This is a genomic window from Cupriavidus sp. YAF13, from assembly GCF_052113425.1.
GTDB lineage: Bacteria > Pseudomonadota > Gammaproteobacteria > Burkholderiales > Burkholderiaceae > Cupriavidus.
The window spans coordinates 112,340-169,625 of the sequence record NZ_JBFRDD010000009.1; the positions used below are offsets into that span (position 1 = coordinate 112,340).

Genomic DNA, 57,286 nt, shown 5'->3' on the forward strand with positions numbered 1-57,286 from the left:
TGTTTCATACGGGCGGATTTAATGGGTCGCAGGCAGTTAGGCGCGCGGTGAATCATGTATATAATATCCCGTATTTCAAGCAACAGATCAGGATTCCAAACAACATGAATGATCTGGATCTTCCGAGTGAGGCGAGGGAAGTGCTGGGCTTCAATTATCTGGAGCCTGATTCCGTTGCCGATTATCTCTCTACGCGAGAAGGCAAGAGATATTAATGTTATCCCAACGATCTACAGAAATGAGGCAACTTGGCCGGGAGATCCAGCTTTTTTCCGGCGCCTCTTGGAGGAGGCGGCTACCATGGTAGTCTTGCCACCGGGTACCCTGCTGCAGCTTATGTACCTGCGGGAGCGCTTACGCCGGCTCCGCCCGGGGCGCTTCATCGAAGTTGGGCCGGGAAGCGGGGAAATTACGCGCCTTCTGCTTGATTATGGATGGTCTGGTCGTTCCTATGACCTTGAAGCGAAAACGATTGCTTCGCTAGGCAATCGCTTTGCCCGCGAAATTGCTGAGGAACGATTTCTACCTGTCAACGCGGATTATCTCTCCTCCGAGATACCTGAAAAGGTCGATTTGGTGATTTCATGCATGGTCATGGAGCATTTGGAGGACGACAAGCAATCCGCCTTCATGAACAAGTCTTCCGAGTGCCTAAAGCAAGATGGGGTTATGTTTGCCTTGGTACCTGCATCGCCTGAACATTGGGGCATTGAGGATGATATTGCCGGACATTGCCGGCGTTATACCAGGGCCGGGGTACAAGGGCTGGTGAGCGCTAGTGGCTGGAAACTCCTGCACATCGCCGGGTTGACCTTCCCAGTCTCCAACCTGTTACTGCCGGTGTCCAATTTCCTGGTGAGCAGGAGCGAACGACAGAAATTATCTTTGTCAACTCTGGAGCGGACAAAGCAGTCGGGACGGCGATCGGTAAAATACAAGACCTATTTCCCATCGTTGCTGGGGGTGGTGCTGAATTATTATACATTGTTCCCTTTGCATTTTCTCCAAAAGTTGTGCGCCGGCTCCAGACGGGCGTTGGTGCTTTTTTTTGAAGCAAAACCCTGTCCCGGGGAGCGTAATTCATGAGTAGTATTGCTAATGATCCGATCCTGTCGGCTGTTTCTACATACTACTCTGAGAAACTCGCAGAACATGGTGAGGGCCCGCGTGGTGTCGACTGGAACGGCGAGGAAGGCCAGATTCTTCGTTTCAAGCAACTGTGTAAGGTTATTGATGGCTCGTGCCAGTTCACATTGAATGACTTAGGTTGTGGTTACGGTGCACTCTATGATTTTCTGTGCAACGAATACGGAGATTTCTCTTACACGGGTATTGATGTCTCCGAGAACATGATTCTTGCAGCCGAGCAGCGCCAGAAGGGCAGTCAGAATGCGCGTTTCGTTCTCTCTGGGGAGCCGGATCAGGTTGCCGATTATGGTATTGCGAGCGGCATATTTAATGTCCGCCTGGATCAATCGGATGCCAAATGGCATGAATACCTTGAGATGACATTGGATGTGCTCAACCAGAGCAGTCGAGTCGGCTTTGCATTTAACTGCTTAACCTCGTATTCCGACTCAGATAAAACTCGCGATTATCTGTATTATGCAGACCCGTGTCGATTGTTTGATCTGTGTAAGCGCCGCTACTCGCGGAATGTCGCACTTTTTCATGATTACGGATTGTATGAATTCACTATGATTGTGAGAAAATAATCGTGAGAAAGAAACTGGTTATATTTGGTGCCGGTGAGATCGCCCAGCTTGCGTATTTTTATTTCAGTAGGGAGTCGGAATATGAGATTGCCGCCTTTACAGTGGACGCAGCCTATCTGACGGACAAGACGTTCTGTGGCTTGCCAATCGTTGCGTTTCAGGAGGTGGTTGATCGGTACCCGCCAGGAGAGTATGAGCTATTTGTTGCGCTTAGTTATTCCAAGCTCAATGCTGTGCGCAAGGAAAAATACCTTGAGGCTCAGAAATTAGGATACCGTCTGGCAAGCTTTGTCAGCCCGCGCGCATCCGTCCTGAACGATGGGAATATCGGGGAAAACTGCTTCATTCTTGAAGATAATACAATTCAACCGTTCGTTACGATCGGAAATAACGTCACATTGTGGAGCGGAAACCACATTGGACATCACTCGATCGTTAGGGATCACTGTTTCATTGCGTCGCATGTTGTTGTCTCAGGGGGCGTTGACATCGGAGAGCAATGTTTTGTTGGGGTGAATGCGACATTGCGTGATCACATTAAAATCGGCGTGAGGTGCGTGGTGGGTGCTGGAGCCTTGCTGCTTGGTGATGCAGAGGCAGAAGGGGTCTATGTCGGCGCTGCCACGCCGCGCTCGAAAGTACCTAGCTCCAAGCTGAGGAAGATTTAGGAGGTTGGAAATGCGTTGGGCAAAGCTGGGGCAGGTCTATAACCCTCAGGGAATTCATCCCAAGCTCTTAACTCATGCGGCGAACCCGTTGCCCATCCTGTTGGACGGCGATGTGTATCGCGTTTTCTATAGCGGACGCGACGAGCAAAACCGCTCGTCGGTAGGTTTTGTCGATCTGGACGTTGTGAAAAATGAAGTTGTTTATGTTCATGATCGGCCTGTCTTCGGGCACGGGAGCGAGGACACGTTTTACTCGCATGGAGTGAGCATAGGGAATTGCTACGAGGTGGATGGATATCAATATATCCTCTTCATGGGCTGGCAGTGTCCTCCGGGTGAGCATTGGCGAGGCGAGGTTGGGCGACTGAGACTGACGGTCGGGCGTGATTGGCAGCTGCAGCTGGATGGCCATTCGCCGTTTATGGCGCTCGATGAACTAGATCCTATCAGCCTGTCCTACCCTTGGGTGTCGCGTGAGCATGATGGATCGTATCGAATGTGGTACGGCTCAACGCTGACCTGGGATGCTGGCAATGGAGAGATGCTTCATGTGATCAACCGGGCCACGTCGTGCGATGGTCGGAACTGGGTGAAGGGTGGCCTGGCGGTTCCCTACAAGCTGGGAGTTTCGCAAGCTTTTTCCCGCCCGACGGTCATCGGCAATGAGCGCGATGGCTACCATATGTGGTTTTCCTATCGTAGTGGAGACAAAACAAGCTATCGCATTGGCTATGCGACGAGTGACGATGGCGATAACTGGCTGTCGCGTCTCGAGGATGTCGGCATTGGGACATCTGCATCTGGTTGGGACTCGGAAATGATCGAATATCCATTTGTTTTTGCTCATAAAGGCAGATGGCTAATGCTTTACAATGGAAATGGTTATGGAAGAACCGGCTTTGGAGTCGCCGTATGTGAGTGAGCGTCAAAGGCGACTAGGATCTACGTTATTTCGCTATGTTCTGGTTGGCTTGCTTAGTAATGCTGCGGGATATGGAATATATATTCTGGTTACGTGGCTGGGCGTCAAGCCAATGTTGGCCATGTCGCTGCTCTATTCCATAGGCGCAATGCTTGGGTTTTTTGGCAATCGCCAGTGGGCGTTCGCCCATGATGGAAAAGCGCTGCATAGTCTGGTTCGCTATTGGGCGACTCACCTTATTGGCTACGGTTTGAATTTTTCTATGTTGTATTTTTTTGTCAATCGGTTAGGCTATTCGCACCAGTTGGTTCAAGCCATAGCAGTGTTTGTGGTGGCCGGGTTTCTATTTCTGATGTTTAATTTCTTTGTTTTCCCTCAATCGAGGGAGACGCGCCGATCATGATCGCCTGTCCTCAATGTAGCGGTCTTTATTCGTCAACGGATTCTGGCTGCCCGGTGTGCCATTTTTCTCCCCAGATGGTGAATGGATTTCCCGCTTGGGCTGCCGATTTATGCATGGCGGGAGGGGGATTCAAGGCCGAATATTTTGGTACTTTAGTTCGACTCGAGGAGGGGAATTTTTGGTTTCAGTCGCGGAACAAGCTGATTGAATGGGCGCTGAAGAAATACTTCTCCGGACTTGAATCCTTCCTGGAGGTCGGGTGTGGGACAGGCTTCGTCTTGTCCAGTGTCTCCCGTGCATTCCCTGAAGCCCACCTCGTCGGCAGCGAGATCTTCGCCGACGGTCTCGCTTTAGCGGCAAGCCGTTTGAAGACGGCAGATTTTGTCCAAATGGATGCGCGTCGCGTTCCCTATGTTGACGAGTTTGACGTGGTAGCCGCCTTTGACGTCATTGAGCATATTGAGGAGGATGAGACCGTTCTGGAGAATCTCCATCGCGCAATCAAGCCAGGTGGTGGATTACTGATCACCGTCCCTCAGCACAGTTGGCTGTGGAGTGCTGCTGACTCGTATGCTTGCCATGTGCGGCGCTACTCCGCCCAGGACCTTCATGAGAAGCTCGGCCGCGCTGGCTTTGACATTGTTCGTAGCACGTCGTTTACATCTCTTTTACTCCCTGCCATGCTGATCTCGCGTCGGCGTGCGGGATCCGGGGAGGAGTTCAACCCACTTGCGGAATTTGAAATCAACCCTGTGCTTAATCGCTTGCTGAAAGTGGTCTTGGATATCGAGCGTTATTTGACTCGACTAGGGGTAAACTTCGCTATCGGCGGCTCCCGTCTCGTCGTGGCAAAAAAGAAAATGCCGACTACGGTTGGTCCCGTCTGAGAAGATAGCATTGACAATCCCATTCTATTGGGTTGTAAAAAGCCTGCCGGAAATACTCTGCTATGAATAACCAAAACCGCATACCGTTCAACTGGCCCCATATGACGGGGAAAGAGCTCTATTACATCGCTGAATCCCATTTCAACGGATCACTGGCAGGTGACGGGCCGTTCACCAAGAAGTGTCATGGATGGCTCGAACAGAAAACCGGAAGTGCGAAGGCGCTCCTATCGCATTCATGTACCGCGGCATTGGAAATGGCGGCCCTGCTCCTGAACGTGCAGCGGGGCGACGAAATCATTATGCCGTCTTACACATTTGTCTCGACGGCGAATGCCTTCGTGCTGAGGGGGGCGGTGCCGGTTTTTGTCGATATCCGTGAGGATACGCTGAACCTCGACGAGGGCCTGATCGAGGCAGCCATTACGCCCCGTACCCGAGCTATCGTTCCCGTTCACTACGCCGGCGTGGCTTGTGAAATGGACACCATTATGGCCATTGCAAAACGCCATGGCCTCAAGGTCGTGGAGGACGCAGCGCAGGGAGTTATGGCGAGCTACAAGGGGCGTGCGCTTGGGGCTATTGGCGACCTTGGCGCCTATAGCTTTCATGAGACGAAGAATGTCATCTCGGGCGAAGGGGGCGCCTTGCTGGTCAATGATCCGGAACTGGCCCTCCGAGCGGAGATCATTCGGGAGAAAGGCACCGACCGAAGTCGCTTCTTTCGGGGTGAAGTGGATAAGTACACCTGGCAGGAGGTTGGCTCGTCCTTTCTGCCAAGCGAGTTGACCGCAGCCTTCCTGTGGGCGCAGCTTGAAGAGGCCGACTCCCTGACTGCACGCAGGCTTGCGCTCTGGAGCGTCTACCATGAGCAACTGGCCCACCTGGAGGCTAGTGGTCGCCTGAGACGACCAATTGTTCCGGTTGAATGTACGCACAATGCGCACATGTACTACGTCCTGCTTTCGCCGGGAATCGACCGGCAGAAGGTACTGGAAACGCTGAAAGCTCAGGGCATTAACGCGGTGTTCCACTACGTGCCGCTGCACTCGGCCCCGGCTGGCATTGAGTATGGCCGGCAGCATGGCGCCTTGACCGTCACCGACAGTGTCGCCAGTTGCCTGATCCGCTTGCCCATGTGGATAGGACTGACCAGCGATCAACAAAGCCATGTGGTATCAGTTCTCGCGCAGGCTCTTGAATAGGGCTCGGTAAAGGCGTTACCGGGCGGCCAGGGGCAATGAATGACGCACGCGTTTGACCCTCTGTGCACAAAGAGACGCTTGACAGGCGTCCTCTCTTGCAGCGGACTTTGGCTCACAGCGTCGCCTGGTAGTGCCTAGGATTTAAAGCGACGCTTTCTGCCGTTTGCCGTTTGCGCTGATGCTCCTCAGCCGCGACCTTTGGCACTGGCTGCCCCGACTTGTGAACTCGGCGCTTGTTCGTTTGCGATGCTGGGAGAAGGGAGTTTGCGCGATTCACGCGGCACTTTTCAGTGCTGAACGCTGGCACCCATTTGTTGAAAAATGACGCATAATGCACAAAATACGGCGCTAGAAGAATCGAGCCATCGAACTTGTGCTGCCTGTCGTTTTTGTCCAGACCTCGCGGTGGGACGTTACAACAGGCTACAAAAAGATGGGCGCTCAGGTTAAGCGGGTGCTTCCGGTCGGATAGAATACCGCCACTTCTGCAGACACTTAACATCGCCGTCCATTTTGGACCAGGCGGAGGCTTGGCACTGGCCAGGTTCTCAAAGATCTATTAGATAGGCAGGGAGCACTGGTCTTGTCCCACATACTTGTCACTGGTGGCGCCGGTTTCATTGGCGCCAATTTCGTTCTTGACTGGCTTCGCGAGGACGGATCAGACGCGGTCGTCAACGTCGACAAGCTGACTTACGCCGGCAACCTGGAATCTCTCGCCTCGTTAAAGGGGAGTAATCGTCATATATTTTCGCGTACCGATATATGCGATCGTATGGCGCTGGATCGTCTTTTTTCGGAATACCGGCCGCGCGCGGTGATCCACTTCGCGGCTGAAAGCCACGTCGATCGCTCGATTGAGGGGCCGGGCGGGTTTATTCAGACCAATGTCGTTGGCACCTTCACATTGCTCGAAGCCGCTCGCACCTACTGGAGCGGTCTGGAAGCCTCAGCGCGCGAAGCCTTCCGCTTCCTGCATATCTCCACAGATGAGGTATTCGGTTCCCTGCGGCCCAGTGACCCGGCATTCACGGAAAGCACCGCCTATGCGCCCAACAGCCCGTATTCGGCAACCAAGGCAGCGGCAGACCATCTGGTCCGCGCTTACCATCATACCTACGGCCTGCCAGTCCTCACCACCAACTGCTCGAACAATTACGGCCCTTATCATTTCCCCGAGAAGCTGATCCCGCTCGTTTTGATAAAGGCGCTGGCCGGCGAGCCGCTGCCCGTGTATGGCGACGGCCTGAATGTGCGGGATTGGCTCTATGTTGGCGATCACTGTGCGGCCGTTCGGGCTGTGCTCGCCAAGGGCCGGCTGGGGGAAACCTATAACGTCGGCGGCAGTAACACCCGGACGAACCTTGATGTCGTGCACACGCTATGCGATCTGCTCGACGAGCTTCGCCCGAAGGCGACAGGCTCGTATCGGCAGCAGATTACCTTCGTCGCCGATCGTCCCGGCCATGACCGGCGCTATGCGGTCGATTCGCGAAAGCTCCAGGCGGAACTGGGCTGGACATGCAAGGAAACCTTCGAGACCGGGCTACGCAAGACAGTCCAGTGGTATCTCGATAACCAGGCATGGGTTACAAATGTGATGTCTGGTGAGTACCGAAAGGGGCGGGATGAGTGAAATGCCGGATCAGGCGCATCGCATTCCCGTCCTTCTTGTAACAGGAAGCAACGGCCAGGTCGGTTTCGAACTGCGGCGCTCTCTGAGCCCTCTTGGGCACGTCATTGTGACGGACCGGGCTGCATGCGATCTGTCGCGCCCCGATGAAATTCGTCGCGTCATGCGGGAATACCGCCCTGATGTGATCGTTAATGCAGCAGCCTATACCGGAATGGACAAGGCGGAAAGCGACATTGAAAGCGCTTACGCCGTGAATGCCACTGCGGTGGGTGTCCTTGCCGAGGAGGCGCGGGCTTTCGGTAGCTTGCTGGTGCATTATTCGACTGACTGTGTCTTTGATGGTCGTCAGGCGACGCCATATGTGGAAACCGATGCGGTCAATCCGATATCCGTCTACGGTAAGAGCAAGCTGGCTGGCGAGCAAGCCATAGCCCATGTGAGTCCCGCGGCACTGATACTTCGGACGTCCTGGGTGGCGGGGGGGCATGGCAACAATTTTGCCAAAACGATGCTGCGGCTTGGCGGCACGCAAACGATGCTGCGCGTGGTTGCAGATCGCTTTGGCGCGCCCACCGGCGCCGCGCTAATCGCCGACGTGACGGCGCAGATTGTCGCGCGGGCGTGGCTCAATGGCGACCGCGATGTTTTCTCACCTGGCATCTATCACCTCGCAGCCGCGGGTGAGACCAGTTGGCATGGCTACGCCAGTGAAGTTCTGCGTTACGCCGCGGCGCATGGCGTGGCGCTCAAGACGGACCCGGACCGGATCCAGGCGATCGCCGCAAGCGAATTCCCGTCGGCGGCGGCGCGCCCGGCCAGTGCGCGACTGGATACGACCAAGCTACGCCAGACGTTTGGTATTTACCTGCCGGACTGGCGGCAGGGGGTGCATCACTTGCTGGATCAGATACTTGCCCGAGCAGGCCATCATGCGCAATGAATTCTCTTCTGACCCCGATTCAAGTGTGCTGCATGGCGTCGCGAGGAACCTTGGCGAGCAACGGCGGCGCATGCCGCTAGCGGCAAAGGAGGGTGATCAGTCATGCGTTTGAAGGCGACGCCGACCGCATTGCCGGAGGTCCTGGTCCTCGAGCCGGCAGTCTTCGAGGACGAGCGTGGATTTCTTTTTGAGAGCTTTAGTGCTCGGAATTTCGAACTCGCCACAGGTTTTAGCGGCACATTTGTTCAAGAAAACCACAGTCGATCCGTTAAGGGGGTGCTTCGCGGGCTGCATTACCAGTTGAAACGCCCTCAGGGAAAACTGATTCGGGTCGTGTCGGGCGAAGTTTTTGATGTGGCGGTGGATTTGCGCCGACAATCGCCTCATTTCGGTCAGTGGACAGGTATCCGGCTGTCGGGCGAAAGCCATCGGCAACTCTGGATACCGCCGGGATTCGCCCACGGGTTTCTTGTGCTCTCGGAACAGGCGGAAGTGCTTTATAGGTTATCTGAGTATTGGAGCCAGCAAGACGAGCGCACCATTGCCTGGAACGACCCGCAGCTTGGCATTGCGTGGCCGCTCGAGGGCCAGTTGATCCAGTCGGACAAAGATCGGAACGGCACTTCTCTTGTCGAGGCGGAAGCCTTCCCTTAGTTCATGAACGGTCCGTGCGCTTCGTGCGCTGGCTGGTTTCCTGCCAACAAAGTGATGGCCCAACGTGACAACTAAACAGTAACTCAATGATGCTCAAGAAAATTTCCGAGATGTCGCGCCAGAAGAAAATTCTTCTGATGTTGGTGCTCGACTTCTTCCTGCTGCCGATTTCCCTCTGGTCGGCGGTCGGCTTGCGGACGGATCATTGGGCTGTCAGTTCACAGTACCCGATCAGCCTGTATTTCGTCACCTCCTTGGTGGCCATCCCGGTTTTTATCAAATTGGGCTTGTACCGCTCGGTAGTGCGTTACATGGAGGACCGGGCCATCCTGACCATTGTTGTCGCGGTCACCATCTCGATCGGGATGTTCGGTTCGCTGATCTTCTTCCTGGGCCTGTCCAACGTCCCGCGCGGGGCGCTCCTGATCTACTGGCTGCTGGCCATCGTCTATATCGTGTGCAGCAGGTTCTTTGTGCGGGCGGCATTCAGGATGTTGCCGTCCTTTGGCCACCACGGCCAGAAGGTCATCATCTATGGCGCGGGCGATGCCGGGCGGCAGCTTGCCGTCGCCCTGGGCGTGGGCTCTGACTACGAGCCAATGGCATTCGTGGATGACGACATAAAGAAGCGCGGGCTCAGCATCGCGGGCATCAAGGTCCACGGCGCCGATGAGCTACCCGAACTGGTAAGGCGCCTTGCCATCCACCAGGTGCTGATCGCAATTCCGTCCGCTTCGCGCAGCCGTCGCATCGAAATCGTGAATGCGCTAGAGCCACTCGCGGTCGAGGTGCGGGCCGTCCCCGGCATGGCGGAGATGGTTTCCGGCGAGGTGCGCCTGGATGACGTGCGCGAGGTGGAGATCGACGAGCTGCTGGGGCGCGACGTGGTTGCCCCGAACATGAAGCTGTTGATGGAGAACATTGCTGGCAAGAGCGTCATGGTCACTGGTGCCGGCGGGTCTATCGGCTCCGAGCTGTGCCGGCAAATCATCAAGAACAAGCCCGCGCGCCTTGTCCTGTATGAGCAGTCCGAATTTGCCTTGTACGCCCTAGAGTACGAGCTGCAGCAGACTGTCACGGAGAAGGAGCTCCCGATAGAACTGGTGCCGGTACTTGGCTCGGTGCAGAACGGCGAGCGGGTCTTCGGCATCATGTCGCGCTACGGGGTGCAGACCATCTATCACGCAGCTGCCTACAAGCACGTGCCCATTGTCGAGTTCAATATGACCGAGGGCATATTGAATAACACGGTCGGTACCCGGATCACTGCGGAGGCAGCGATTCGTGCCAACGTCGAAGCGTTCGTGTTGATCTCCACCGACAAGGCCGTGCGGCCGACCAATGTCATGGGGGCGAGCAAGCGGATGGCTGAATTGTGCCTGCAAGCGTTCGCGCAGGACCCGAACGTGCGCACCCGTTTCAGTATTGTCCGCTTTGGCAATGTGCTCGGTTCGAGCGGCTCGGTGGTGCCACTGTTCAGGACCCAGATTGCCGCAGGGGGGCCCGTGACGGTGACGCACCCGGATATCATCCGGTACTTCATGACCATTCCCGAGGCAGCTCAGCTTGTCATCCAGGCGGGGGCGATGGGCGGCGAAGGCGAAGTCTTCGTGCTCGATATGGGCCAGCCCGTCAAAATTGTCGACCTGGCCCGGCGCATGATCCACCTGAGCGGCTTTCAGGTAAAGGACGAGACGAATCCTGACGGCGACATCGAGATCCAGTTCACCGGGCTGCGCCCCGGGGAGAAGCTGTACGAGGAGTTGTTGATCGGGGATGCCGTGAGCGGCACCGGCCACCCGCGCATCATGAAGGCAGACGAATCCTTCCTGAGCCGAGAGCAGCTCGATGAAAAGATGAAGTGCCTCATCCAGGCTTCGGACTCCAACGACTGCGAAGCCATCCGGACGATTCTTCTCGAATGCGTTTCAGGGTTTCGCCCGGACCGCGATATCAAGGACCACTTGCATGAAGAGCCGGCTCCGCGTATTCGTCTCCTGCGCTGAGTACGCCCTTATGTCTGCGTCGAAAACATCTCGGAATGGGCTGCGGCGGAGCCGGAGTGAACCAAGAGTGCAGTGCACGGTGAAGGTGGGCTACGTCCTCGCGCGGGGGCGACGACATGCCGATCACTGTGCAGGCTTTCTCCGCTTGCCTGCCAGTCAGGCTCCGGCGGCGGCTCAAGCCCGGGAAAATATGGCAAAATGTTGTAGTTTTGTATCCTGGGTCAACAAGTTGGAAAGTGACGGAAGCGTAACTCTGCTTTGCGCTCCGGCGCGGCTGCTCTTCCGAAGTGCCGATCTTGTGGGTGCGACTCCCAGGCAGCAATGGATTCGCGCTGATCGAGTGATCCCGGTCAGGCGGTGTCGGCGAGGGGATTCAAGCTGTACCAGGGTTGCCCGCCAACTCCTGCAGGCTGGGCGGACGCACTATAGTCCCCATCCTCCCCATCCTCCCTATCCGGCGTACAGCTCGCGTGCACGTCCGGGTGTATCCATTCCGATCGAATCATGAGGTGTCGATACCCGATTGAGCATCGGAAGGTGTCTGTATTTTGCGATGAGAAGTTTTGTGCCGCTACCGACAATTTCTGGGACGTAGGGTTATGGCGCCGGAGGCCGGTGTGCTCTCCAACAATCGCTTGATTATGCAAATATTGGCTTGAGAAATGAGAATTACTATTATCGGTACCGGCTATGTCGGGCTTGTGACAGGCACCTGCCTTGCTGAGCTAGGCAACAACGTCTTCTGCGTTGATGTCGATGCGAAGAAAATCGATTTGCTGAACAACGGCGGCGTGCCCATCTATGAGCCCGGCCTCAAGGCGCTGATTGACCGGAATCGTGCTGCGGGCCGGCTGAAGTTTTCGACGGATATTGCCGCCAGCGTTGCGCACGGCGATATCCAGTTTATCGCCGTCGGCACGCCGCCGGACGAAGACGGTTCCGCCGACCTGAAGTACGTGATTGAGGCCGCCCGGAACATCGGTCGTCACATGGATTCGTTCAAGGTTATCGTCGACAAATCCACCGTTCCGGTAGGAACGGCGGATAAGGTGAAAGCGGCGGTGGCGGAGGAACTGAGCCAGCGTGGCTCCGCACACCTTGACTGCGCGGTGGTCTCCAATCCGGAGTTCCTCAAGGAAGGCGCGGCAGTTGAGGATTTCATGCGCCCCGACCGGATAGTAGTTGGTGTCGCGTCGGACGAAGCCGGGGAAAAGGCCAAGGCGATGATGCGGACGCTGTATGCGCCGTTCAACCGCAACCATGAGCGCATGTACTTCATGGATGTGCGCTCGGCGGAGTTCACGAAGTATGCCGCCAATGCCATGCTTGCCACGCGTATCAGCTTCATGAACGAGTTGGCGAACCTGGCCGACCGGGTGGGTGCCGATATCGAACTGGTGCGCCAGGGAATTGGCTCCGATCCCCGAATTGGCTATAGCTTTCTTTATGCGGGGATCGGCTATGGCGGTTCCTGTTTCCCGAAGGACGTGCAGGCGCTGGCAAAGACCGCGGCACAATTCGGCCAGTCGACCTACGTGCTGGACGCGGTCGAGAAAGTAAACCAGGCGCAAAAACGCGTGCTGGTCGACAAGGTGCTCGCTCGCTTCGGCAATGACATTGCCGGTAAGCGCTTCGCGGTCTGGGGGCTGGCATTCAAGCCGGAAACGGACGACATGCGTGAAGCGCCGAGCCGCATCATCATTCAGGAGCTCCTGGACCGCGGGGCGATCGTGCACGCGCATGATCCCGTTGCGATGGAAGAGGCCCGCCGCGTGCTGGCCCAGGATCTCGCCGATCGTGACGGTGCGCTGGAGCATTTGCATTTCGTCGATCAGCCCGAGAGTGCGCTGGTGGGCGTTGATGCTTTGATTATCGTGACGGAGTGGAAGGCTTTCCGGAGTCCGGACTTCGACGCGATGCGTCGCGACATGAAGAATCCGCTCATTTTTGACGGCCGGAATCTCTTTGACCCCTCGTCGATGAAGAAACTAGGCTTCGAGTATTTCGGTATCGGCCGCTCATAAAACTTTGAACATGCGAAATTACAATTCCCGCCAGCGAATCCTGGTGACCGGCGGCGCCGGCTTTCTCGGTTCGCATTTGTGCGATCGCCTCATCGAGCAGGGCAATGAAGTGCTGTGCGTCGACAATCTCTTCACGGGCGCCAAGCAAAATATCGAACATCTACTCAGCCATCCTCGTTTCGAGTTCATCCGCCACGACGTGACCTTCCCGCTGTTCGTGGAAGTCGACCAGATCTATAACCTGGCCTGCCCGGCGTCGCCTGTCCACTATCAGCACGATCCGGTGCAAACCACGAAGACGTCGGTGCATGGCGCCATCAACATGCTTGGCCTCGCCAAGCGGGTCGGCGCCAAGATCTTCCAGGCCTCGACTAGCGAAGTCTACGGCGACCCGGTCGTGCACCCGCAGCCCGAAGCCTATTGGGGAAACGTGAATCCCATCGGTATCCGCTCGTGCTACGACGAAGGCAAGCGATGCGCGGAAACCCTGTTTTTTGACTACCACCGCCAGCATGGGCTTGAGATCAAGGTTGCCCGGATCTTCAATACCTATGGCCCGCGGATGCACCAGAACGACGGCCGTGTGGTATCGAACTTCATCATGCAGGCGCTGCGCGGTGAGCCGATCACAGTGTTCGGGGAAGGCAAGCAGACGCGCTCGTTCTGCTTTGTCGATGACCTGATCGACGGCATTGTTGCCCTGATGAGCACGCCCAAGGACTTTACCGGCCCGATGAACCTGGGCAACCCGCACGAGATGACGATGCTCGAGCTGGCTAGTCACATCATCGAGCTGACAGGTTCCCGTTCCACGATCGAATTCAAGCCCTTGCCGTCCGACGATCCCACACAGCGCCGTCCTGATACCCGTCTGGCTGAGGAGATGATCGGCTGGAACCCGTCGGTGCATTTCCGCGACGGACTCAGCAAGACGGTCGATTACTTCAAGCGCTTTGTATAAGCAGCCCAGCTCATTTTTCAGAAGAGATTCGCAATGTTCAATAACAAGTCTATTTTGATCACGGGCGGTACGGGCTCGTTTGGCAGGAAGTACGCACGAACGATTCTGGCCCGCTACAAGCCGAAGCGTCTTGTGATCTACTCGCGCGACGAACTCAAGCAGTTCGAAATGCAGCAGGACATCGATGCACCGCCGATGCGCTATTTCATCGGCGACGTTCGCGATGGCGACCGCCTGTCCCAGGCCATGCGTGGCATTGACTATGTCATCCACGCTGCCGCGCTCAAGCAAGTTCCCGCAGCGGAGTACAACCCGCTGGAGTGCATCAAGACCAACATTCATGGCGCCGAGAACGTCATCAATGCGGCGATCGCCAACAATGTCCACAAGGTGATCGCGCTGTCGACCGACAAGGCCGCCAATCCGATCAACCTCTATGGCGCGACCAAGCTGGCGTCCGACAAGTTGTTTGTCGCGGCCAATAACATGGTAGGCGCCAACCAGACTTCGTTCGCCGTGGTTCGCTACGGAAACGTGGTCGGCTCCCGCGGCTCGGTTGTGCCTTTCTTCGAGCAGCTGCTGGCGAGGGGCGAGAAGGAACTGCCGATTACGCACGCAGAGATGACTCGCTTCTGGATCAGCCTGCAAGATGGGGTGGATTTCGTGCTGAAGAACTTCGAGCGGATGCATGGCGGCGAAATTTTCGTGCCCAAGATCCCGTCGATCCGTATCACGGACCTGGCCGAGGCAGTCGCGCCTGGCGTAGCGACCCGTGTGATTGGCATTCGTCCGGGCGAGAAGCTCCACGAGATCATGTGTCCGTCCGACGATTCCCATCTCACGTTGGAATTCTCGGATCACTACGTTCTGCGCCCGACGATCAAGTTCCACCACTCGGACATCGACTACACGGTCAATGCGCTGGGTGAACAGGGCGAACAGGTTAGCCAGGGCTTCGAATATAACTCCGGCAACAATCCGCATTTCCTGAACCCTCAGGAAATCCGTGAATTCAACGCCAAGGCAATGGCATGATTCCATACGGCCGGCAAGATATTTCGGCGGAAGATATCCAGGCGGTAGTGGCGGTCCTGGAGTCCGACTTCCTGACGCAGGGGCCGGCCGTGCCGGCATTCGAATCGGCGATAGCGACTTATGTCGGGGCCGAGCACGCAGTTGCCGTCAATAGTGCAACTTCTGCGCTTCACATCGCGTGCATGGCGCTTGGCGTGGGACCCGGGGACACTGTCTGGACCACCCCGAACACCTTTGTCGCGTCGGCCAATTGCGCGCGCTATTGCGGTGCCGACGTCGGTTTCGTCGATATCGACAAGCGCACGTACAACATGTGCGCCGTTGCCCTGGCAAGCAAGCTCAAGCTTGCAGCCCAGCGTAATGCGCTGCCCAAGGTCGTCATTCCGGTAGCGTTTGCCGGGCAGTCATGCGACATGCAGGCGATTCGCGCACTGGGCGATGAGTACGGCTTCTCCATCATCGAAGATGCGTCGCATGCGATTGGTGGCCGCTATCTGGGCAAGCCAATCGGTTGTGGCGACTTCGCCGATATCACCGTCTTCAGCTTCCATCCGGTCAAGGTAATCACGACCGCCGAGGGTGGCATGTGTGTCACGCGCCGGAGCGATCTGGCGGAGGCCATGCGCAAGGCGCGTTCGCACGGAATCACGCGCGACCAAGCCGAGATGACGGGCCCTTCGGACGGCGCGTGGTACTACCAGCAAGTTGCGCTTGGGTACAACTACCGCATGACTGACATGCAGGCGGCCCTTGGGGTCAGCCAGATGACGCGTCTGGATGGGTTTGTTGCGCGGCGCCACCAGCTGGCGCGCCGCTATGACGAGTTGCTGGCGGGAGCCGCGTTGACCGTGCCCTTCCAGCATCCCGACGGGCTGTCCGGTCTGCACCTGTATCCGGTGGTGCTGCACGACAGCGCGCGCCGTAAGGCGATATTCGACGGCATGCGTGCTGCCGGCGTGCACGTCAATGTGCATTACATCCCGGTGCACACCCAGCCGTACTACCAAAACCTCGGTTTCCAGGCGGGCGAATACCCGAACGCTGAAGACTACTATGCACGGGCGATCAGCCTGCCGATGTATCCTGGCCTGTCCGAGCAGCAACAGGACTTCGTGACATCCACGTTGCGCGGGTTGCTTGCATGAAGCTGGCGCTGGGAACGGTGCAGTTTGGTCTGCCCTATGGCATCACCAATACCGCGGGCCAGGTCGCCGCGGATGAGGTGACACGTATCCTGCGCAGGGCCCGCGAGCTTGGCCTTGAGGTGCTGGATACCGCGGCGGCGTATGGCGAGAGCGAGCGCGTACTGGGCCGTTGCGGCCGGGATGCGCTCGCCTTTCGGCTCTATACCAAAACCTTGCCAGTTGGCGACGCGGGCATGGACGCCGACGCCATCCGGCGCGTGGTGCAGGGGGTACGCGACTCCTTGCGCAACCTGGGCGTCGAGCGTCTGCATGGCCTGCTGGTGCATCATGCAGGCGATCTGCTTGGCGCAGGCGGGCAGGACTTGCATGCCGCGCTGCTGGAGCTGAAAGCCGAAGGCCTGATTGAGCGGCTCGGCGTGTCAGTCTATAGCGTCGACGAGGCGCGCGAAGCGACGAAGCGTTACCACATCGACGCCATGCAGTTGCCGCTCAACGTTCTCGATCAGTCCTTCGCCACTAGCGGGGAACTCGCCAGACTGAAGCATGCGGGTGTGGAAATCCACACGCGCTCGGCCTTTCTGCAAGGCGTGCTGCTGGCCGAGCAGTTGCCGCCCTTTCTGCACACGCTTGCCCCGGGCTTTGCGCGCTTCCAGGCCGTTTGCGCGCAGGCAGGCATGAGCCAGCTCGAAGGCAGTCTGGCCTTCCTGCGCCAGCAAGGTGTGATCGACCATGTTGTGGTCGGGGTGCTCGATGCAGGGCAACTCGAACAGATCGCAACTGCCTGGCACCGCAGCGCCGCGCACCTCGCTTTCGATTTCACCGCCTGCAATATGGAGTCGTTGCCGGCAATCACGCCATCCAAGTGGCCCGCATTGCAGAAGGAGTTCCAATGACCGTGATGGCACTGCTGCAAGCACGTTCAAGTTCGACCCGACTGCCAGGCAAGGTATTGAAGCCCTTGCTCGGCGAGCCGATGATCCTGCGCCAGATAGAGCGCTTGCGGCGAGCCCGCAATATCGATCGGCTGATGGTGGTGACCAGCGACAGCGCCTCCGACGATGAACTCGCGGCACGCTGTGTAGAGGCAGGCGTGGAAGTGTTCCGCGGTAGTCTCGACGATGTGCTGGATCGCTTCTATTCGGCGGTGAGGGATATCCGGCCGCAGCACGTGGTCCGGCTGACAGCCGACTGCCCCCTGGCCGACCCCGAAGTGATCGACGCCGTGATCGATTTCTATCGCGACGGCGACTTCGACTACGCCAGCAACGTGCTGGAGCCTACCTATCCGGATGGCCTGGATGCCGAGGTGTTCCGGTTCAGCGTGTTGGAGACGATCTGGCAGGAAGCCAGCCTTGCATCCCAGCGCGAGCATGTGACATCTTTCATCTACCAGCATCCGGAGCGCTTCCGGTTGGGGTGCCTCAAGCGCGAGAGCGATCTATCGGCGCTGCGGTGGACGGTCGATGAACCGTCCGACCTCGAGTTTGTCACGGCCGTGTATGGGGCCCTGTATCGCGACAACCCTGCTTTCCTGATGGCTGACGTGCTGCGGCTGCTGGCGCAGCGGCCCGAGTTGATCGAGATCAACGCCGGGCAACTCCGGAATGCAGGCTATGTGAAATCTCTTGTACAAGACGAACTACTACCTCGAAGGGTGTGAACATCATGTCGCAACGATATCAACAGTCTGAAGCCCTGCTTGAACGCGCCCTGCGCACCATCCCGCTTGGTTCGCAAACATTCAGCAAGAGCCGTACGCAGTACCCGTTCGGCGTGTCGCCGTACTTCATCGAGCGCGGGCGCGGCAGTCACGTGTGGGATGTCGATGGCAATGAGTACCTCGACATGATTGGCGCTCTTGCCGCGCTGACGCTTGGGTATTGCGACCCCGACGTGGATGCTGCGGTCAAGGCCCAGTTGGAGGATGGCATCATCTTCTCGCTGCCGCACCGGCTCGAAATGGAGGTGGCAGAGCAGTTGGTGTCGATGGTGCCTTGCGCCGAGAAAGTCCGCTTTGGCAAGAACGGTTCCGACGCAACCGCCGGCGCCGTGCGCGTTGCACGCGCCTTCACCGGCCGCGATCATGTCGCGGTCTGCGGCTATCACGGCTGGCAGGACTGGTACATTGGCACCACCGCGCGTAACCGCGGCGTGCCGCAGGCAACACGCGATCTGTCCCATGCTTGGGCATACAACGATATCGAAAGCCTCGACGCCATTTTCAGGGCGCACCCCGGTCAGGTGGCTGCGGTGATCCTCGAGCCAATGAACGTGGTCGAGCCGGCACCGGGCTTCCTGCAGGCGGTCAAGGAACTGGCGCACAAGCATGGCGCGCTGCTGGTGTTTGACGAGACCATCACGGGATTCCGCTACGCGAATGGCGGCGCCCAGCAACTCTTCGGCGTGACGCCGGACCTGGCTACCTTCGGCAAGGGCCTCGCCAACGGCTATCCTGTGTCTGCCGTTGCAGGCCGGGCCGATGTCATGCAATTGATGGAGGAGATTTTCTTCTCCTTCACCTTTGGCGGAGAAACGCTATCGCTCGCGGCGGCGCTCGCCACCATGAAGAAGCTGGAACGGGAGCCCGTCACCGCAACCCTGGCTCGTCAGGGTCAAGTGGTGATCGATGGCCTGCGCGAACGTATTTCGGCGCTGGGCGCGGAAGACTTTCTCTCTGTGTCTGGCCACCCGAGCTGGAGCTTCCTGCTGATCAAGGACACGGCGCGCTATCCCATGTGGCACCTCAAGACGCTGTTCATGCAGGAGATGCTGGCGCAGGGAGTCCTGACGTTCGGTACTCACAACATGGGGTACAGCCATTCGGACGCCGATATCAGCCGGCTGTTCGCGGCCTACGACCACACGCTGCCAATGATGGTCGAAGCCGTGCGCGATGGCGGTCTCGAGCAGAAGTTGAAGTGTGCTCCGCTTGAGCCTTTGTTCAAGGTGCGCTGAGCATCATGAAGGTCGCGATTCGCGCCGATGCATCTGTGCAGATTGGGTCGGGCCACGTCATGCGTTGCCTGACGCTGGCGGATGTCTTGCGCGAGCGCGGGGCTGAGATTCGCTTCATCACCCGCGCGCATCCAGCTGGCGCGCAAGCGCTGATTGCCAAGCGCGGATACGCGTGCCACCTGCTGCCCGCCCCACAGCTTGCCGGTTCTGTGATGGGGGACCTTGCCCATAGTGCCTGGCTGGGCGTCCCCTGGGAGGACGACCTGGCGCAAAGCGCAGCGGTGCTGGCGGACTGGTCGCCTCAATGGCTGGTTGTGGATCACTATGGTCTCGACTGGCGATGGGAGCAGCCGCTGCGCGGGCTGGTACCTAGCATCCTGGCTATCGACGACCTGGCTGATCGCCGGCACGACTGTGATCTGCTGCTCGACCAGAACTACTATAGTGATCTCGACCAACGCTACGCCACCTTGATTCCTCCGCACTGCACGTGCTTGCTGGGCCCTGGCTATGCCCTCCTGCGCCCCGAGTTCACGGTGGCTGGGCAGGCCTTGCACCGGGGCACGGGGCCGGTTCGGCGCGTGCTGCTGTTCATGGGGGGCATGGACCAGGACAACGCAACCAGCATTGCGCTGCGCGGATTGCAGGACTTCGCGAAGGCTGGCATTGCGATCGACGTCGTGCTCGGCGCTGGCGCACCTCACCGCGACCAGGTAGAGGCGCTATGTGAGGGCACGCAGAATGCGCGTCTGCACGTGCAGGTCGACAATATGGCCGAGTTGATGGCGAGCGCTGATCTGGCCATCGGCGCTTGTGGGTCCGCGACTTGGGAGCGCTGCTTCCTTGGGTTGCCGACCATTGCCATCGTGCTGGCGGACAACCAGCGCAGATCGGCCCACGACCTGGCTGCCGCCGGATATATCGTCAACCTGGGCGAAGTCGCTCTGGTGACGCCGGAGAAGGTGGCGCAAGCGGTGGCTGCCTTGATGGCGGACGATGCCGGGCGCCTTGCAATGTCGCGCCGCGCCCTGGGGCTGGCTCGGCGTGAGCCAAGGACTGTGGCCGACCTGATCTACGAAGAGACGCGGTGATGCATAGATTCGACGACTGCGAGTTGCGTCCGATCCGCCCCGGCGACAAGGACATTCTGCTGGCCTGGCGCAACAGCGACCACGTGCGCAGCAATATGTACACGGATCACTTGATTGCGCCTGAGGAGCATGAACGCTGGTTCGCTTCGGCGTTGCAACATCCAAGCGCGCAGTTTGCGGTGTTCGCACTGCGCGGGGTGCCAGTTGGCTTCAGTTCGCTCACCGGCATCAGCCGCGAGCACCAGCGTTGCACCTGGGGTTTCTATCTCGGCGAGCAAGGCCTGCCCAAGGGCACTGGCTCGGCGCTGGGCTATCTGGCGCTGGCCCATGCCTTTGACACGCTTGGAATGTATAAGCTGAGCTCGGAGGCTTTTGCTTTCAACCACGCCTCGCTGGCCTTGCATCGCAAGCTTGGCTTCCGCGAAGAGGGCCGGCTGGTCGAGCATTACCTGAAGCAAGGCCAGCGCCAGGACATTGTCTGCCTGGCCAAATTCAGCAATCAATGGGGGAGTGACCGGCAGGCGCTGCGCGACCTGTGTTTCTCGCCCGAAGGAGTATAGAAATGACGATCAATATTGGCGGTCGCCTGGTCGGCCGCGAACACGAGCCATTCCTGATCGCGGAGATGTCCGGAAATCACAACCAGTCGCTCGATCGCGCACTGGAAATCGTCGATGCCGCGGCAGCGTCGGGCGCGCACGCACTGAAGATCCAGACCTATACCGCGGACACCATGACGCTGGATATCCGCGAGCGGGAGTTCTTCATTTCCGATCCGAAGAGCTTGTGGAAGGGCAAGTCGCTGTACGAGTTGTACGATGAAGCGCATACGCCCTGGGATTGGCATGCAGCCATCTTCGAGCGTGCGCGCGGGCACGGAATGATCCCCTTTAGCACGCCCTTCGACGACAGCGCTGTCGATTTCCTGGAAGAACTCGATGTAGCTGTCTACAAGATCGCATCGTTTGAGAACACCGATATTCCCCTGATCCGGAAGGTCGCGCGTACCGGCAAGCCGATGATCATCTCGATCGGCATGGCCAGCATCGCGGAACTCGATCAGAGTGTGCGTGCCGCGCGCGAGGCTGGGTGTAAAGACCTGATTCTTCTGAAGTGCACCAGCACCTACCCAGCTTCTCCCGAAAACACCAATGTCCGCACGATTCCCCACATGCGTGACCTGTTCGGCTGCGAAGTGGGTTTGTCCGACCACACGATGGGCCTTGGCGTATCGGTGGCGAGCGTCGCCATGGGCGCAACGGTGATCGAAAAGCACTTCACGCTGGACCGCGCTGACGGTGGCGTGGATTCGACATTCTCGCTCGAACCCGCCGAATTCCAGGCACTTGTCGTGGAAACCCGCCGCGCCTGGCAGGGATTGGGCGGCGTGAGCTATGGCCCGACTGACGCGGAGAAGAAGTCCCTGGTGTTCCGCCGGTCGCTTTACATCACGCGCGACCTCAAGGCTGGCGAGGTGCTGGACGTCTCCAGCGTGCGGGCGATTCGCCCGGGCTTTGGCCTGGCGCCCAAGCACCTCGACCAGGTGCTCGGCCGGGCAGTGAAGCAGGATGTGAGCCGCGGTACGCCACTTGAGTGGGATCTGCTCGCCTGAGTCCCTTTGCCCCGTTTGCCCCTATAACTATTACTATATGCGTCTCGGTTTCGCCAGTATCTACGCCTATCGCCCACACGTGGAACACGTCTACTTCCTCTCGACGATGATGAAGTCCCGTGGGCATGAGGTGTTCTTTCTAAGCTGCGACAGCGCGCTGTCGGAGTGCTATACCCGCGAATTGCGAGATAACTCGAGTTCGGCCAAGGAGTGTGTGAAATGCACGATGGGCGGCATGCGGTCGTTCGCCTCCGGCTCGGTTGACTCCATGCGCCGCTATCGCGATCCCGCTGGCGCTTCGCAAGCGGGTGATGCCGCGCAGCAGTGGGGCTTCTCCGGTGCCTGCACCATATTGCGCACGGAGAGCAAGATCGACAAGCAGACCGAGGAGTTCCGCGGGCTACATCAGAGGCTCGCCACGGGTGCTGCCGAGGCGTTCGCCGCTGCCTGCCGCTGGATCGAGGATCGCCGGCTGGACGGCATTGTCTGCTTCAACGGTCGCATGGAGGGTCCGCGTGCGTTGCTGGAGGCGGCCAAGGCCAAGGGCATTCCCTTTATTTCGGTGGAGCGTACCTGGTTTGGCGATGGCCTCTTGCTGATCCCTGACCAGAATTGCCTGGCGCTTGGCGAAGTAGGGCGCGTGGTCGGAGAGTACAAGGACAAGCCGCTCACCGAGGCCCAGGCACGGTCCGTTGCCTCGCTGCTGGCTGCTCGGTTCTTGCGCACGAACACGCTCGAGTGGCGAGCCTACAATCGCAATGCGGAGGACCTGGTATGGCCGGCGCAGAGCAATGGCCTGAAGTTGCTGATCACCCCTAGCAGCCTCAACGAGTTCGATGGTCACCCCGACTGGCGAACCAACTGGCCCAACCAGATCGCCGCCCTGGACTTCCTCTTCGATCATCTCGATGTCGATCCGGCGAGCTGCATCCTGCGCTGTCACCCGAACTGGGGTGAGACGATCGGCCTCAGGGACGGCAGTCTCGCCGAGCGCATGTACACGGAATGGGCGCGCCGTCGCGGCGTGCATATCATCGGGAGCGGGGAGCGCGCCAATACCCTGGGGCTGATCGCGCAGGCGGACGCCGTGGTGGTCAACGGCGGCAGTGCCGCCTTCGAGGCTGGCGCCCTGGGCAAGCAGGTGATCGCACTAGGCACGTCGATCTACCAGACTGCTGGCTTCCAGATCCGGCTGTATGGCCCCGAAGATGTTGACAACCTGTCCATGGTCGGCAAGCAGAACCCGGACGAGATCGCACGGCAGGTCTTGCGCTTTGCCTACACGTTCAATTTCCGCTTCAACCAGTATGTGAGCGACATTCGCGCCAGGACGACCACGCAGTATGTCTACAATCCCACGCCTGATGCCAGCCGGCTCGAGCGGTTGCTCCTTACCCGCCGTGTGGAAGCAGACGATGCCGAGGTGGCATCCGACGCCACTGGTGAAGATCGGGTACTGACGCTGCTGCGCGAGAGGCGCTGGGAAGAGTTGCGGGAGGCCCAGAAGCCGATCCCGGAAGAGTACCGCCCGTTACAACGGCGCGGCGTGTTCCGTTACTTGGACGCGATCCGAGAGCGCATGCCGATTGGCGACAGATAATGCAGGCCAGAAGAGTCCGAGAGGTGGAGGCACCATGAGTCGAATTCGAATCTTGACCAAGAGCTTGATGAGCCAGCCTGGCTACACGTTGATGCGCGTGCCGGCCCGGTTCGGTTTCGCTCGCGATACCGTCAGCCGTACCCGCGGACTGTTGCAAGGCCCGGGCCTGCGGCGCTTTCTAGCCGAGCGCGAGGCGCGCCTGGAGCAGAGCGTCTTCAAGGGCATCGATAAAGAGCAGTTTGTGCGGACCCTGGATGCCGATGGCCTTGCATTCGGGTTGAAGATTCCAGGCGAGATGGTGGCGCAGATTCGGCAGTTTGCCGACAGTTCTGCTTGTTTCGCCGACCGGGATCCGGCTCGCGGTTTTCATGCCGAACAGCGCGTGGCAGCGGAATCTGTCCTGGGCAAGCCGATCCTGGTTGCGCAGTACTTCAATACGCAGCAACAGTGCGCCGCGATCCATGCGCTGCGCCACGACCCTCTGCTGGAGTGGATTGCGGCACGTTATATCGGTTCGGTGCCGGCATTTGTCGGCTCCAACCTGTGGTGGACGTTCCCCGTGAAGGCGCGCGAGGAGGATCGATTCAAGCATGCCCATCTCTATCACCGGGATGTCGATTGCTTCCGTTTCTTTAAGTTCTTCTTCTACCTGACGGACGTAGCGCCGGGCGACGGCGCGCACGTCGCCGTGGCAGGCTCGCATCGCCGGCCACCGGTGACGCAGCGCTTCGATGAGTTCAAGGTGCGCCGCTACACGGATGCAGAAATCGACCAGACCTACGACCGCTCTGTGATCAAGGAGATCTGCGGGGAAGCGGGGACTGGCTTTGCCGAGAATACCCTGTGTATCCACAAGGGGCGCACCCCGGTTCACCAAGCGAGATTGCTCCTGCAACTGCAGTTTGCCATGTTCGATTACGGCGTGATGCACGACCAGCGCCGTGAGCAGGACCTGAGCTTGATGGTTTAACCAATCTGCATTTCAGGCGACATCTCCCATCCGATCTGAGCAAGGCCATGGTCACTCGCGGAGGGACGCACAACCGCGATCATCCATGAGCTACAAGAGAAACCTCGGGACAACTTGCTTGAACGGCTTTGCGGCCATCTTGATGATGGGCCGCATGCTTGCCTACGCCAAGCTGCTGACAGTCCCGGAATTCGGGACGTTGAGCGTCGGGCTGCTGATCTCGGCTTCGCTTGCCATGGTCAATGCCTTCGGGCTGTATCTGCTGATGCAGCGTGATCTCCCGTACCTGTTCGCAGCCAGGCGAGTGACGCGTGGCATGATCATGATGTGCGAGGTGACACTGGTCACCGTGCTTTGCGCGATGCCGCTGCTCGGGCTCAGCGCGACTGGCATGTCGCTTGCCGGTGGAGCGGGCGCCTTGCTTGCGCTGGCTGCGGTGCACGGGCTGACCAATCAGTTGTTTGGCATTGTCTCGACAGAAAGCAAGAGCCGGTTGCTGCAGACCGAGTTCTCGGTGACGCTGTTCTCGCGCAGTTGTGTGGTCTCGGTGGCGGGGCTTCTGACCGCAGTCAGGATTGGCAGTGCCGAGGCGATCCTCGTCGCGGAAATCCTGGCTACGACCGTCATGATCGGTATCGTGACAATGCGCGCCGGCCTTCGCTACGGGAGGGCATCTTTCCGTTTGCCGATATTGGCACTGCGCCATTTCCGCCACTCCGAGTGGCGTGCAGCAGGAGCGCTGTTCGTCAGCGTCATCCTGGCGTTCCTGATGCAGAATTCCGATCGCTGGCTTGCCGCGGGCGCGCTGGATAAGCCCGCGTTTGCTGAATTTGCTTTCGCCTGGACGCTGCTATCGATGGCCTCTACCTTTCAGGTCACGGTCAATGCGAACCTGTTCCCGAGCCTGGCGGCGCAAATCTACCATCAGGGGGCGCAGGCAGTGCGGGAGCGCACCGGCAAGACCTCGCTGGGTTTCCTGCTCGTGCTGGGCATACTTGCCGTGCCGGGGTACTTGATGATCCGTTGGGGCATCGACGCTTATTTCCCTCAGTATCTGGGTGTGTTGGCCTATATTCCGTTGTTCCTGGCGGCGGCGGCATTCCGCGCCTCCGATTTCTGGGCCAATTATTTTGTGATTTCGGGGAAGACGAGGATTCTGTTCGCCTGTCAGATCGCAGTCCTGCTGGGTTCCTTGCTGGTGTGGGCCGTGACGTCCTGCTATCCGGCGATGCCGCTGCTGATGCGCTTGTCGATTCTCACTTTGACACTTGCTGCCCTCTCTTTCTGCTTCGGTCTTGTCGCCGCGCGGGTAGGAGGGAAAATGAAATGATGATCAGATTATTGAAAAGATCCTTCCTGTGGCGCTGGTGGGTGGCAATCCACTTTCTGCGCGATGGCGTGCGGGTCGATCCGCGCGCCACGTTCTTGTCGTCGCTGTCCCAGGTCAAGCTCGGGCGTGGCACGAGGATTTCCAGGGATGTCATCGTCAATCTTGGGGGCGGGGGGCAACTCGATATGGCGCGTGGCACCTGGCTATCGCACGGCGTCGAAATCGAGTCGGAGGGCCGTATCCTTATCGGCGAGGGCACCACCATTCAGCGGCGCTGCTCGCTGAATGGAACGATAACGATCGGCCGCGGGTGCATTTTCGCCCCGAATGTTTTTGTTTCCTCGGGGGCGCATATCTTTGCCGCATGGCCCGAGCTGCCGATTCGCGAGCAGGAAGCGAGGTATGCTGCACTGCCGCCACATGAGCGTCCCGCCGGTTTTGAAGACAAACCGGTTGAAATCGGCGATGACTGCTGGATCGGGGTGAATGTTGCGATCATGCCCGGTGTGAGGATTGGACGTGGATGCGTGATTGGGGCCAACTCCGTGGTGACCAGGTCGTTACCGGAATATTCAATCGCGGTCGGGGCACCCGCAGTCGTGAAATCCAAGAGGATGGCATGAACACGTCACGCGAACCCCGATTCCAACAGTGGGTCCAGGCTGCCGCGATCGTAGGCATCTTCTCGATCTACTACCTGTACTACTTTACCAACTTCAAGGATGGCGACGTGGATGATGTACCCGCGTTTATTGCCATCGCCAAACTGTGCGCGTTCAGCCTGTTCACGCTGTGCCTTTTGCCGTTCCGCGTCTCGGACCGCTATCAGGATGACCTTCTGCTGGTGCCGTTGCTGGCCCTGTGCGGCATCAGCTATGGCTTGGCGGTGGCTGCCGGCTATGACCAGCCAACCGCGCTGTTCCTCAATGCGCTGATTTTCCTGCCAGTGCTGTTCTCGGCAAGGATGAGCGAGCAGGGAATTCTGTCGGCGCTTAAGCTGGTCAAGGACATTATCCTGGTGCAGTGCCTTGTGGGTTTCGTGCTGCGCTATCTCGAAATCGACCTGTGGACGGGAGGGGCCGTTTCCGGTGGTGTCGGCAATCCAAGCTCATTTGGTTTGCTTTGCTGCATTTCCTATCTTTACGTCGATACTTTTGCGCGCCGGTGGTCGGCCGAGATCGCCGAGAAGCTGGTGTTGGCACTTGGCGCGGTGGCCACCAATTCCGTCTTTTCGCTGATGACGATGGCCTGCATTGTTCTGCTGGTGGAAATAAAGAACAAGAGACTTGGCTTCCTGCTCATGTGTTTCGTGCCGGCACTGGCCGCCGCTGGCTTCTTCGTACTGCAAGCGGAAGCCGAGGGAAAGCCTTCCTTCCTGGTTCACAAGATTCTCGCCGTGCTCAACTTCGTAGGCCTGGTGGACTATGACGTGACCGCCGGCATCACGGGCGGGCGGATCGCCGATCATCTGAATCTCCTGGCCGGATACGTCGAGGAACCCGCTTCCATGTTGTGGGGGCATATGGGCTCAACGGTGTACCGGGCTGCGGACAGCCAGTACGTCAGTTACCTGGCTTCCTTCGGCATACCGCTTACCCTGCTTTTTGTGCTCGTCAACCTGAAGATCTATTTTTCCTCGAAAAGCCAGCAGACGCCGGAAGCTGTGTTCTTGCGGGGATGCATGCTGATTTTCTTGTTCAATTTCTTTGTCAATAGAATATTGGATTATTTTCCGATGACCTTTATCTATCTGATAGTGGTAATCGGTCTCTCCCGCGGTGCGGCGTCGGTGTCGACGTCGACTAAACACGTTCAATCATGAAAGTATGGATCGTTAATCCCTATGGCAGCCTGCCGGGCGAAGCGTGGCGGGAATACCGCAGCTCGATGCTCGCAGAGGCTTTCGCCCGTGCTGGTCACGAGGTGACCTGGTGGCTCTCGAATTTTGAGCACCGCTCCAAGAAATTCCGCAGTGAGGGATATAGCGAGCAGCGCCTCGACACGGGTGTCAACGTACGGATCGTGCCCACCACACCGTACAGCAGTCACGTCTCGGTGGCGCGCATCCGCAGCGAACGCACCTTTGCACGAAATCTCGCGCAACGCGTGCAAGCCAATCCCCAGGACAAGGCCGATATGATCGTCTTGGCCGAACCCTCGATCTTCTACGGCAAATATATTGTCGAGACGGCGCGCAGCATCGGGGCCAAGTTGGTCGCCGACATCATCGACATCTGGCCAGAGGTCTTTGCCATGATCTTGCCGAAGCCGCTCAGAGCGTTCGACCGCGTGCTGCTGGCGCCGTTGTACCTCAGGCGGGCGGCCATTCTTCGCGCATGCGACGGAATCGTGGGCGTGTCGGAGGACTACCGCGACATCGGCGTGCGCTCGGCGCCCGCGGTGCCGTCCGCGGTGTCGTACTGGGGCGTGGATGTCGCCGCCATGCGGGCGGCAATGGCGAACGAGAACGGCGGCGTGCTCCGCAAGCTAGGGCTGGACGACAAGAAGCCCGGCGAAGTCTGGGTGATCTATGCAGGCACCCTCGGCGCCGGCTATGACATGGAGTCGATTCTCAGGGCTGCGCGCTCGGACCGGCTGCGCGGCAAACCGGTGAAATTCCTGTTCGCCGGCGACGGGCCGCAACGCCCCTTGCTCGAATCCGCCTGCGCCGAGCCCGATGGCAATGTGGTCTACCTGGGGCGACTGGACCCGGACGATCTCAACCTGATGTACAAGTACTGCGATATCGGGCTGAGCACGTACCTCGCGCATTCGACGGTGTCGATGCCTATCAAGTTCTATGACTATCTGGCGGCCGGCGTTGCCACCGTTAATTCACTGGAGCGTGAAATCCAGCGTCTGATCGCCAGCCATCAGCTCGGGCGGCAGTACGTGCCGGGCGACGCGGATTCGCTCGCCGCCGCGATCGAGGCGCTTGCCGGTGATCGCGCGCTGCTCGAAACCTGCAAGGCGAATTCCGCTTCGCTTGCGCCGCGCTTCGACCAGTACTTGCAGCACGACGCGTTCGTGCGCTTTGCCGAAACGCTGCGCTGAGGACAGGCTATGTTCCGTAGACTCTACCTGTCTCCCGCCGGCTACGCGATCTCGGTCGTGCTGAACCTGCTGGGCATGCTGTTGCGCCCGTTCATGGTCTATGGCTATTTTTCACGTCGGGAAGGGCGGTTCCTGCGTTTCACCCGTGTGAGTTCCAGCGCCAAGATCCTGAACGAGCGCGATCTGGTCATTGGGGATCATTGCTGGATTGGCCCCCATTGCCTGATCGATGCCAGCGGCGGCGTGGAGATTGGCGAGGGGGTACAGATCAGCTCGCTGAACGCCGTGCTGTCCCATAGCAGCCACGTCTCGATACGCCTGCTGGGAAGGCATTTCATCTCGACACCGACGCCTCAGCGTACTGGATTCATCCAGGCGCCGGTCGTGATCGGAGACTTTACTTTTGTAGGGAGCGGCGCGATCATTCTGCCGGGCACGCGAATCGGCAAGGGCTGTGTGATCGGCGCCGGCAGCGTTGTCCGTGGGGAGATCCCGGATCATTCCGTCGTCGTGGGCAATCCGGGGCGGATCGTTGGCACGACCGAGAAATACGATCTCGAGTTTGTTCAGAGCAGCGGCCTCGATAACACCTTTTTTGACCCCGACCGGCTCGCGGAACTGCGCCGGGTAGCGCAGTCTGGCGCCACACAATAGATCGTCGGCATTGGACAGGCGCCGGCACCTGAGGTGCCAGGCGCATCTTGCGACGCGGACTTGCTTGCCGCCCCCCTAATTGATGCATCTAAGCCAAAGGATGGCTTCACCATGAATAGTAGTTTTCTTCCCTTTGCACAGCCGGAAATCGGCGAAGAAGAGATCGCCGAAGTCGTGGCGACGCTGCGTTCGGGCTGGGTTACCACCGGCCCGAAGACCAAGCAGTTCGAAGCGGACTTCGCCGCTTTCCTGGGCGGTGGTGTAGAAGCCATCGCCGTGAATTCCGCCACCGCAGGCCTGCACCTCGCGCTGGAAGCGGTGGGCGTCGGCCCCGGCGATGAGGTGATTACCACCACCCACACATTCACGGCCACGGCAGAGGTGATCCGCTACCTGGGCGCGGATCCGGTATTTGTCGACGTTAGCGCGCAAACGCTCTGCATTGATGTGGATGCCATCGAAAAGGCCATCACGCCGCGCACGCGCGCGATCATGCCTGTGCATTTCGGCGGCCGCGCTGCGGATATGGGGCGCATTATCGCCATTGCCAAGAAGCACGGCCTGCGTGTCGTCGAGGACGCCGCGCACGCTCTGCCCGCCACTAGCGACGGCCAGTTGGTAGGAACCCTGGACACCGATGCCACCGTGTTCAGCTTCTACGCCAACAAGACGATCACGACCGGCGAAGGCGGGATGGTGGTGACGCGCGACCCGGAGATTGCCAAGCGCGCCAAGATCATGCGGCTGCACGGTATCAGCCGGGATGCTTTCGACCGTTTCGTGTCCACTGCGCCAAGCTGGTACTACGAAATCGTCGCGCCGGGGTTCAAGTACAACATGACGGACGTCGCTTCCGCCATCGGTATCCATCAGTTGAAGAAGGCAAACGCTTTCCATCAGCGCCGCGCCGCCATCGCCGCCCGCTACGACGAGGCGCTGGCAGATCTGCCGCTGGTTTTGCCGCCGCACGCACAAACGGGTGATATTCATTCCTGGCATTTGTACGTGATTCAGTTGGCCGAAGGTGCGCCTTGCAGCCGGGACGCTCTGATTGACCATCTGTTCAAGCAGGGCATTGGCTGTAGCGTCCACTACATTCCGCTTCATCTTCAGCCGTACTGGCGCGACCAGTATCACCTGACGCCGGAAATGTTCCCCGTCAGCCAGCGCGTCTACGAGCGCACGCTCACTTTGCCGCTATACACGCGTATGCGTGACGAAGATGTGGAGCGGGTGATCAAGTCGGTCCGGGACGCGTTCAACTGATGCTTATCAAAAGGCTCTTTGACCTCGTCGCCAGCGCGGCGGGGTTGCTTCTGCTGGCGCCGGTATTCGCCGTGATCGCCATCGTCATCAAGCGCGAATCGGCGGGCCCGGTTTTCTTCCGGCAGGAGCGAGTGGGCTTGCACGGCCGCACGTTCCGCATTCATAAGTTCCGGACCATGGTGACCTCGGGAGAGGGCAGGGGACCCCTGATCACCGTGGGTGCGGACCGGCGTATCACGAGAAGTGGTGCCTTCCTGCGCAAGTACAAACTGGACGAACTGGCACAACTGATCGACGTGTTTATCGGCAGCATGAGCCTGGTGGGACCGCGGCCCGAAGTGCCCAAGTACGTGGCGCTCTATCCCGCGGGTATTCGCGAGACTGTCTTGAGCGTGAGACCGGGGATTACCGATCTCGCTTCGATTGAATACAGGGACGAGAACACGCTGCTGGGCAAGAGCGCGGACCCGGAGCGGACCTACGTCGAAGAAGTAATGCCCGCGAAACTGCGGTACTGCGTCGAGTATGTCCAGAAGCGATCGCTCTGGCTGGATTTGCGCATCATCTACAGGACCGTGGTCGCCATCCTCTCGTGATCAGTGCGTAGTGCGATGGCACTGCCGGACGTTGCTTATGGCAAGGGCTTGCTTCATCGCAGGCGCAACTGGACTATCGTCGAACACGGTATGCCCGACGATAGTCGGAGTCAGGGACTTCAATCATGAAAGCTATCATTCTTGCCGGTGGCACCGGCTCTCGCCTTTACCCGCTTACGCAGATCTCCAGCAAGCAATTGCAGGCGGTTTTCGACAAGCCCATGATCTATTATTCGCTGACTGTCCTGATGGCGGCGGGGATACGCGAGTTCTGCCTGATTTCCACGCCGAAGGACCTGCCGCGGTTCCAGCATTTGCTCAAGGACGGACGGCAATGGGGCGTTAGCATCGAGTATCGGGCACAGACGAAGCCAGAGGGAATTGCTCAGGCCTTCCTGATCGCGGAGGACTTCGTTGCGGGCGGCGATGTGGTGCTGATGCTGGGTGACAATATCTTCTCTGGCGGGGACGACTTTCCCCGAGCAATGGCAGCGTTCCGGGGCGGCGCGACCATCTTTGCCTATCACGTCAAGGATCCGCAGCGCTATGGCGTAGTCGAGTTCGATGCCAACGGTAATGCGCTTTCCATCGAAGAGAAGCCCGCCCAGCCTCGCAGCGCCTATGCGGTCCCCGGAATCTATATCTATGACCATCAAGTGGTCGAGATCGCTCGCTCGATTCGTCCCTCGCCACGGGGTGAGCTGGAAATCACCGACGTCAATCTTGAATACCTGAGGCGTGGAGCGCTGCGAGTGCATCGCTTGAGCCGAGGCTTTGCCTGGCTGGACGCGGGCACCAGCACGGCCCTGCAGGAGGCTTCCGCCTATATCGAAGCGATTGAACGGCGTCAGGGCGTCAAGATTGGGTGCCCCGAGGAGGCAGCGCTGGTCCGGGGTTTCCTCAACCTCGCTGAGTTCGAGGCACTGCTGACGCAAATGCCCACCTGCGAGTACCGCGATTATCTCTCCGGAGTGGCTGCGGAAATGATCAGGCTGGGCTACATCAAGTAAGTTCCTGCTTACCGACAATCATTGCTCATCGCGGGCGCCACAGGGTGCATTGGAGGTTGCGTTGAGCTGAGGGCATTTCATGCAAAAGAGTTTGACCCAGAAGGGCGACGATCAGAAGGTCTGGGGAATTGTCCAGTTGTATCTTCTGGGCTCAATACTGTTCGTGGCGGTGGCAGCGGGACTTGCCTTTAATGCGGTTACCTGGCAAATAGTCGCGCGCATTGTCCTGAGTTGCGCGGTGCTGGTCGGGCTGTATTCGCTGCTCATTCTTGCTGCGCGGCAGGCAGGCGTGGCGGCGTTGGCAATGGTCGTACTGCTCGTTGCGCTGCCGTTCATGCCGCTACTGCGCTATCCACTCTATGTGCTGGGAGCTGCAGGGTGCGTGATCCTGTTCCGCAGGGGATGGCTGGTTGGCTCGCGCGACTTGCTCGCGCTGCCCGTGTTGCTGGTGACTGTGCTCGGCTCCGGGGTCTATATCGACTATCAGTACAAGAGCGCATTGCTGTCAGGCGGGCTGACAGTGGATTCCTATTTTCACGCAGCGATTGCGGCGATGTACGGCCACTATGGTACGGCGTCGCTTGGCCTCGATGGCTTGGTTCCGATCGGGTATCACACGCTTTCTCATAAAATATTCGCGGGACTCGCTTGGCTCAGCGGGTTCGAGGCACTGGCCAGCTACGCCTATTTCTTTATTGCAATGGGTCCTCTCTTGCTGGCTTTCGCCTTGGCGGGGCTCGCTTGCCAGCTGAACCGGGATTTGCCATTTGGTCGTGCTCTGCTGAGTATCGCACTACTGTTCCTTGCCAGCATTGCCGTGCCGGTCTTTAGCCTGTCGGCTATGTGGGACAGCTATCTGGCCTCCGAGTCCTATCTGATATCCATGGTGTTGCTGACGGCGTCGGTGTCTACTTTCCTGCACGGCTTCGTGGAAGGCCCTGGCCAGCGGTTCAAGTTCGTGCTGGCGCTGTTGTTGCTTGTGTCGGCGGGCCTCGCGAAAGGTAGCGTGGGCATCGTAGGGTTGTGCCTGTTCGGAATGCTGGGGCTGACCAGATTCCGCTCGGCATTCTACTGGGCGGCATTGGTGCTTGCTTCTGTGCTGATGTACTTCCTTGTCGTGGGCGCGGCCACCAGTGCTGGAAAAGTCGTGTTTTTCAAACCATTCGACTTTGTCGAGACCTACGTCAGGGGACCATCGCTAGATAATCCTTCGGTCAAGTTGTGGTTCTTCGTCGCCATGCATTTCCTGCCGGTCTGGCTGTGCTTCGGCGTCGGTGTGCGCAAGCTGGGCGTGGCCTACCTCAAGAGCGTGGAATTCCAGATGTTGTTCGCGTTGCTTGTGCCCGCGCTAGCCTTGTCGCTTGCGCTTTTTGTGCCAGGCGGCTCCGCTTATTATTTTTCAAATATTCCAGTCGTTATCGCGCTGCCTTTTCTCGCGGCCAAGCTTGCATCGCAGTCGGGCTCGCAATTGAACTACGTTCGGGTGGCGATGGCGGCTATAGTCGGTTTGCTGCTCTCAGGCCTCTTCCTGCGCATCGGATGGATCGGGCCGGATGCCATTGGCGTCGCGCTGGGATTGATTTTTCCCCTGCTGTTAGTTGGCTTGCTGCCGGGTGCATCTGCTCTTGCCGGGTACTCTTACGTTGCTCTGGTGGTGTCGATATCGGTGTTTGCTTTGCAAGGGCCGATCACTAAGAGAAGTTTTCTCGCTCAGGGCGAGCGCCGACCGGTGGGCTTGTCAGCCACGCTGGAGACGCTTGAAGGCATCCGCGATAGCGTGCCCCCAGACGTCTTGATCAAGGTTGAGAATCCAGAGGTCCTGGTTGGGAAAATCGGGTGCAAGGCGTATTGGTTCCTTCCCGCCGTCATGGAGAGGCCGCTCATCGATGGTCTCCCGAATGCTGGTCTGTGCCCGGATTTCAAGGGTATCTACGGTTTGGGCGACTACGACGGAAAGCGACTGATTCCCACAGGCACCAAGGTGATGACTGTGCGGCTAGATCAATGACAAGGAGCGGAGTGATCGAGCGTCAATTCATCAAGATTGGCATCGTCTCCCATTTGGCGGGTCTATGCGCGTTGTCGCGACACAGGTTTTAGTCGTTGGGCCGATGTTCCGATGGCCATGCGGTGGGATAGCATCGGTAGGCTAGTGATAGACTCGCAAAACGAGGCTCCACATAGCGGCCTGAGGCGTTTAGGGCACCTGCAAGCCGTCGTGGCTCAACGATTGGAGACTGCCCTAGCCAACGGCTGTCCGGGGAACTCCATCCGTGTAGAATGATCACTGTCAGTGTCATTCGACAGTCGCAATATGCATTCTGTTCGATACATTGCGCGAGGATGCCAGCGAGCAACCTCCCTCTTGTCCTTCGCACGACCAAGTTGGAAACTTCCCTATGGCCGCAAGACAAAGAGATATCTTTTCAAAGGGCGGGGAAGGTGACCGCTACTTCCAGCGCAACCGCGCGTTCTATTCGGACAAACGGTCGGCCGACGAACTGAGTTCCGCTGCCTTGCTGTACAGCAAATTCATCCAGCCGGGGGACACCGTGCTGGAGGTCGGCAGTTCGTCTGGCGTCAATCTCGCATCCATTTGTCGCGCTACGAAATGCCGTGGTCTGGGCATTGACCCGTCGGGCGAGGCGGTTTCGAAGGGCCAGCAGCTATTTCCCGAACTGGAGCTCCGGGTGGGAACGGCTGACAAACTCGAGTTTCCGGATCACTCCCTCGATTTCATCCTGTTCGGGTTCTGCCTCTACCTGGTGGATCGGGAGCACATTTCACGCGTGGTGGCCGAGGCTGACCGCTGCCTTCGCGATGGCGGCTGGATCGGAATCACGGATTTCATGCCAGATGTGCCCACAGCCAGGCCCTATGCCCATTGCGCTGCGGTGACGTCATACAAGCTCGATTACAGCCGGCTGTTCACCGCATTTCCGCACTTTCAGCTGGTCGAGTCGGCATGCTTCAACCACACTGACGATCGCTTCTCCACGGATCCGCAAGAGCGACTGTGCGCGCAGGTGATACACAAACAGTTGAGTGAGGGCTATCAGCGGATCTAGATACGGCGGCCAGCCGATCTGCCAGACGTTCGCGCATTCCGAGTGAATGCGAACCGGCCGAGTAGTCTCGGCCTATGTCTGTCAACGACGGCGCAGGTTCAAGAACAACGCAATCATAATACCGGCGATCAAGCCGATGAATGCACCGCCGGCCGAGTACAGCAGCTTGCCCGGCGTGCTTGGGCGATCGGCGACATAGACGTCGCCGAGGACTCGAGTCGGATAAGTCCGCAATGAGGCCAATGCTTCTTCCAGCTGCGCCTTACGGAGGCTTAGGGCTCGCGATTCAACACTGATGGTTGCTACCACGTTAGCCAGGAAAACGTCGTGCGGGACCGCTTGACCTTTTGCTTGGTCGCTGGTCCGCTTGAGCGAGCCATAGACGGAATCGTATTCCTTTTCCATCGCGATGAGCTTGTCGGAGGTGTCCTTCAGCTCTGCCTTCATGCGATCAATTGTCGGATTGAACGCTTTATCATGTTCTCTGCGCAGCTCGTTGAAGGCCACGCGCAGTGTCTGCGTTGCCATCTCGGGGGAGTATCCAGACGCCTGCACATTGACGAGATCCAGGCTTTTCGACGGGGCTGCACGCAGCGAGTCGAAAATCAGATCGGAGTCCGGATTCTGCCTGTTAGGCAGGGGCAGTCCCATTACCTTAAGCACGTCGAACTTAAAGCTTGACAGGCCATACCGCTCAACCGTGGTCATCTGGGATTCGATCAAATTGGTCGGCGCGGCACCTACGCCAGGCACCACCGAGCCGGCACCAGCAACCTGGCCGATCTGCACCGTCATCTTCGCCGTCCAGCGCGGATGTTGTACGAACGAAAAACCGACAGCAACCAATGCGCCGACTATGGCGCTGACCAGCAGAAGCTTGAAATACTTCGCAACAAAACTCGTTAGCGAGAGGTACTGGGTGTCTGACGTTGTGGGGGAAGTGACCGGCATCTGCGCAGCGAGAATGATAGGGGTGAAGCACACTATTATGTATACACATTGTACCATGAACGGTTTCTTGCCCCGTCCCGGTAGGCTGTATGCCATCGCCGAACCACGTCGTGCGCCGGGCGGTGAGTCAACGAACACCGCGGCCGCGCCGGGAAATACCCGACCTTTCGTCGGTAGATTCCGCTTTGGACTATCGGAGCAGACGTTGCCAGCGCTCGGTGACTGGTGCGATGGCCATGCCGCTGGCCGAGTTTCTGGCTGCGTTGGCTAGTTCCGCACACAGGGGGTGGTCGGTGACTAGGCGGAGCAATCCAGTGGCCAGGGCTGCCGGATCCTCGTTGGGTACAAGCAACCCGTTACTGCCGTCTCGCACGAGCTCTCGAGGACCGGTTTCGCAATCCGAGGACACGATCGGCAGGCCGAAAGCCATTGCCTCGATAAGCGTAAGCGCGAACCCTTCATAGCGCGAGCTTAGGCAAAAGAGCGCAGCTTGCCGGTATTCTTCTTCTATGTTCCGGCGCAAGCCCGGCATATCTACTGAATTGGAGATGCCCAGATCGCGAATCAGCGCCTCAAGCGCACTGCGCTCTTCCCCCTCTCCCACGATGACGAGGCGCCAGTCCGGCTGGGATGCGGTCACCTTTTCCCAGGCGCGCAGCAGTATGTCAAAGCCCTTTGCATGGGTGAGCCTGCCGACGGCAAGAACTGTCTTGCTCGCCCTCTCGGATGCTTTCGGCGGGAATGCGAAGGGCAATGGGTTGGGAATCATGATCACGGGCTGCCGCGGCGCCAGCGCCTCCATCCATCGCTGCCGGTCGCGCTCTGTCAGTACCACCACGGCTTCATTGAATCTTGCCGCCAGCCGCCGGGCGAAGCGTCGTGCCGGCTTGCCCAGGTCTTCGTCGAAATGGCAATGCTCCCACGCGATGCGCCGAACCTTGAGGCCAAGGGTGGCGGGCAGGGTGAACAGGGTGAGCATGGTGTCGACCTCAATCAGCACATCGACATGGCGTTGCTTTACGAAGCGCCTGATCCCACCGACCGTGGAGAAATAGGCACGCTTGAACGACGGCCTTTGCGCAAACAACGCCTCATGCACGACGTCGGGATGGAGCGCAAAGCAACTGCGCTCATCCCACAGGCTCAGGATCAGCACCGGATAGCCGCGCTCCGCGAGTGCATTGGCGATGACAGCCGTCATCCGCTCGGCGCCAGCGAAGGCGTTCAGTGTGCCGGTCAGGAAGCAGATCGTGGGTAGTGGCTTCATGCTGTCGCCCGGGAGAGTGCTGTCTTGTTGCGCCACCACAGGCAGACGCCAAACGCTACGGCAACGGCATTGCCCAATGTATAGCCTCCGACGGCCCCCCATGCGCCGTACTTGGGCACCACCGCCAGGTCGAACGCGAGCGTGACAGCCAGGACCACTCCCCACTTGATGGCGATCCAGTCGGGGCGGCGCAGGTAGACGGGAAGCAAGGTCAGGCCGACGTCGGCAAAGATCAATGTCGAAGACAGTGCCGCGGTCTGCAGCAGGGCTGCGGTCGATGCAAAGGCGTGCCCATACAGCAACTGCACGATCCAAGGCGCGCCAACGGCGATCGAGGCGGCCCCGCATAGTCCGATTGCGGTCATGCCGATTGCAATGCGTGCGATGTTTGCGTGCGCTGTCGCAAAAACGGGCTTGCCATAGACATAGATAGGCGCAACCCCCGCAGCCAGGATGGTAGCCACAACCGTGTAATTGTCGAGTATCTGCATGCACGCGGCATAAGCGCCGAACTCGGCAAGCGGCACCGAGGGCTGCAGCACCAGCTGGTCGATCCGGCGCGCGCCCATCATCAGCATGAAGCTCACCCAGAACAGCGCGCCGTTCGTCATCAGCTCACGCGTGACCCGGATGTCGTATTGCACGTGGCAGCGTTCTACCCTGGCGAAGTAGTAAGCGGCCAGCAGGCCGGCAAGGATGATCGCCTCGATGGCAAATGCGCTGGCGAAGGATGGAACACTGTGTACGCCTGCTGCAAAGAGGATGGCCACCAGGCCGCCCTTGGCGCAGAGCGATATCAGGCTGAAGAGCGTATTGGGGCGATTGTTGGTATGCGCCTGCAGCCAGGCAACCACTACGCCGAAGGGCTCCCTGAGCAGGATCGCGATGCCAAGCAACAAGGCTGCTGCCCAGGTGTCCGGCGCGGGCTGGCGCAGCAGCAGGAAGCCGCACATCAGCAAATAGCCGAGGATGGCACCGCCGACACGCAACGAAAATACATGCGCGAGCAGCCTGTGTTGTTCAGGCGGCGACTGCGTCGCCACCAGCCGCGGCACAACCACCTCGCCACCGCAGATCAACGCTACCGACGCGGCAATCAGGACCACGGCCTGGGCGTACTGGAAGTGGGCAAATCCTTCGGGCCCCAGAGCGCGCGCCAGCATGGCGACGATGCCAATCCCAGCCGCTACCTGTATGCCGCGCTCGGCCAGCATCCACAGGAGGTTTCCGGCGACTCGACGCCGCATCAGGCGAGCTCCACGCGCGCGGCGCTGGCTCGGCTGGCCAGCCGCGCATAGCAGGCCAGCCATTGCCCGGCCACGGCCTCGATACTGAATCGCGAGGCGATGCGATCCCGGCGCACGGCCTGCTCCGAGGGGGAGCCAAGCCCGGCGCGCAGCGCCGCGCGCATCGCGGCGGCCAGCGCGGCTGCATTGTTTCTTGGCACGATCTGTCCTGCATCGCCCAGCAAGCTGGCAACGCCGGGTGCATCGGTGGAGACGACCGGGCATCCACAAGCCAGGGCTTCGGCGATGACCAGCGGCATCCCTTCAATGTCTGAAGAGAGGACAAACAAATCGGCGGCATTGAGCAAGGCGGCAACATCGCGCCGCATGCCCAGCAGCGTGGCGCGTCCGGCCAGCCCGAGCCGGTCGATCGTGGCGGCGAGCGCGTCGCGCTCGGAGCCTTCTCCAGCAATCAGTAACCGGGCTTCGAGTCCTTCTTCGGATTGCAGGTGGCTGAATGCGTCCAGCAGCAGATGCTGCGCCTTTTCGGGCACAAGCCTGCCGACATTAAGGATGAGGGTCGATGCCTCGGTGGCACCGAGGCTTTGCCTGGTAGCCAGCCGGAGCTCGGGCGAGGGGCGGAAGCGATCGATCTCGATGCCGTTTGGCACCACGACGATGCGATCAGGCGGCGCAGCACCGGCATCGATCATGCCTTGGCGGCCGTCCGCGCTGACATGGGTGGTGAGACTCGCCCAGCGGTCGGTCAGCCGGTACGCGAGCATGCGCAGCCTGCCACCTTCCCGGTAGCTGTGGGCGGTGCAAATCACCGGTGGCGTGCGCGCTATCCGGGTCAGTGCGCGGGCGAAGAGATTGGCGTGGACCATGTGCGCATGGAGGACGTCGGGCCGCCAGGCGTGCAGGAAATCGCGCACTTGCCATAGGGTGCTCGCCATGGACCACGGTGTCTTGCGCATGTCCAGGCGCAGCACGGTTGCCGTGGCAGGCAGGTCGACTTCGCAATCCGGCGTCAGGCTGACGACGGCCACGGCATGCCCGAGCGCGATGAAATGCCGGGCCAGCGCGGCTACCTGTTGCTCGGCGCCGCCAAGGCGCAGGCCTGTGCTGAGCAGCATGATCCGCATCGGCTGCGGCAGCATTTCCTCCGGCGTTCGGCTCATCACCGCGCCCCATACCCCGTCAACAACGTCCGCAACGTCTTCACCCCGATCAGCAGGTCCAGCGCAAACGAACAATGCTTGACGTAGTACAGGTCATAGCTGAGCTTGGTCACGGTTTCTTCATGCGTGCCCACATAGCCCTGCTGGACCTGGGCCCATCCGGACAGGCCGGGCCGCACCAGGTGCCGGTACGGGTAATACGGAATCGTATGGGCGAATTCGTCGACCATCGGCACCTGCTCGGGACGCGGGCCGATCAGGCTCATGTCGCCTACCAGCACGTTCCACAACTGGGGGATTTCATCAAGCCGGTATTTGCGGATGACGCGGCCCACGCGGGTGACGCGCGGATCGCGGCGGGCGGCGAATTGCGCCGGCGCGCCGACGTCGAACGCCATGCTGCGGAACTTGAACATGGTGAAGGGCTTGCCGAACAGTCCCACCCGCCCCTGGCGGAACAGAGCGGGGCCGGCGGATTCGAGGCGGATTGCGACTGCTACAACTACGCCCAGCGGCAGCGCGAGCGGCGTCATGCAGAGTACGGCGGCGAGGTCTATCAGGCGTTTGGCGAAACTGTAGAAGTAGTGCGCGGCGTAGTCATCGAGGAAGTTCTCGTCGATGTGCGCGAGCCCCACGCGGCCGGTCAGCATTTCGCCGATCCGCTCGACAGAATACATGCGTACGTGGCTGAGCTTGAACTGGGCGAGCACGCGGGTGCGCTCGGGGTCCGCGGTGGCGTTGCGGTCCAGCATCAGGCCGTCGCAATGCACGGCTTCGTCGAGCGAGGTGATGGCCTGGAAGCGGGTGGGGCTGGCCGGTGCCGCGCCGGGCATGGCGAGGATCTGCTCCAGTTGCGCCAGCGTGGCGGCATCGGTATAGCCGAACACGGGCACGTAGTTGCGCACGAAGCGCCGGTAGCCGAACCAGATCCAGCCTAGCGTGGTGACATAGCTGAGCAGCAGCGCGCCGCGCGAATACTCGAGATGGAAGGCGGCGAAGACGAAGAGCAGCGCGGCAAAGGGCAGGGTGGTGGCCAACCCGACCAGGCTGTTGCCTTCCATGGCGGGCAGGTGCAGGGAGCGGTGCAGCAGCACGAAGGCGAACAGATAGGGCAGCACCGACCACAGCAGGGTACGGGTGAAGACGTAAGTGACCAGGGCGGCGTGATGGGCGAACTCGGCGAGCGCGATATTGAGACCGAACAGCAGCAGGCCCAGCAGCGCCCAGGCCAGCATGCGGCTGGCGCGGCGGACGGTTTCCGAGCCCTGCGGGCGGGTCAGCTGGGCGGGACGGCCGACGCTGTGTGTCTTGTTCATTGTCCGCCTGCTCCAGTGCTGGCCGCCGCGCGGGCGGCGCCTGGCTTGCCCGCCAGCGCTTGCTGGTAGATCGTCCAGGTGGCGGCGGCCATTGGCGCCAGGCCAAATTCCCTTGCCCAGCGCGTCCGGGCATTGCGTCCCAGTGTCTCACGCAGTGTGGGGTTGTCGGCCAGCCGCGCTAGCGCGGCCGCCCAGGCGTGTTCGTCATCGCCGGCGACCAGCAGGCCGCTGGCGCCGCTGTCCAGTTGCTCCCGGATGCCTGGGAGGTCGCTGGCGACGACGGGCAGGCCGGCGCGCATGGCCTCCAGTACCGAAAGCGGGAAGCCTTCATGGTCGGATGCCAGCGCGAAGGCCTGGGCCGAAGCCAGCAGGGATGGCACGTCGGTGACCGGGCCAGCAAACCTTACGCGGCCCGGTGCCACGGTATCGGCCAAGGACTGCAGGGTGGCCATCTGGGGGCCAACGCCAGCCAGTACCAGCTCGCAATCGGGCAGGGCGGCGCGGGCGAAGGCACGGATCAGCAGATCGGCGCGTTTCGGGGCGGCCAGGCGCGCCACCATGACAATGCGCCGCAGCGGCGCGCCGGGTGTGGCCCGCGCGCTGCTGTCGGCGATGCCGTTACGGATCACGCAGACCCGCGCGGCGGTGATCGGCAGCGACGCGGCCAGCGCGCGTTCGCCCTGCGCCACGCAGATCAGGCGGGCGGTCAGCGGCGCCAGCAGCCATTCCATGCAGCGAGAGATGAGGCGCTGGCGAGCCGGGGCGGCGGCCTTGAAGGCAAAGCCATGCACCGTATAGACCACAGGGATGCCGAGCAGCCAGCCGGCTACCCGGCCTAGCGCGCCGGCCTTTGCGCTGTGCGCATGGATCAGGTCAGGCGCGGTCTCCCGGAGGGCCTTGAGCAGTTCCCTGAGCGCGGCCAGCGCGCGCAGCGGCGAGAGGGCGTTGTCGAGCAGGGCCAGGCGTATGGTGCGGGCGCCGGCGGCCCGGGCGGCGTCCAGCAAGGGCCCGTCGCCCCCGGCCAGCAGCACGGGCTCGATCCGGTCGCGCAGGGCGTGCAGCAGATCGGCGACGTGCGTCTGCGCCCCGCCGATCTCGGAGTTCGTGATCAGGAAGGCGATACGCTGGCGATGGGGGGGCAGGGGCGAAGGCACTGGGCAAAAAAGCGCGAGGGCGGGCAACAGGAACAGGCTACCAGGGCATTTCAGCATGGCCGACGAGCCTGGGGCAGGGCCGGCGGCAGGCTGTCCGGCAGGCCTGTCCCCAGACACTGGCCAGGCACCTGGGGCACCCCGCTCAGGTGGGGATCGATCCACTTTCAGGCTGGCTTGCCGCGCCATTTTCCAGCAAAGCCGTTCGATTATAACTGGCGCGCCACTCGCAATCCGGCAAAATACGGTCTTTGACGCATTTGCCCGCCGACTAGGCCCTGGCCGGAATCCGTGCCTGGCAACGTCGACTGGTTCTACCGCCTACACACAGGATGACCCATGCAAGCAGATCCTTCCATTTTCAAGGCCTACGATATCCGTGGCATCGTCGACAAGACCCTGACGCGTGACGTGGCGCGTGCGATTGGCTTGTCGTTCGGCACGGCCGCCGCGGAGCAAGGCGAGCGCGCCGTGGTGGTCGGGCGCGACGGGCGCCTGTCGGGGCCGGACCTGCTGGGCGGACTGGTCGAGGGCCTGCGCGCCGCGGGCATGGACGTGATCGACCTCGGCATGGTGGCCACGCCCATGGTGTACTTCGGCACCAATGTCGAGCTGGCGGGGCGCCGTGCCACTTCCGGCATCATGGTGACCGGCAGCCACAATCCGCCTGACTACAACGGCTTCAAGATGGTGCTGGCCGGCAAGGCGATCTACGGCGAGCAGATCCAGTCGCTGCGCCAGCGCATCGACGCCGGCAAGTTCGCCAGCGGCGCAGGCGGCTATCAGCAGGTCGACATCCGCCAGCAGTACCTGGACCGCATTGTTGGCGACGTCAAGCTGGCGCGCCCGATGAAGATTGCGCTGGATGCCGGCAATGGCGTGGCGGGTGCCTTCGTGGGCGACCTGTTCCGCGCGCTGGGATGCGAGGTGACGGAGCTGTTCTGCGAGGTGGATGGCAATTTCCCCAATCACCATCCCGATCCGGCCCATGTGGAAAACCTGCAGGACCTGATGCAGTGCCTGCGCGACACGGATTGCGAACTTGGCCTGGCCTTTGACGGCGACGGCGATCGCCTGGGCGTGGTGACCAAGGACGGCCAGGTGATCTTCCCCGATCGCCAGCTGATGCTGTTTGCCGAGGAGATCCTGTCGCGCAATCCCGGCCAGCAGATCATCTACGACGTGAAGTGCACCGGCAAGCTGGCCCCCTGGATCCGCGCGCATGGCGGCGAGCCGCTGATGTGGAAAACGGGCCATTCGCTGGTCAAGGCCAAGCTCAAGGAGACTGGCGCGCCGCTGGCCGGCGAGATGAGCGGCCACGTGTTCTTCAAGGATCGCTGGTACGGTTTCGACGACGGCTTGTACACCGGCGCGCGCCTGCTGGAGATCCTGTCCAAGCAGGCCGATCCGAGCGCGGTGCTCAATGGCTTGCCTAACTCCAACTGCACGCCAGAGCTGCAGCTCAAATGCGCGGAAGGCGAAGCCTTCACGCTGCTCGACAAGATCCGCGCCAATGCAAAGTTCGACGGCGCGCGTGAGGTCATCACCATCGACGGCGTGCGCGTGGAGTACCCCGACGGCTTTGGCCTGGCGCGTCCGTCCAACACCACACCGGTGGTGGTGATGCGTTTCGAGGCCGACAACGACGCCGCGCTGGCGCGTATCCAGGCTGAATTCAAACGCGTGATCCTGGCGGAAAGGCCGGACGCGCAACTCCCCTTCTGAGCGGATGCCGTTGACTGAGCCCCTGACGGGAACAACGGGCAAATCCTTGACCCCGCATGCGCTGCCCGCGCGGCCGCGCATCCTGGTGGTCAAGGTCTCGTCGCTAGGCGACGTGGTGCATAACATGCCGCTGGTGCACGACCTGCGCGCGCGCTGGCCGGATTGCGAGATCGACTGGGTGGTCGAGGAGGGCTATGCCGATCTCGTGCGCTTGCTGCCCGAAGTGCGGCGGGTGATTCCGTTCGCGCTGCGGCGCTGGCGCAAGCGCTTCTACCAGGCCGCGACCTGGCGGGAGATCGGTGCGTTCAAGCGCGCCTTGCGAGAGGACGCTTACGACGCCGTGATCGAGACGCAGGGCCTGCTCAAGACTGCCGTGGTGGCACGCGTGGCTAACCGCCGCGAGGGCGCGCCCGTGATCGGGCTGGCCAATGCCACGCAAGGCTCTGGCTATGAGCCGGCCGCGCGGCTGTTCTATACCGAGCCCGTGACCGTACCCCGCCAGACGCATTCAGTGCGGCGTTCGCGCCTGCTGGGCGCGGCGCTGACGGGTGGCACGCCGCCGGAACCGCCCCAATTCTTCGGCCCCGGCGCGCGCACGCTGCATGTCGACGATGCGCTATGGGCCGGGCTGCCAACGCGCTACGCAGTGTGCTTTCACGCTACCGCGGGCGCGAAGAAGAAATGGCCGCTGGCCAGTTGGCACGACCTCGGCCGCCGGCTGGTGGACGATGGCCTGAGCATGTTGCTGCCCTGGGGCAACGACGCGGAACGGCGCGCGGCGCAAGAAATCGCTGCCGGGGTGCCGCAGGCGCAGGTGCTGCCGCGCTTCACGGTCATGCAGGGGTTTGGCCTGATCAATCGCGCCGAGGTGGTGATCGGCGTCGATACGGGTTTGGTCCATATCGCCGCGGCGCTGTGCCGGCCCACGGTCGAGATCTATACGGCGACGTGGCGCTGGAAGACGGAAGGCTACTGGTCGGACCGTATCGCCAATGTGGGCGACGATGGCATCGTGCCGTCCGTCGATGAAGTCTACGCAGCCGCCCGGCGCGTGCGCGGGCAGGGGAACTGATGCTGCGCGTTTTGTATAACCTGCTATGGCTGCTGGCGCTGCCGGTCGCGCTGCTGCGCCTGGTGTGGCGTGCTCGTAAGGAGCCCGGCTACGTGCGGCACGTGGGTGAGCGCCTTGGCGCCTACGGCGGCCTGCCGTCGGCGGGGCCGTGGCTGTGGGTCCACGCCGTATCGGTGGGCGAGACCCGCGCCGCGCAGCCGCTGATTGACGCGCTGCTGGCGCAATATCCGACCCATCGGCTCTTGCTCACGCACATGACGCCCACCGGGCGGCAAACCGGCGCCCAGTTGTACGGCGCCGAACCGCGCGTGCTGCAGTGCTACCTGCCGTATGACCTGTCGTGGCTGGTGCGACGCTTCCTGCGCTACTTCCGTCCGGATGCCGGCATGCTGATGGAAACCGAGGTATGGCCCAACCTTGTGCGCGGTGCCCGCGTGGCCGGCGTGCCGTTGCTGCTGGTCAATGCCCGGCTGTCACCGCGCAGCTTCCGCCGCACCGCGCGCTTTGGCGGCGCTGCCACCGCGATGTATCGCGACTTTACCGCGGTGCTGGCGCAGACCCAGGGCGACGCTGAACGCTTCCGCGCGCTCGGGCTGCCGTCGGTGCAGGTGACCGGCAACCTCAAATTCGATATGCAACTGCCCGAGGCAGGCCTGCGGCGCGGCCGCGTGCTGCGCCAGGGGTTTGGCTCGCGCGCCGTGTTCGCCGCCACCAGCACGCGTGACGGCGAGGAAGCGTTGCTGCTGGAAGCGTTCGCGCGTTGGCAGGCGCTCGGCGCCGATGTGCCGCGCCCGGCTTTGCTGCTGGTGCCACGCCATCCGCAGCGCTTCGATGAAGTGGCGGCGCTGGTCACGCGTTCCGGCTTCACGCTGCAGCGCCGCGGCACGCTTGGCGATTCCGCTGCGTGGGAGCAAGCGGGGCTGCCTGAGCCGGTCACGGCGGATGTGCTGCTGGGGGACTCCATGGGCGAGATGGCGATGTACTTCGCCGCCTCGGATATCGCCTTTATCGGCGGCAGCCTGCTGCCGCTGGGCGGGCAGAACCTGATCGAATCCTGCGCCGCTGGCACGCCCGTCCTGATCGGGCCGCATACCTTCAACTTTGCGCAGGCCACTGAAGATGCCATCGCCGCCGGCGCCTGCCAGCGCGTGGCGGATGCCGATGCGCTGATGCGCGCGGCGGCCACGATATTGGGCGATGCGCCGGGGCTCGAAGCCATGCGCGGCAATGCGCGCAAGTTCGCGGTGCTTCACCGGGGTGCCACGGCGCGCACGATGGCTGCGCTGGGGCAGGTGCTCGGCCACGCGAACTAGGTGGTCTGTATGGCGGGGACGCTGCTTTCCGGTGCCGCATGCGGAACTTGTAGGCCGCCGCCCGATGCTCCTCGTCTCCAGACGGTTGTTAAACTATCCGCGTGAGGGCCAGACTCGCGGCCCCACCCGGGCCAGCGAGCTGCCGCCGAGCGGTGCGGGCCGATCAAGCCGCGCACCCCCAACCAGGAGCTGCCAGATGCAGAAAATGATTCGTCTTTCATCCGTCGCGTTCACCGCGCGTGCCGCCGCTGTCGTGCTGCTCGCCGCCGCCCTGGGTGCCTGCGCCACGTCACCCGCGCCGGATTCGCCAGGTGCCGGCACCAGCCTGAACCAGGCGCAGACTGGCGGTCCTAGCCGCTGGGAGCTGGTGCGCTGGCAGCTGGCCGATGGCACGCTGAAGTCCATTCCACATGGCGACAACGGCGAGCCGATCATCTTTGAGTTCAATGGCGGGATCGATTCCGCGCAGGGCACGGTGAGCGGATACAGCGGCTGCAATCGCTTCACCGGGGGCTATGGCAAGACGGCAACGGGCATGCGCTTCGATCGGCTGGCGGGAACCCGCATGGCTTGCGTGCCGCCGCGCGGCGAGCTGGAGGGGGCGCTACTCAAGGCAATGCAGTCGCCGTTCACCACCGTGGGCACGCAGCCGTCGGCCGGGTCAACCGGCCGCCAGATCATCTGGAAGACCGTTGACGGGGATCTGCTGCAGTTCGTCGAGCGAGAGGGTGTGGGCCGGCGCGGCGCGAAGATGGATGCGCAGGCGGCCGCCGGCGGCGTGGAGAAGACGGTGTACGTGGATTCGCAGCGGGTGGAGTGCTCGGGCATGGGCCGGCAGACCTGCTACCGCGTGCGCGAGAACCCGGGCTCGCCGTGGACGCTCTGGTATGGGCCGATCGAGGGGCTGGATTTCGAGCCGGGCGTGGCATACACCCTGCGGGTGCGCGAGACGCGGGTGGAGAACCCGCCGGCGGACGCTTCGGCTATTCGCTGGCAGTTGCTCAACGTGGAGTCGCGTACAAGGGCCAACTGAGCCAGGCTAAGCCAGCAAGCAAAACGCCGCGCTCGAAGCCGCGGCATTTTGGTTTTCAGCCGATACCGATCGCCGATCGGTGCTTGGTGTTCCGCGTTCAGCTGCGCGGCGCGGGCGCTCCGGCTATGGCTTCCTTGCGCGTGGCAGGGCGCTTTGCCGGTGGCGTGCCTGCCGGCGATGCCGTGCCAAGCTTGACCTTCTCCGGCAGCTTGTACATCGAGCCCGGGCTTGAGGTCAGCAGGGTGTTGATCTGTACCACATCGTCCTCGGTCAGCGCTCCGGTGGCGGCCTTCAGGCGCAGCCCGTTCATGATGGTGTCGTAGCGCGCCTTGGCCAGGTCGCGGCGAGTGGAGAACAACTGCGCTTCGGCGTTCAGCACGTCAATGTTGATGCGCACGCCGACCTCGTAGCCGAGCTGGTTGGATTCCACCGCGCTCTGGGCGGAGTGCTCGGCGGCTTCCAGGGCCTTGACCTGGGCGAGGCCGTTGGACACGCCGGAGTAGGTTTGCCGCGCGTTCTGGGCGGCGGTGCGGCGTGCGAACTCGAGGTCGCTGGCGGCCTTGTCGGCCAGCGCCGCGGTTTCACGCACGCGCGACTGGATCTGGCCGCCGCTGTATATCGGCACGTTGAGTTGTACGCCGATCTGGGCGCTGTTGTAGCGGTTGCTGATGTTGACGGTCTGGACCGCACTACCGGTGGAGTTGTTGAAACCGTACGAGGCCACCAGGTCGACGGAGGGCAGGTGGCCGGCCCGCGCCTTGTTGTACTCGCGTTGCGCGGTGTCGAGGTTGTAGCGGGCCAGGCCGACTTGCGGATTGGTGTTCTCCGCCTGGCTGGCCCAGGTGTTCACATCGGCCGGCTGCGGACCGGGAAGCGTGGCGGCGGTGCGCAATCCCAGTAGTTCGTCAACCGGCTTGCTGGTGATCTGCTGCAGGTTGGCGCGCCGGATTTCCAGGTCGCTCTGCGCTGCGATCTCGGTCGAGGTGGCGAGGTCGTAGCGGGCCTGCGCATCGTTGGCGTCGGTGATGGTCGCCGTGCCCACTTCAAAGTTGCGCTTGGCCTGTGCGAGTTGCTCGCCGATGGCCTTTTTCTGCGCGCCGGCGAGGTAGAGGTTGTCCTGCGCGGCCAGCACGTCGAAGTAGGCCTGGGAGGTGCGGGTGATCAGGTCGAGCTGCGCCTGGCTGAAGGTTACCTCGCCGGCCAGCGCCGCCAGCTCGCCTTGCTTGTAGGTTTCCCAGCGGTCCCAGCGGAACAGCGGTTGGGTGAGTTGCAGTGCCCAGTTATTGCCGTTGATAAAACGGTCGCCGGAGATGGGTGCCGATTGCTCGATCTTGGTCCGCGTGGCGCCGACCGTGCCATTGATTTGCGGCAGCAAGCCCGAACGTCCCTGGGGCAGCTTTTCCTGGCTGGCCACCAGCTGCGCGCGCGCGCTGGCGAACTGCGCGTCGTTGGCCTGTGCATCGCGGTAGACCTGGAGCAGGTCGGCGCCATGCGAGGCCGGCAGATGCAGCAGCGCAAGCAGGGAACCCGTCAGTGCCAGGCGCGTCTTGGGCACGCCCCGCGCAGGGAAAAGCGCAAACCTCATGACATCTCCAGTCTGCCGGGCAGCGGGCGCGCGGCTAACGTTTCTAACGATCAGCGTTCAGGGGAATTGGCGCCGCGGGAGGCCGGCGCCCTGGGGTTGATGCTTGCTGTGCTCAGTACTTCGGCATGGCCGGGTCGACCTGCTCGGCCCAGGCGTGGACGCCGCCGGTCAGGTTGTAGACCTTGGCAAAGCCTTGCCGCTCGAGGAAGCTTGCCACCTGCATGCTGCGCGCACCGTGATGGCAGATGCAGACGATGTCCGCGTCTTCGTCAAGCTCGCCGGCTCGTGCCGGGATCTGGCCCATCGGGATATGCGTGATGCCGGGCATGGCGCAGGTCTGCACCTCCCAGCCTTCGCGTACGTCGAGCAGCACCGGCTGCGGCCGGCTGGCATCCGCCAGCCATTGCACCAGTTCGGGTGCGTTGATTACCTGCATGTCTTGTTTCCCGCTCAGAAATGGAAGCGCGACGGCTGCTCGGCGCCCATCAGCGGCGTGATGGCGGTCTCGAACAGGTTGATAGTCTTGTACTCGTTCTCGCTGACGCGCGTGATGATCTGCGCTTCCATGGCTGGCAGCGCGCCGACGAAGGCGGCGATGCGCCCGCCGACCTTGACTTGCGACAGGATGGACGCGGGCACCGAGGGCAACGCGCCGGAAATGCAGATCACGTCGTAGGGGGCGCTCGCGGCCCAGCCGGTGGCGGCATTGCCTTGGGCCACGTCGACATTGGTCACGCCGGCGTCGGCCAGGTTCTTGCGGGCCAGCTCGGCCAGTTCCGGCAAGATGTCCACGCTCAGCACGTGACGCGCGCGGTGGGCGAGCAGGGCAGCCATGTAGCCAGAGCCGGCGCCGATTTCCAGCACTTGTTCATGCTTGCGCACGGCCAGGTCCTGCAGGATGCGGGCTTCCACGCGCGGGGCCAGCATGTTCTGGCCACCCGGCAGCGGGATTTCCATGTCGACGAAGGCCAGCGCGGCGTAGGCCTGCGGCACGAACTGTTCCCGCTTGACCACCGCCAGCAGGTCCAGGATTTCCTGATCCAGCACATCCCAGGGGCGGATTTGCTGTTCGATCATATTGAATCGGGCTTTCTCGAGGTCCATCTTGCCATTCCTTCCAATGCCAACCGCTAATCAGTTCAGAGCTCCGGCCGCGCGGTGCGAGGGGCCGGGGAAATCCGTCAAACCTGATATTTTAACCCCGCGCCAAGACACTTGCCCAAGCGTGTCGCCGAAGTTGTGGCCTCCATGCCGCAGTCCGGCCTTGGCTGAGGCATTCCGGGGTGGCTTGCCTCATTCCGCGCTTGCTGGCTTGTGCGCCGCCGTGTCGTTGGCCGCCGGCGCGGTGGCGGGAGCGGCCTGGGCTTGCTTGCCCCGCCACTTGCGGCCGAGCCACGCGCTGAAGTCGTCGAGATACGTATAGATCACCGGGACCACCACCAGGGTCAGGATCGACGAGGTGATGATGCCGCCGATCACCGTCTGGCCCATCGGTGCGCGTTGCTCGGCGCCTTCGCCCAGGCTGAAGGCGAGCGGCACCATGCCGAAGATCATGGCCAGCGTGGTCATCAGGATCGGCCGTAGCCGCACCCGGGCAGCGGCAACCAGCGCGGCCTCGCGCGACATCGGCGGCTGGCCGTCGGCGCCGCGCCGGGCCTGGTTGGCAAAATCCACCAGCAGGATGGCGTTCTTGGTCACCAGCCCCATCAGCATGATGAAGCCGATGATGGAGAACATGTTCAGCGTGGAGCGGAACAGCAGCAGCGCCGCGAACACGCCCACCAGCGTGAGCGGCAGCGAGGTCATGATGGCGATCGGCTGGAAGAAGCTGGCGAACTGCGAGGCCAGGATCATGTAGATGAAGATCACCGCCAGCGCGAGCGCCGACACCGCGAAGCCGAACGACTCATTCATCGACTTGGTGGAGCCGCCGAAGCGGTACTTGTAGCCCGCTGGCCAGTTCATGCCATCCAGCGCGGCCTTGATCTCGCGTGCCACCTCGCCTTGCGAGCGCCCGGCGGTATTCGCGGTCAGCTCCACTTCGCGGGAGAGGTCGCGCCGGCTGATCTGGTTGGCGCCGGTGGTTGGCACCAGTTCGGCGATCTGGCGCAGGGGCACCATGCGCGGCGAGCCGTCGGCATTGTTCTGGTTGCTGGCGATCATCAGCGCGCTGAGATCCGCCATGCCGGTGCGGGCGTCCTTGGGCAGGCGCACGCGCACATCGTAGTTCTGGTCGTCGGGGGCGCGCCACGAGCTGATGGCATCGCCGGCCAGCAGCGGGCGCAGCGCGTTGCCGATCTGCACGATGCCCACGCCCAGGTCGGATGCAAGCTCGCGGCGGATGCGCACTTCGACGGTGGGGCGGTCGTCCTTCATGCTGGAGTCGAGGTCGGCCAGGCCGCGCACCGCGGCCATGCGCCGGCTGGCTTCCAGCGACAGGCGTCGCAGCGTTTCCAGGTCGTCGCCCTGGATCGACACCTGCAGTGCTTTCTGACCGCCGGCGCCGTCCGGCATGCCGACCATGGTCAGCGTGATGCCGGCGATGCTGGCCATGCGCTCGCGGATCATCGGGTTAAGCTGCTTGGTGGTGAGTTTGCGCGCGCGGCGCTCGGTCAGGCGCACCGACACCAGCGCGTTGTTGCGCCCGGAGGTATTACCCGAGTTGATGGTGGCGTAGGTGTAGGCCACCTCGGGGAAGGCCTTGAGCGCGGTTTCCACCTGCCTGACCTTGGCTTCGGTGACGGCCAGCGAGGTGCCCACCGGCGTGGTGAAGCCCACCTGGGTTTCGCCCAGGTCGGCGGCCGGTACGAATTCCGTGCCGATCAGCGGCACCAGCGCAAAGCTGCCCAAGAACGTTACCGCCGCGATGATGGCGGTGGCCATCCGGTGCTTGAGCGCCCAGCCCAGCATCGAGCCATAGCCGTGGCCGAGCGCATCCATGCGCGCGGAGAACCAGTCCAGCATGCGGCCCACGGTGCGGCCGTACAGGCTCTTCTTGTTGCCGGTGCCGTGCAGGTCGGGGTCGTGCCAGACCGAGGACAGCATCGGGTCCAGCGTGAACGAGACGAACATGGAGATCAGCACCGCCGCCACCACGGTCACGCCGAACTGGTGGAAGAAGCGGCCGATGATGCCGCCCATGAAGCCCACCGGCAGGAACACCGCCACGATGGAGAACGTGGTGGCCAGCACCGCCAGCCCGATCTCGTTGGTGCCGTCGAGCGCTGCCGTGCGATGGTTCTTGCCCATCAGGTTGTGCCGCACGATGTTCTCGCGCACCACGATGGCATCGTCGATCAACAGGCCCACGCACAGCGACAGCGCCATCAGCGTGATCACGTTGAGCGTGAAGCCAAACATGTACATCACGCCGAACGTGCCGATCAGCGCGATCGGCAGGGTCAGCCCGGTGATGACCGTGCTGCGCCACGAGCCGAGGAACAGGAAGACGATGGCCACCGTCAGGAAGGCGCCTTCAAGCAGCGTGGAGCGGACTTCCTTGACGCTGCTGCGGATGCCGCGCGCGGCGTCGTTAACCACGGTGAGCTGCACGCCCGCGGGCACCAGCTTGCGCACTTCATCGGTCATCTTGATCAGGCCGTCGACGGTGTCGACCGTGTTCTGGCCCTGTGCCTTCACCACCGCGAGGAACAGCGCGCGCTTGCCGTCCAGCATGGCCAGGCTCTCTTGCTCCTCCTCGCCGTCGCGCACGTCGGCGACCTGCTCCAGCGTGACCGGCTGTCCGGCCCGGCGCGCCACGATGATGTGGCGGAAGGCATCCGGCGTGATGACGCGGCCCTTGATTTGCACCACCGTCTCGGTGGAGGTGGAGCGCAGCTCGCCCGCGGGTAGTTCCTGGTTCTCGTTGCGGATAGCGTCCATCACCTGGTTCACGCCGATGCCGAGCGCCTCCAGCTGGGCGGGGCGGATGCGGATCTCCACCTCGCGCTTGGTGCCGCCAACGAGGCTGATGGCGCCCACGCCGCGCACGGTCTCCAGCCGCTTGCGCACGATCTGGTCGGCGATGGTGGTCAGCTCGCGCTGCGTGCGCTCGGCCCCCGGCGCGTTCGACACGGACAGGTAGAACACCGGCGCGTCCGACGGGTCGTAGCGCAGCACGCGCGGGTCTTTCACCTCGTCGCGGAACTGCGGGCGAATCAGCGCGATCTTGTCGCGCACGTCCTGCGCTGCCTGGCCGACATCGACGGACAGGTCGAACTTGATCACCACCACCGAGGTGCCTTGGTAGGAGTGCGAGAAGATCTCGTCGATGCCCGAGATGGTGTTGACGATTTCTTCGATCTTGCGGGTGACGTCGGACTCCACCGATTCCGGCGCGGCGCCGGGGTACTCGGTCTGCACCACGACGACGGGGAAGGTGATGTCCGGGAACTGGTCAACCGGCAGGCGCTGGTAAGAGAACAGGCCGATCACGATGAAAGCCATCATCATCATGGTGGCCAGCACCGGGTTGTGGATGGACAGGCGGGTGAACCACATGGGGGGCTCCTACGCCTTGACCTGCTTGACGCGGCTGCCCGCGCGCAGGGTGCCGAGGTTGTTGCGCACCACCTTGGCACCGGTGGCCAGGCCGCTGGTGATTTCCACCAGCCCGCTCGCATCGTCGCGGATGCCAAGCTTGACCTGGCGTTCCGCCAGCACGTCATTCTCCACGCTGTAGACGAACGCGCGCTCGCCATCGTTGCGCACCGCCGTGGCTGGCACCGCCACCACGCCTGCGTGGTGGCCGAGCACCAGCGAGCCCTGGGCGAACATGCCCGCGCGCAGGCGCGCCTCGGGGTTGTCCACCCGCACATAGACCATGATGCTGCGCGTGCCCTGGCTTACCGCCGGGTTGATGCGCACCAGCTTGCCCTCGAAGCGGCCACTGCCTTCCACGTCGAGCTGCACGGCCTGGCCGATGGCAACGCGAGCTACATCCGCCATGGGGATCGGCGCCTCGAGTTCCAGCGCGCGCAGGTCGACCACGTCGATCAGGCGTGTGTCGGGCGAGACCTTCTCGCCCGGCTGCACCGCGCGCGCGGCCACCAGGCCATCCAGCGGCGATTTGACGATGGTGTCGGCGAGCGCTTTCTGCGCGACTTCAAGGCCGCCCTGGGCGGCATCGAGATTGGCGTGCGCCACGTCCAGGTTGCTCTGGAAGTTGTCGAAGGCGGTCTTTGAGATGAAGCCCTTGGCCACCAGCTCGCGGTTGCGCTCGAAGGTCTGTTTCGAATTCTCATACTGGCCGCGCGCCGCCAGCATCTGCCCGCGCGCTTGCGCCACCTTGGCCTGGTACTCGGTCGCATCGATGCGCACGATGACCTGGCCGGCGCGCACGGCTTCGCCCTCGCGCACCAGCACTTGCTGTACCTCGCCCGCGACCTTGGCCTTGACCGAGGCCTGGTTCAGCGCCCGCAGCCCGCCCGACAGCGGCAGCGACACGCGCAAGTCTTGCGTGGTGGCCTCGACCAGGTCGGATGGCAGGAACTCCACCAGGTCTTGCACCGCGGCAGCCGGGGCTGCGCCGGGCTTGCCATTGCTTGCCTTGCGCACGGCGGCAGCGGCGCTGAGCACGGCAACCACCGCGATGGTGGCGATCGCGGCGATCAGGATTTTCTTACGTCGGGTCATGCGGTCTCCGGCGGCGGCGCTGGGGTCTCTCGCGCGGCCTGCTGCCCCTGCGCTTGTGCCAGGGCTTCTTGTTGTATCTGTTCCCAGACGTAGGGGCCGACCTTGGGCGGCAGCGGCGTATCGCGCGCCGCGCCGGTGGTCAGGCCGAACAGCAACATCTGGAGCAGGTTGTCGAGGAACGCCTCGGGGTCGATCTCGATGCGCGACGACGCACTGAACGCACGCTGCCACAGCATCAGGAACATCAGCGGCGCGCAGATCAGCGTTGTGGTCGGGTTGGCCGGCATGTCGCGCAACTCGCCACGCGCCACGCCGCGCTTGAGCACGCGCGCGAACAACTCATCGCCCGGCAGCACCACTTCCTCGTGGTAGAACTGGGCAATGTCCGGAAAATGGCTGGATTCGGCCATGATCAGCTTGGTCAGGCCGGCCACCGGCGTCGCCCCGACCAGGCCCCACCAGCCGCGCAGCAATTCCCTGAGCAGCTCCGGCGTCGAGCCCTGGTAGTTCTCCACCAGGTCGACGCCCCTGGCCAGCGTCGGCACCAGGTTTTCGCGCACCACCGTCTTGAACAGCTCTTCCTTATTAGCGAAGTACAGATAGACGGTGCCCTTGGACACGCCCGCCGCGGCGGCAACATCTTCCAGCCGGGTGGCCGCATAGCCGCGTTCGACGAAGAGATCGAGCGCGGCGGCCACCAGTTCCTGCGGGCGTGCTGCCTTGCGGCGAGCCCAGCGTTTGGTGTTGGCGGATTCCTGATTCTGGCTCTGGTCTGGCGGGTTTTTCACTGGGGCGCTGTGCATCTCTGCGGGGAGCACTCCGCGAGAGGTGCAAATAAATAACTCTTGGGTCAGTAATGTAGTGGAGGGGAATCCGCCGGTCAAGCGCGGGGAGGGCCGTACGGCTTGGGGCACAATATGGTCTGCCGGGCGTCGTCCGCGCCTGAATCATTGCCATGTCCCCACAGTCTGAACTCTCTTGCCGGCCCGATTGTGGCGCTTGTTGCACCGCGCCCTCCATCACCTCGCCGATTCCCGGCATGCCCGGCGGCAAGCCGGCCGGCGTACCCTGCGTGCAGTTGCTGCCCGACCGGCGCTGCGCAATTTTTGGCGAGCCCACGCGGCCGGCATTTTGCGCCGGGCTCAAGCCCTCTGCCGACATGTGCGGCGAAACCCGGCGGCATGCACTGGCCTGGCTGACGCAGCTCGAGGTTGCCACCGCGCCTGGCCGCGCCGCCTGAACCCGCAAGGAACAAACAGATGGTCATGATCAATCGCCGGCGCTGGCTGGCAGCAAGCGCCAGCGCCGCGCTGGCCGCGGCACTCGTCGGCTGCGGCATGATGGGCAACGACTACACTTTCTCGCAGAGCCAGCTGCAATCGGCCCTGGAGCGCAAGTTCCCGTTCAACAAGCGCTATATGGAGCTGTTCGACATCCAGCTCGCCAACCCGCAGCTCACGCTCGATCCCAGCCGCAACCGGGTGAACGTGCAGTTCGACGCGACGGTGAACAACCGCCTGTTCTCCGGCGAGCCGATGACTGGCCGCTTCGCGCTGGACAGCGGGCTGCGCTACGATCCGGCCAGCCGTGCGGTGGTGCTGCAGGATCCGCAGGTCCAGCAGTTCGACGTCAAAGGCTTGCCACCGCAATTCTCACGTCAGCTCAATGCGCTCGGCGGCATCCTTGCGGAGCAGTTGCTGCAGGGCTATCCGCTCTATACCTTCCGCCCAGACGAGCTGCGCCTCGCCGGCGCCAGTGTCGAACCCGGTACAATCACCGTTTTGCCCAACGGGATCAACGTCAAGATCAATCGGCCTTGATGACGCGCCGCGCCCAGGCAAGCGCCTTGCCCAGCCACTGCGGTGTCATGGTCGTGGCGGATAGTTGTGATTCCTGGCGCCTGGTGCGTGGCTGATGGCATAGGGCTGACGGTTGCCCGTTTCCGTCTTGCTCGCCTGTCCTTGGCTTTTCCTTCGCTCTTCCATTCAGCATTCCACACATTCCAATCAGCATGGATATTGCCCTCGCCCTGAAAGCCGTGATCCTCGGCATCGTCGAAGGACTGACCGAATTTCTGCCCATCTCCAGCACAGGCCACCTGATCCTCGCCGGCCAGTTGCTCGACTTCAATGATGAAAAGGGCAAGATCTTCGAGATCGTGATCCAGTTCGGTGCCATCCTGGCGGTTTGCTGGGAGTTCCGCCACCGCATCGCCACCGTGGTGGGCGGACTGGCCAGCGATGAAAAGGCCCGGCGTTTTGCCATCAACGTGATCGTGGCCACCGTGCCGGCGATCGTGCTGGCGCTGGTATTCGGCAAGTGGATCAAGGCTCACCTGTTTAACCCGGTCACCGTGGCCACCGCATTCATCGTCGGTGGTGTGGTGATCCTGTGGGCCGAATGGCGGGAAAGCCATCGCGGCCAG

53 protein-coding genes (2 of these 53 cut by a window edge) are annotated in these 57,286 nt (G+C 61.5%); 41 read left to right on the forward strand and 12 right to left on the reverse strand.

Annotated elements, in window-relative coordinates:
- The 34 genes from AB4061_RS10315 to AB4061_RS10480 all read left to right on the forward strand — a co-directional run.
- Positions 1–215: the end of a phytanoyl-CoA dioxygenase family protein gene (locus AB4061_RS10315; protein ID WP_441633355.1), read on the forward strand. Its footprint begins 613 nt before the window's first position; 215 of the gene's 828 nt are visible here — the last part of the coding sequence; the start codon falls outside the window, past its left edge; it ends in the stop codon at positions 213–215.
- An 85-nt stretch (positions 216–300) separates the two neighbouring features.
- Complete coding sequence (locus AB4061_RS10320; protein ID WP_441633357.1) at positions 301–1,086, forward strand: methyltransferase domain-containing protein; 786 nt, start codon at positions 301–303, stop codon at positions 1,084–1,086.
- A complete protein-coding gene (locus AB4061_RS10325) occupies positions 1,083–1,715 on the forward strand; it encodes a class I SAM-dependent methyltransferase (RefSeq protein ID WP_441633359.1) in 633 nt (210 codons plus the stop codon). Before AB4061_RS10320 ends, AB4061_RS10325 begins: the two co-directional genes overlap by 4 nt.
- 2 nt (positions 1,716–1,717) lie before the next feature.
- On the forward strand, positions 1,718–2,383 hold the full coding sequence (locus AB4061_RS10330) for an acetyltransferase (RefSeq protein ID WP_441633361.1): 666 nt from the start codon (positions 1,718–1,720) through the stop codon (positions 2,381–2,383).
- A gap of 10 nt (positions 2,384–2,393) precedes the next feature.
- Positions 2,394–3,305, forward strand: a complete 912-nt coding sequence (locus AB4061_RS10335) for a hypothetical protein (RefSeq protein WP_441633363.1) — start codon at positions 2,394–2,396, stop codon at positions 3,303–3,305.
- Positions 3,268–3,708 (forward strand): GtrA family protein, encoded by a 441-nt coding sequence (locus AB4061_RS10340; RefSeq protein ID WP_441633365.1) that lies wholly within the window; start codon positions 3,268–3,270, stop codon positions 3,706–3,708. Before AB4061_RS10335 ends, AB4061_RS10340 begins: the two co-directional genes overlap by 38 nt.
- Positions 3,705–4,595: a class I SAM-dependent methyltransferase gene (locus AB4061_RS10345; protein ID WP_441633367.1), complete on the forward strand. Its 891-nt coding sequence runs from the start codon at positions 3,705–3,707 to the stop codon at positions 4,593–4,595. The genes AB4061_RS10340 and AB4061_RS10345 overlap by 4 nt, the downstream gene beginning before the upstream one ends.
- 62 nt (positions 4,596–4,657) lie before the next feature.
- Entirely contained in the window at positions 4,658–5,800 is a 1,143-nt protein-coding gene (gene rffA / locus AB4061_RS10350; protein WP_441633369.1) for a dTDP-4-amino-4,6-dideoxygalactose transaminase, read from the forward strand.
- A gap of 583 nt (positions 5,801–6,383) precedes the next feature.
- A complete protein-coding gene (rfbB, locus tag AB4061_RS10355) occupies positions 6,384–7,436 on the forward strand; it encodes a dTDP-glucose 4,6-dehydratase (RefSeq protein WP_441633371.1) in 1,053 nt (350 codons plus the stop codon).
- Position 7,437: 1 nt separating this feature from the next.
- Positions 7,438–8,376: a dTDP-4-dehydrorhamnose reductase gene (gene rfbD, locus AB4061_RS10360; RefSeq protein WP_441633480.1), complete on the forward strand. Its 939-nt coding sequence runs from the start codon at positions 7,438–7,440 to the stop codon at positions 8,374–8,376.
- 102 nt (positions 8,377–8,478) lie between these two features.
- On the forward strand, positions 8,479–9,030 hold the full coding sequence (gene rfbC / locus AB4061_RS10365; RefSeq protein ID WP_441633373.1) for a dTDP-4-dehydrorhamnose 3,5-epimerase: 552 nt from the start codon (positions 8,479–8,481) through the stop codon (positions 9,028–9,030).
- A gap of 86 nt (positions 9,031–9,116) precedes the next feature.
- Positions 9,117–11,036: a polysaccharide biosynthesis protein gene (locus tag AB4061_RS10370; RefSeq protein WP_441633375.1), complete on the forward strand. Its 1,920-nt coding sequence runs from the start codon at positions 9,117–9,119 to the stop codon at positions 11,034–11,036.
- 662 nt (positions 11,037–11,698) lie between these two features.
- Positions 11,699–13,060, forward strand: a complete 1,362-nt coding sequence (locus AB4061_RS10375; RefSeq protein ID WP_441633377.1) for a UDP-glucose dehydrogenase family protein — start codon at positions 11,699–11,701, stop codon at positions 13,058–13,060.
- Positions 13,061–13,070: 10 nt separating this feature from the next.
- Positions 13,071–14,021, forward strand: coding sequence for a UDP-glucuronic acid decarboxylase family protein (locus AB4061_RS10380; RefSeq protein ID WP_416049419.1), 951 nt, complete (start codon positions 13,071–13,073; stop codon positions 14,019–14,021).
- 33 nt (positions 14,022–14,054) lie between these two features.
- Positions 14,055–15,056 carry a UDP-N-acetylglucosamine 4,6-dehydratase (inverting) gene (gene pseB, locus AB4061_RS10385; protein WP_441633379.1) on the forward strand — a complete coding sequence of 334 codons (1,002 nt, stop codon included), beginning with the start codon at positions 14,055–14,057 and terminating at the stop codon, positions 15,054–15,056.
- Positions 15,053–16,201 (forward strand): UDP-4-amino-4,6-dideoxy-N-acetyl-beta-L-altrosamine transaminase, encoded by a 1,149-nt coding sequence (gene pseC, locus AB4061_RS10390; protein WP_441633381.1) that lies wholly within the window; start codon positions 15,053–15,055, stop codon positions 16,199–16,201. The genes pseB and pseC overlap by 4 nt, the downstream gene beginning before the upstream one ends.
- Positions 16,198–17,094, forward strand: coding sequence for an aldo/keto reductase (locus AB4061_RS10395; RefSeq protein WP_441633383.1), 897 nt, complete (start codon positions 16,198–16,200; stop codon positions 17,092–17,094). The genes pseC and AB4061_RS10395 overlap by 4 nt, the downstream gene beginning before the upstream one ends.
- Positions 17,091–17,861, forward strand: a complete 771-nt coding sequence (locus AB4061_RS10400) for a cytidylyltransferase domain-containing protein (protein ID WP_441633385.1) — start codon at positions 17,091–17,093, stop codon at positions 17,859–17,861. The genes AB4061_RS10395 and AB4061_RS10400 overlap by 4 nt, the downstream gene beginning before the upstream one ends.
- Positions 17,862–17,866: 5 nt before the next feature.
- Complete coding sequence (locus AB4061_RS10405; protein WP_441633387.1) at positions 17,867–19,156, forward strand: aminotransferase class III-fold pyridoxal phosphate-dependent enzyme; 1,290 nt, start codon at positions 17,867–17,869, stop codon at positions 19,154–19,156.
- Positions 19,157–19,161: 5 nt separating this feature from the next.
- Entirely contained in the window at positions 19,162–20,247 is a 1,086-nt protein-coding gene (pseG, locus tag AB4061_RS10410; RefSeq protein ID WP_441633389.1) for a UDP-2,4-diacetamido-2,4,6-trideoxy-beta-L-altropyranose hydrolase, read from the forward strand.
- Positions 20,247–20,807: a UDP-4-amino-4,6-dideoxy-N-acetyl-beta-L-altrosamine N-acetyltransferase gene (gene pseH, locus AB4061_RS10415; protein WP_441633391.1), complete on the forward strand. Its 561-nt coding sequence runs from the start codon at positions 20,247–20,249 to the stop codon at positions 20,805–20,807. The genes pseG and pseH overlap by 1 nt, the downstream gene beginning before the upstream one ends.
- Positions 20,808–20,809: 2 nt before the next feature.
- Positions 20,810–21,859 (forward strand): pseudaminic acid synthase, encoded by a 1,050-nt coding sequence (gene pseI / locus AB4061_RS10420; RefSeq protein WP_441633482.1) that lies wholly within the window; start codon positions 20,810–20,812, stop codon positions 21,857–21,859.
- A gap of 79 nt (positions 21,860–21,938) precedes the next feature.
- Positions 21,939–23,459: a hypothetical protein gene (locus AB4061_RS10425; protein WP_441633393.1), complete on the forward strand. Its 1,521-nt coding sequence runs from the start codon at positions 21,939–21,941 to the stop codon at positions 23,457–23,459.
- A gap of 67 nt (positions 23,460–23,526) precedes the next feature.
- Positions 23,527–24,429: a hypothetical protein gene (locus tag AB4061_RS10430; protein WP_441633395.1), complete on the forward strand. Its 903-nt coding sequence runs from the start codon at positions 23,527–23,529 to the stop codon at positions 24,427–24,429.
- Between the two features lie 85 nt (positions 24,430–24,514).
- Complete coding sequence (locus AB4061_RS10435; protein WP_441633397.1) at positions 24,515–25,759, forward strand: hypothetical protein; 1,245 nt, start codon at positions 24,515–24,517, stop codon at positions 25,757–25,759.
- A complete protein-coding gene (locus AB4061_RS10440) occupies positions 25,756–26,382 on the forward strand; it encodes an acyltransferase (protein ID WP_441633399.1) in 627 nt (208 codons plus the stop codon). The genes AB4061_RS10435 and AB4061_RS10440 overlap by 4 nt, the downstream gene beginning before the upstream one ends.
- Positions 26,379–27,581, forward strand: a complete 1,203-nt coding sequence (locus AB4061_RS10445; RefSeq protein WP_441633400.1) for a hypothetical protein — start codon at positions 26,379–26,381, stop codon at positions 27,579–27,581. The genes AB4061_RS10440 and AB4061_RS10445 overlap by 4 nt, the downstream gene beginning before the upstream one ends.
- On the forward strand, positions 27,578–28,813 hold the full coding sequence (locus tag AB4061_RS10450; protein ID WP_441633402.1) for a glycosyltransferase family 4 protein: 1,236 nt from the start codon (positions 27,578–27,580) through the stop codon (positions 28,811–28,813). The genes AB4061_RS10445 and AB4061_RS10450 overlap by 4 nt, the downstream gene beginning before the upstream one ends.
- 9 nt (positions 28,814–28,822) lie before the next feature.
- A complete protein-coding gene (locus AB4061_RS10455) occupies positions 28,823–29,467 on the forward strand; it encodes an acyltransferase (protein ID WP_441633404.1) in 645 nt (214 codons plus the stop codon).
- Between the two features lie 111 nt (positions 29,468–29,578).
- On the forward strand, positions 29,579–30,733 hold the full coding sequence (locus tag AB4061_RS10460; protein WP_441633406.1) for a DegT/DnrJ/EryC1/StrS family aminotransferase: 1,155 nt from the start codon (positions 29,579–29,581) through the stop codon (positions 30,731–30,733).
- Positions 30,733–31,329 (forward strand): sugar transferase, encoded by a 597-nt coding sequence (locus AB4061_RS10465; protein WP_441633408.1) that lies wholly within the window; start codon positions 30,733–30,735, stop codon positions 31,327–31,329. Before AB4061_RS10460 ends, AB4061_RS10465 begins: the two co-directional genes overlap by 1 nt.
- Positions 31,330–31,454: 125 nt before the next feature.
- The gene (gene rfbA, locus AB4061_RS10470; RefSeq protein WP_441633410.1) at positions 31,455–32,339 is read left to right on the forward strand and encodes a glucose-1-phosphate thymidylyltransferase RfbA; all 885 of its coding nucleotides are present in this window, start codon (positions 31,455–31,457) and stop codon (positions 32,337–32,339) included.
- A gap of 79 nt (positions 32,340–32,418) precedes the next feature.
- Positions 32,419–34,347 carry a hypothetical protein gene (locus AB4061_RS10475; RefSeq protein WP_441633412.1) on the forward strand — a complete coding sequence of 643 codons (1,929 nt, stop codon included), beginning with the start codon at positions 32,419–32,421 and terminating at the stop codon, positions 34,345–34,347.
- Between the two features lie 391 nt (positions 34,348–34,738).
- Entirely contained in the window at positions 34,739–35,407 is a 669-nt protein-coding gene (locus AB4061_RS10480; RefSeq protein WP_441633414.1) for a class I SAM-dependent methyltransferase, read from the forward strand.
- A gap of 81 nt (positions 35,408–35,488) precedes the next feature.
- Here the strand turns inward: AB4061_RS10480 and AB4061_RS10485 are convergent, their stop codons facing one another.
- The 6 genes from AB4061_RS10485 to AB4061_RS10510 all read right to left on the reverse strand — a co-directional run bounded on the left by AB4061_RS10485 (position 35,489) and on the right by AB4061_RS10510 (position 42,559).
- Positions 35,489–36,358, reverse strand: coding sequence for a hypothetical protein (locus AB4061_RS10485; RefSeq protein WP_441633416.1), 870 nt, complete (start codon positions 36,356–36,358; stop codon positions 35,489–35,491).
- 190 nt (positions 36,359–36,548) lie between these two features.
- A complete protein-coding gene (locus tag AB4061_RS10490) occupies positions 36,549–37,625 on the reverse strand; it encodes a glycosyltransferase family 4 protein (protein WP_441633418.1) in 1,077 nt (358 codons plus the stop codon).
- Positions 37,622–38,872, reverse strand: coding sequence for a lipopolysaccharide biosynthesis protein (locus AB4061_RS10495; RefSeq protein ID WP_441633420.1), 1,251 nt, complete (start codon positions 38,870–38,872; stop codon positions 37,622–37,624). Before AB4061_RS10495 ends, AB4061_RS10490 begins: the two co-directional genes overlap by 4 nt.
- Positions 38,872–40,032: a glycosyltransferase gene (locus AB4061_RS10500; RefSeq protein WP_441633422.1), complete on the reverse strand. Its 1,161-nt coding sequence runs from the start codon at positions 40,030–40,032 to the stop codon at positions 38,872–38,874. The genes AB4061_RS10495 and AB4061_RS10500 overlap by 1 nt, the downstream gene beginning before the upstream one ends.
- Entirely contained in the window at positions 40,032–41,348 is a 1,317-nt protein-coding gene (locus AB4061_RS10505) for a sugar transferase (protein ID WP_441633424.1), read from the reverse strand. Before AB4061_RS10505 ends, AB4061_RS10500 begins: the two co-directional genes overlap by 1 nt.
- Positions 41,345–42,559: a glycosyltransferase family 4 protein gene (locus AB4061_RS10510; protein ID WP_441633426.1), complete on the reverse strand. Its 1,215-nt coding sequence runs from the start codon at positions 42,557–42,559 to the stop codon at positions 41,345–41,347. Before AB4061_RS10510 ends, AB4061_RS10505 begins: the two co-directional genes overlap by 4 nt.
- 279 nt (positions 42,560–42,838) lie before the next feature.
- On the opposite strand from AB4061_RS10510, the gene AB4061_RS10515 reads away from it, so the two are divergent.
- The 4 genes from AB4061_RS10515 to AB4061_RS10530 all read left to right on the forward strand — a co-directional run bounded on the left by AB4061_RS10515 (position 42,839) and on the right by AB4061_RS10530 (position 47,642).
- Positions 42,839–44,224: a phosphomannomutase/phosphoglucomutase gene (locus tag AB4061_RS10515; RefSeq protein WP_441633428.1), complete on the forward strand. Its 1,386-nt coding sequence runs from the start codon at positions 42,839–42,841 to the stop codon at positions 44,222–44,224.
- Positions 44,225–44,234: 10 nt separating this feature from the next.
- Positions 44,235–45,296 (forward strand): lipopolysaccharide heptosyltransferase I, encoded by a 1,062-nt coding sequence (gene waaC / locus AB4061_RS10520; protein ID WP_441633430.1) that lies wholly within the window; start codon positions 44,235–44,237, stop codon positions 45,294–45,296.
- A complete protein-coding gene (gene waaA / locus AB4061_RS10525) occupies positions 45,296–46,609 on the forward strand; it encodes a lipid IV(A) 3-deoxy-D-manno-octulosonic acid transferase (RefSeq protein WP_441633432.1) in 1,314 nt (437 codons plus the stop codon). Before waaC ends, waaA begins: the two co-directional genes overlap by 1 nt.
- A gap of 196 nt (positions 46,610–46,805) precedes the next feature.
- Entirely contained in the window at positions 46,806–47,642 is an 837-nt protein-coding gene (locus tag AB4061_RS10530; protein ID WP_441633434.1) for a DUF4377 domain-containing protein, read from the forward strand.
- 97 nt (positions 47,643–47,739) lie between these two features.
- Here AB4061_RS10530 and AB4061_RS10535 read toward each other — a convergent pair whose 3' ends face one another.
- The 6 genes from AB4061_RS10535 to AB4061_RS10560 form a co-directional block, all read right to left on the reverse strand.
- Entirely contained in the window at positions 47,740–49,227 is a 1,488-nt protein-coding gene (locus tag AB4061_RS10535) for a TolC family outer membrane protein (protein ID WP_441633436.1), read from the reverse strand.
- A 112-nt stretch (positions 49,228–49,339) separates the two neighbouring features.
- The gene (locus AB4061_RS10540) at positions 49,340–49,663 is read right to left on the reverse strand and encodes a rhodanese-like domain-containing protein (protein WP_043348625.1); all 324 of its coding nucleotides are present in this window, start codon (positions 49,661–49,663) and stop codon (positions 49,340–49,342) included.
- A gap of 14 nt (positions 49,664–49,677) precedes the next feature.
- Entirely contained in the window at positions 49,678–50,331 is a 654-nt protein-coding gene (locus AB4061_RS10545; RefSeq protein WP_441633438.1) for a protein-L-isoaspartate O-methyltransferase family protein, read from the reverse strand.
- Positions 50,332–50,520: 189 nt separating this feature from the next.
- A complete protein-coding gene (locus AB4061_RS10550) occupies positions 50,521–53,727 on the reverse strand; it encodes an efflux RND transporter permease subunit (RefSeq protein WP_441633440.1) in 3,207 nt (1,068 codons plus the stop codon).
- Between the two features lie 9 nt (positions 53,728–53,736).
- Positions 53,737–54,861, reverse strand: coding sequence for an efflux RND transporter periplasmic adaptor subunit (locus AB4061_RS10555; RefSeq protein ID WP_441633442.1), 1,125 nt, complete (start codon positions 54,859–54,861; stop codon positions 53,737–53,739).
- Positions 54,858–55,664, reverse strand: coding sequence for a TetR/AcrR family transcriptional regulator (locus AB4061_RS10560; protein WP_441633444.1), 807 nt, complete (start codon positions 55,662–55,664; stop codon positions 54,858–54,860). Before AB4061_RS10560 ends, AB4061_RS10555 begins: the two co-directional genes overlap by 4 nt.
- A 152-nt stretch (positions 55,665–55,816) precedes the next feature.
- Between AB4061_RS10560 and AB4061_RS10565 the strand changes: the two genes are divergently transcribed.
- The 3 genes from AB4061_RS10565 to AB4061_RS10575 all read left to right on the forward strand — a co-directional run.
- Positions 55,817–56,101: a YkgJ family cysteine cluster protein gene (locus AB4061_RS10565; protein WP_441633446.1), complete on the forward strand. Its 285-nt coding sequence runs from the start codon at positions 55,817–55,819 to the stop codon at positions 56,099–56,101.
- A gap of 19 nt (positions 56,102–56,120) precedes the next feature.
- Complete coding sequence (locus tag AB4061_RS10570; RefSeq protein WP_441633448.1) at positions 56,121–56,681, forward strand: DUF1439 domain-containing protein; 561 nt, start codon at positions 56,121–56,123, stop codon at positions 56,679–56,681.
- Positions 56,682–56,872: 191 nt separating this feature from the next.
- Positions 56,873–57,286, forward strand: the 5' end (the start) of a protein-coding gene (locus AB4061_RS10575; RefSeq protein ID WP_441633450.1) for an undecaprenyl-diphosphate phosphatase. 468 nt of this gene lie beyond the right edge of the window; the window shows 414 of its 882 coding nt (coding positions 1–414); the start codon lies at positions 56,873–56,875; the stop codon falls past the right edge of the window.

What these genes read in the sequence shown, in the direction of transcription:
- AB4061_RS10500 (WP_441633422.1), bottom strand. Translation starts at nt 40,032, where the DNA reads ATGAGCCGAACGCCGGAGGAAATGCTGCCGCAGCCGATGCGGATCATG.
- pseH (WP_441633391.1), top strand. Translation starts at nt 20,247, where the DNA reads ATGCATAGATTCGACGACTGCGAGTTGCGTCCGATCCGCCCCGGCGAC.
- AB4061_RS10320 (WP_441633357.1), top strand. Translation starts at nt 301, where the DNA reads ATGGTAGTCTTGCCACCGGGTACCCTGCTGCAGCTTATGTACCTGCGG.
- AB4061_RS10435 (WP_441633397.1), top strand. Translation starts at nt 24,515, where the DNA reads ATGAGCTACAAGAGAAACCTCGGGACAACTTGCTTGAACGGCTTTGCG.
- AB4061_RS10395 (WP_441633383.1), top strand. Translation starts at nt 16,198, where the DNA reads ATGAAGCTGGCGCTGGGAACGGTGCAGTTTGGTCTGCCCTATGGCATC.
- pseG (WP_441633389.1), top strand. Translation starts at nt 19,162, where the DNA reads ATGAAGGTCGCGATTCGCGCCGATGCATCTGTGCAGATTGGGTCGGGC.
- AB4061_RS10555 (WP_441633442.1), bottom strand. Translation starts at nt 54,861, where the DNA reads ATGACCCGACGTAAGAAAATCCTGATCGCCGCGATCGCCACCATCGCG.
- AB4061_RS10380 (WP_416049419.1), top strand. Translation starts at nt 13,071, where the DNA reads ATGCGAAATTACAATTCCCGCCAGCGAATCCTGGTGACCGGCGGCGCC.
- AB4061_RS10340 (WP_441633365.1), top strand. Translation starts at nt 3,268, where the DNA reads ATGGAAGAACCGGCTTTGGAGTCGCCGTATGTGAGTGAGCGTCAAAGG.
- AB4061_RS10565 (WP_441633446.1), top strand. Translation starts at nt 55,817, where the DNA reads ATGTCCCCACAGTCTGAACTCTCTTGCCGGCCCGATTGTGGCGCTTGT.
- AB4061_RS10335 (WP_441633363.1), top strand. Translation starts at nt 2,394, where the DNA reads ATGCGTTGGGCAAAGCTGGGGCAGGTCTATAACCCTCAGGGAATTCAT.
- AB4061_RS10480 (WP_441633414.1), top strand. Translation starts at nt 34,739, where the DNA reads ATGGCCGCAAGACAAAGAGATATCTTTTCAAAGGGCGGGGAAGGTGAC.
- AB4061_RS10505 (WP_441633424.1), bottom strand. Translation starts at nt 41,348, where the DNA reads ATGAACAAGACACACAGCGTCGGCCGTCCCGCCCAGCTGACCCGCCCG.
- AB4061_RS10540 (WP_043348625.1), bottom strand. Translation starts at nt 49,663, where the DNA reads ATGCAGGTAATCAACGCACCCGAACTGGTGCAATGGCTGGCGGATGCC.
- AB4061_RS10545 (WP_441633438.1), bottom strand. Translation starts at nt 50,331, where the DNA reads ATGGACCTCGAGAAAGCCCGATTCAATATGATCGAACAGCAAATCCGC.
- rffA (WP_441633369.1), top strand. Translation starts at nt 4,658, where the DNA reads ATGAATAACCAAAACCGCATACCGTTCAACTGGCCCCATATGACGGGG.
- AB4061_RS10485 (WP_441633416.1), bottom strand. Translation starts at nt 36,358, where the DNA reads ATGCCGGTCACTTCCCCCACAACGTCAGACACCCAGTACCTCTCGCTA.
- pseC (WP_441633381.1), top strand. Translation starts at nt 15,053, where the DNA reads ATGATTCCATACGGCCGGCAAGATATTTCGGCGGAAGATATCCAGGCG.
- AB4061_RS10345 (WP_441633367.1), top strand. Translation starts at nt 3,705, where the DNA reads ATGATCGCCTGTCCTCAATGTAGCGGTCTTTATTCGTCAACGGATTCT.
- AB4061_RS10430 (WP_441633395.1), top strand. Translation starts at nt 23,527, where the DNA reads ATGAGCCAGCCTGGCTACACGTTGATGCGCGTGCCGGCCCGGTTCGGT.
- rfbC (WP_441633373.1), top strand. Translation starts at nt 8,479, where the DNA reads ATGCGTTTGAAGGCGACGCCGACCGCATTGCCGGAGGTCCTGGTCCTC.
- pseI (WP_441633482.1), top strand. Translation starts at nt 20,810, where the DNA reads ATGACGATCAATATTGGCGGTCGCCTGGTCGGCCGCGAACACGAGCCA.
- AB4061_RS10370 (WP_441633375.1), top strand. Translation starts at nt 9,117, where the DNA reads ATGATGCTCAAGAAAATTTCCGAGATGTCGCGCCAGAAGAAAATTCTT.
- AB4061_RS10570 (WP_441633448.1), top strand. Translation starts at nt 56,121, where the DNA reads ATGGTCATGATCAATCGCCGGCGCTGGCTGGCAGCAAGCGCCAGCGCC.
- AB4061_RS10325 (WP_441633359.1), top strand. Translation starts at nt 1,083, where the DNA reads ATGAGTAGTATTGCTAATGATCCGATCCTGTCGGCTGTTTCTACATAC.
- AB4061_RS10530 (WP_441633434.1), top strand. Translation starts at nt 46,806, where the DNA reads ATGCAGAAAATGATTCGTCTTTCATCCGTCGCGTTCACCGCGCGTGCC.
- AB4061_RS10460 (WP_441633406.1), top strand. Translation starts at nt 29,579, where the DNA reads ATGAATAGTAGTTTTCTTCCCTTTGCACAGCCGGAAATCGGCGAAGAA.
- AB4061_RS10400 (WP_441633385.1), top strand. Translation starts at nt 17,091, where the DNA reads ATGACCGTGATGGCACTGCTGCAAGCACGTTCAAGTTCGACCCGACTG.
- AB4061_RS10535 (WP_441633436.1), bottom strand. Translation starts at nt 49,227, where the DNA reads ATGAGGTTTGCGCTTTTCCCTGCGCGGGGCGTGCCCAAGACGCGCCTG.
- AB4061_RS10465 (WP_441633408.1), top strand. Translation starts at nt 30,733, where the DNA reads ATGCTTATCAAAAGGCTCTTTGACCTCGTCGCCAGCGCGGCGGGGTTG.
- AB4061_RS10490 (WP_441633418.1), bottom strand. Translation starts at nt 37,625, where the DNA reads ATGAAGCCACTACCCACGATCTGCTTCCTGACCGGCACACTGAACGCC.
- AB4061_RS10440 (WP_441633399.1), top strand. Translation starts at nt 25,756, where the DNA reads ATGATGATCAGATTATTGAAAAGATCCTTCCTGTGGCGCTGGTGGGTG.
- AB4061_RS10455 (WP_441633404.1), top strand. Translation starts at nt 28,823, where the DNA reads ATGTTCCGTAGACTCTACCTGTCTCCCGCCGGCTACGCGATCTCGGTC.
- rfbA (WP_441633410.1), top strand. Translation starts at nt 31,455, where the DNA reads ATGAAAGCTATCATTCTTGCCGGTGGCACCGGCTCTCGCCTTTACCCG.
- AB4061_RS10450 (WP_441633402.1), top strand. Translation starts at nt 27,578, where the DNA reads ATGAAAGTATGGATCGTTAATCCCTATGGCAGCCTGCCGGGCGAAGCG.
- AB4061_RS10550 (WP_441633440.1), bottom strand. Translation starts at nt 53,727, where the DNA reads ATGTGGTTCACCCGCCTGTCCATCCACAACCCGGTGCTGGCCACCATG.
- AB4061_RS10475 (WP_441633412.1), top strand. Translation starts at nt 32,419, where the DNA reads ATGCAAAAGAGTTTGACCCAGAAGGGCGACGATCAGAAGGTCTGGGGA.
- pseB (WP_441633379.1), top strand. Translation starts at nt 14,055, where the DNA reads ATGTTCAATAACAAGTCTATTTTGATCACGGGCGGTACGGGCTCGTTT.
- AB4061_RS10495 (WP_441633420.1), bottom strand. Translation starts at nt 38,872, where the DNA reads ATGCGGCGTCGAGTCGCCGGAAACCTCCTGTGGATGCTGGCCGAGCGC.
- rfbD (WP_441633480.1), top strand. Translation starts at nt 7,438, where the DNA reads ATGCCGGATCAGGCGCATCGCATTCCCGTCCTTCTTGTAACAGGAAGC.
- AB4061_RS10375 (WP_441633377.1), top strand. Translation starts at nt 11,699, where the DNA reads ATGAGAATTACTATTATCGGTACCGGCTATGTCGGGCTTGTGACAGGC.
- AB4061_RS10510 (WP_441633426.1), bottom strand. Translation starts at nt 42,559, where the DNA reads ATGCTGAAATGCCCTGGTAGCCTGTTCCTGTTGCCCGCCCTCGCGCTT.
- AB4061_RS10560 (WP_441633444.1), bottom strand. Translation starts at nt 55,664, where the DNA reads ATGCACAGCGCCCCAGTGAAAAACCCGCCAGACCAGAGCCAGAATCAG.
- AB4061_RS10405 (WP_441633387.1), top strand. Translation starts at nt 17,867, where the DNA reads ATGTCGCAACGATATCAACAGTCTGAAGCCCTGCTTGAACGCGCCCTG.
- AB4061_RS10445 (WP_441633400.1), top strand. Translation starts at nt 26,379, where the DNA reads ATGAACACGTCACGCGAACCCCGATTCCAACAGTGGGTCCAGGCTGCC.
- AB4061_RS10515 (WP_441633428.1), top strand. Translation starts at nt 42,839, where the DNA reads ATGCAAGCAGATCCTTCCATTTTCAAGGCCTACGATATCCGTGGCATC.
- waaA (WP_441633432.1), top strand. Translation starts at nt 45,296, where the DNA reads ATGCTGCGCGTTTTGTATAACCTGCTATGGCTGCTGGCGCTGCCGGTC.